Raw genomic sequence first — 54971 nt, 5'->3', positions numbered from 1 at the left:
AGGTTGACGGCGTTGAGCATCAGCTCGACCGACATCAGGACCAGGATCGCGTTGCGGCGGGCGAGGACGCCGTACAGGCCGGTGCAGAAGAGGAGGGCGGAGAGTACCGCGGGATAGGCGAGGTGCATCAGCGCGCGCCTTCCTTCTCGGCGGGTGCGTCCACGGCGGCAGGGCTGCCGGGGTCGGCCGCGTCCGCCTTCGCCTTGCGGGACAGCACGATCGCGCCGACCAGGGCCGCGAGGAGGAGCACGGACAGGGCCTCGAAGGGCAGCACCCAGTTCCGGAACAGGCTCTCGCCGGTGACCCGGGTGGTGCCGGCGGCCGGTCCGTCCAGGTCGATCCAGGTGGCGCGGAAGGCGTCGACGACCACCCACACCAGGGCGACGGCGGCGGCCACCGCGACGGCGAGGGCGGCCCAGCGGTTGCCGGAGTCGGCGTCCGGGGAGCGGCCGATGGGGGCCTTGGTGAGCATCAGACCGAACAGGAGGAGCACGACGACGGAGCCGACGTAGATCAGGACCTGCACCCAGGCGATGAACTCGGCCGTGAGCAGCAGGTACTCCACAGCGAGGCCTCCGAGGGCGACCACCAGCCACAGGGCGGCGTGCACCAGCTGGCGGGTGGTGACGGTGATCAGGGCCGCGCCGAAGGTGACCAGGCCGACGAGGAGGAAGGCGATCTCGACGCCGGTCGGGGACAGGAAGCCGGGCGGGGCCGCGGCGAGGTTCACGGTGGAGGCGAGGCTCATGACGCGCCCTCCTGCGGCTCGGCCTGCGCGGCCGCCAGCTTCTCGGCGGTCTTGCGGGCGGCGGCGATCTCCTTCGCTTCCTCCGCGGCGGGGTCCAGGGCGGGCGGGGCCGGCACGGTCCACATCCACTCGCGGAGCTTGTCGCGCTCATGGGTGAGGTCGCGGATGTCGGTCTCGGCGTACTCGAACTCCGGGGACCAGAACAGCGCGTCGAAAGGACACACCTCGATGCAGATACCGCAGTACATGCACAGGGAGAAGTCGATCGCGAACCGGTCGAGGACGTTGCGGCTGCGTTCACGGCCGCCGGGGGCCGCGGGCGGCACTGTCTCCTTGTGGGAGTCGATGTAGATGCACCAGTCCGGGCACTCGCGGGCGCACAGCATGCAGACGGTGCAGTTCTCCTCGAACAGGCCGATCACTCCGCGGGTGCGGGGCGGCAGTTCGGGCAGGACGTCCGGGTACTGCTCGGTGACGGTCTTCTTCGTCATCGTGCGCAGGGTGACGGCCAGGCCCTTGGCGAGGCCGGAGCCGGGGATGGGGGCCATGGTTAGCTGATCACCACCTTGACGATGCCGGTGAGGGCGATCTGGGCGAGGGAGAGGGGGACGAGGAGGGTCCAGGCGAGCTTCTGGAGCTGGTCCTCACGCAGCCGCGGATAAGTGACGCGGAGCCAGATGACGACGAAGGCGAGGATCGCCGTCTTCAGTAGGGTCCACAGCCAGCCGATGCCGTCGGCGCCCCACGGGCCGTGCCAGCCGCCCAGGAAGAGGACGGTGGTCAGGCCGCACAGGACGACGATGCCGGCGTACTCGGCGAGCAGGAAGAGCGCGAAACGCAAGCCCGTGTACTCGGTGTAGGCGCCGAAGATGATCTCCGAGTCGGCGACCGGCATGTCGAACGGCGGGCGCTGCAGCTCGGCGAGCCCGGCGACGAAGAAGACGACGGCACCGACGATCTGCCAGGGCACCCACCACCAGTGGAAGGCGTGCAGGATGCCGGGCAGGGAGACCGTGCCCGCGGCCATCGCGACCGACGCCGCCGTCAGCAGCATCGGGAGTTCGTAGGCGAGCAGCTGGGCGGCCGTGCGCAGACCGCCGAGCAGGGAGAACTTGTTCGCGCTGGCCCAGCCGGCCATGAGCGAGCCGAGCACTCCGACGCCCATCACCGCGAGCACGAAGAACACGCCCGCGTCGACGACCTGGCCGACCGCGCCCTCGCTCGGGCCGATCGGGACGGCGAGCAGCACGAGGAGGTACGGCAGCAGGGCCACGGCGGGAGCCAGCTGGAAGACACGGCGGTCGGCGCCGGCCGGGACGACGTCCTCCTTCTGCGCGAACTTCACGCCGTCCGCGATGAGCTGGGCCCAGCCGTGGAAGCCGCCCGCGTACATCGGCCCGAGCCGGCCCTGCATGTGGGCCATGACCTTGTGCTCCGTCTGGCCGACGATCAGCGGGAAGGTGAGGAAGACGACGAAGACGACCAGGAGTCGCAGGGCGACGTCCAGCGCGTCGTTCACTGCGGGCCTCCTGTGGGGTCTTCGTGGGTGTCGTCGGGAGAGTCGGCGCTTCGGCCGGGTTCAGGTTCTTCGGTCTCTCGGGCTTGCCCGGGTTCCGGCTCGTCGAAGGCCGGGCGGGCGTGGTGCCAGGGGGCGTCCGAGCTGCGCGGGGCCGGGCTCCGGCGGGCGGGCCGGGCGGCGCCGTCCTCTTCCGGGGCCTCGGCCGGGGCCTGTTCGGCCGGGAGCTGCTGCGCCGGCTCGGCCGGGGCCTGTGCCGCGGGTTGGGCCGAGGCTTCCTGCGGCGGCTGGACCGGGGTCGGTTCCGCCGGCTCGGCCGGGGTCGGCCGTGGCGGCTGGGGTCGCTGCGAGGCCGAGCCCTCCGAGGCGCTGCGGGCGCGGCGTGGGCGGGCCGGCGCCGGGCCGGGCTCGTGGGCCACGGAGGCCTCGGCGGCCGGGCCCTGTGCCGCCGCCTGGCTCGCGTCGCCCTCGGCCGCGGCCTGCTTCCGCTCCGCCGCGTCCTGAGGAGCCGCCGTCTGGCTCACCGAGCCCTCGCTCGCGCTCCGCATCCGACGCGGCCGCGCACCGGCACCGGCCGCAGCATCAGCACCAGCACCAGTGGCCTCGCCCGCCTGGGCGGTCTGGCTGGCGGAGCCCTCCGCCGCCGTGCGGGTGCGCCGTACCGGACGTTCCCCGGCCGCGCGGGCCGGGCGTTCGCCCGCCGCGCGCCCTGCCGCTCGCGCCGGGCGGGCCGGGGCAGGGGGCAGCTGGCCCTTCAGCGGGCCCCACTCGTTGGGGTCCGGCACGCCCGGGGGCAGCATCTGGCGGCGCTTCGGGCCGCCGTGGTCGGACTCGCCCGGCTCCTTGGCGCCGGGCCAGGCCTTGGCGACACGGGCGGCGAGGACGAAGTCCTTGCGGAGCGGGTGGCCCTCGAAGCTCTCGGGAAGCAGCAGGTGCTCGAGCCCCGGGTGGCCCTCGAAGCGGACGCCGAACATCTCGTGGGTCTCGCGCTCGTGCCAGGCGGCGCCCGCGTAGACGCCGACGGCGGAGGGCAGCGTCGGCGCGTCGTGCGGGACCGTCGTACGGACCAGGAGGCGGCGGACGGGGTGCAGGGCGGCGACGTGCGCCGAGACGCGGAAGCCCGTGCCGGGTTCGTCGACCGCGCTCAGCCAGTCGAAATAGGTGCAGGACAGGGTCGTACGGGCGGTCTCCAGGGCGGTGAGCCAGGAGGACGGCGGTACGTCCACGGTCAGGACGTCGTACGACTCCTCGGCCGTGGCCTGCGCGCCGAAGAGTTCCTCGGCGGGGGCGGGCAGCCAGCCTGCGGCGGCGCTCATCGGGCCTCCCCCTCGCCGGCCGGGGCCGGGGGCTTGACCAGGTCGCTGGTCAGGGCGGCGGCGGACGGCCGGTGGGCGCCGTACCGCTCCCCCAGCGACTCGCGGGCGATCTTCTCCTGGAGCTTGAGGATGCCCTGGAGCAGAGCCTCGGGGCGCGGCGGGCAGCCGGGTACGTACACGTCGACCGGGATGATCTGGTCGACGCCCTTGGTGACGGAGTACGAGTCCCAGTACGGTCCGCCGCAGTTGGAACAGGCGCCGAAGGAGATGACGTACTTCGGTTCGGGCATCTGCTCGTACAGGCGCTTCACGGCCGGTGCCATCTTGTCCGTCACCGTGCCCGAGACCACCATCAGGTCGGCCTGCCGGGGACCCGGCGCGAACGGGATCACGCCGAGCCGGATGAAGTCGTGGCGGGCCATCGACGCGGCGATGAACTCGATCGCGCAGCAGGCGAGGCCGAAGTTGAAGACCCAGAGCGAGTAGCGGCGGCCCCAGTTCAGCACCACCTTCATCGGCTCGGGGGCCAGGCGGGCCAGGGCGCCGAGCCGCTTGGGCTCCGGCAGGTAAACGGGATCCGGGGTCACGTCCATGCCAGGACGCCCTTCTTGTATGCGTACAGCAGGCCCACGGCGAGGAAGCCGAGGAAGACGAACATCTCCACGAGGGTCGTCGCGCCGTAGCCGGGGGCGGCGAAGACCGTGGCCCAGGGGAACAGGAAGATCGAGTCGACCGCGAAGATCACGTAGAGGAAGGCGTAGACGTAGTAGCGGACCTGGGTGTGCGCCCAGCCCTCGCCGACGGGGTCGACGCCGCACTCGTAGGTCAGGAGCTTCTCCGGGGTCGGGACGACCGGGCGCAGCAACCGGCCGGCACCGAACGCGACCGCGACGAACAGCACGCCGATGAGGGCGAGCAGCCCGACCACCGAGTAGGACCGGAAGTATCCGGCCGCGATGACGTTCGCCGCGGCGACCGTCGACTCCCCCAACGTCTCCCGCACCGTCGTCCCTCGCTCCCTGACCTCGTGACCTTGGTGAACTCTGTGATGCAACATGATTCGAGGATCTGTACGCACGGGAGTCTAGGCCCTGATAAAGAACTGGTAAGCAGCCCGTCACGGCGTGAGACAGCCGGAGCCGGTGGGGGTGGGGATTTCCCCCGCCGGCGGAGGGCGGCGTACCGCATGGCGCGAAGGGTGCCGGTCACGGCAGGCTGACCGTCATGACCGCTTCCCGCCCCGCCGCCGACCGGACCGACGGCACCGGCCTGACCGACGGCACCGACCGGACCGACGGCGCCGACCGCCTGCCTCCGCCCCGGTTCGCCTACGACGCGCACACCTGGAAGGAGATCGCGCATCTCCTGCTGAACCTGCCGGTGACGGTGTTCGGCTTCGTGTACGCGCTCACGGTGCTGGTCACCGGCGGAACCCTCAGCATCACGGCGATCGGCCTGCCGCTGCTCGCGTGCTCCCTGCTCGGTGCCCGGCAGCTGGGGAAGCTGGAGCGCGCCCGCGCCCGGTGGCTGCTCGGGGTGCGGGTGGAGGAGCCGACGCCGCTGCCGCTCGCCAGGGGCGGCGGACTGCTGCAGCGGCTGTGGATGGCGCTGAAGGACCCGGTGGGCTGGCGGACGCTGCTGTACGACCTGATCCGGCTGCCCTGGGGCGTTCTCACCTTCTGCACCGTGCTGACCTCGCTGTTCGTGCTGTGGCCGGTGCTGCCGTACCTCGCGCGGGGCCTGGCGAACATGGACCGGGCGATGGTGCGCGGGCTGCTGTCGCCCTCCGACGAACTCGAACGCCGTATCGCCGAACTGGAGTCTGACCGCGGGGTCGTGGTGGACACGGCAGCCGCCGACCTGCGGCGCATCGAGCGGGATCTGCACGACGGGGCGCAGGCCCGGCTGGTCAACCTGGCCATGGGGCTCGGCCTGGCCAAGGAGAAGCTGCTGGAGGACCCCGACGCGGCCGCGGCGATGGTGGACGAGGCGCACGGCGAGGTGAAGCTGGCTCTCCAGGAGCTGCGCGACCTCGCCCGGGGCATCCATCCGGCGGTGCTGACCGACCGCGGCCTGGACGCGGCCCTGTCCTCCGTCGCCTCCCGCTGCACGGTGCCGGTGAAGGTCACCGTGGACCTCCGGGCGCGGCCGGCCGCGGCCATCGAGGGCATCGCCTACTTCACGGTCTCCGAGCTGCTGCAGAACATCAGCAAGCACAGCGGTGCGCGGGCCGCGTCGGTCGACGTGTGGCGTGCGAGGGACCGGCTGCTCATCCAGGTGCGGGACGACGGCGGCGGGGGTGCCCGGCTGGACGGGGGCAGCGGCATGCGGGGCCTCGCGGACCGGCTGGGCGCGGTGGACGGCCTGTTCGTGGTCGACTCACCGGTCGGCGGCCCGACGGTGGTCACCGCGGAGCTGCCCTGGCGGGACCGGCAGGAGTAGCCCCGCGGGGTGGGGAAAACCCCCCGTCCAGGACGCCGACGGACTCCATGGCCCGGGGCGGCGCCGCGCACGACCCTGGACGTACGGCTGAAGCGCCGCTGGAACGACGAGAACGGGACGGCATTCGATGGCCACGGAGTACGGACACGGGTACGGGCGGGAGCAGGGGCGGCCCTCCGGAACCGGCTACCGACCGCACCGGTTGCCCGCCGCGCTGCGGGCGCCGGTGGAGGCGCGCAGCTGGCGGGAGTTCGGCTATGTCCTGCTGGGCCTGCCGATCGCGACGGTGCTGTTCAGCTGGACGGTGACCATGGTGTCGCTCGGCGCGGGTCTGCTGGTGACGTTCCTCGGCGTCCCGGTGCTCGCGGCGGCGCTCGCGAGCTGCCGGGGCTTCGGGTCGCTGGAGCGGGCGCGGGCGCGCGGGCTGCTGCGGCTGGAGGTGGCCGAACCGGAGCCGCTGCGGATGTCCAAGCCGGGCGCGCTCGCCTGGATGGGCGCGGTCCTCAAGAGCGGCGCCTCCTGGCGGAGCCTGCTGTACGCACTGCTGCAGTTCCCCTGGGCGGTGTTCTCGTTCTCGGTGGCGGTGACCTTCTGGTCGTTCGGCTGGACGATGCTGACGTACCCCCTGTGGTTCTGGGTGTTCCCGATGTACGGCGGCCAGGGCGGCCTGCAGTTGTACGGTGACGAACACCACAGGATCTATCTCGACAACCCGTTCGAGATCACCGTGACCGCGCTGGTCGGGCTGCTGTTCACGCTGGCCACGCCGTGGCTGATCCGGGCCCTGACGACCGTGGACGGGCTGATGGTGCGCGGGCTGCTCGGGCCGTCACCGCTGTCGGCACGGGTGGTGGAGCTGGAGTCGGACCGGGGGGTGGTGGTCGACACGGCCGCCGCCGACCTGCGGCGCATCGAGCGGGACCTGCACGACGGCGCACAGGCCCGGCTGGTCAGCCTGGCCCTGGATCTGGGGCTGGCGAAGGAGAAGCTCCGCGAGGATCCGCAGACGGCGGCACGGATGGTGGAGGAGGCGCACGGCGAGGTGAAGACGGCGCTGCAGGAGCTGCGTGACCTGGCCCGGGGCATCCATCCGGCGGTGCTGACCGACCGCGGCCTGGACGCGGCCCTGTCCGCGGTCGCCTCCCGCTGCACGGTGCCGGTGAGGGTGGAGGTCGACCTGCCGGCCCGGCCGGCGCCTGCCATCGAGGGCATCGCCTACTTCACGGTCTCCGAGCTGCTGCAGAACATCAGCAAGCACAGCCGCGCCCGGTCCGCCTCCGTCGACGTGTGGCAGGCGGAGGACCGGCTGATGCTCCAGGTGATGGACGACGGAGCGGGCGGCGCGGACGTCTCCCGCGGCTCGGGTCTGGCCGGACTGGCCGGACGCCTGGACGCGGTGGACGGCGTCCTGGTCGTCGACTCCCCGGCCGGCGGCCCCACCCGGGTGATCGCCGAACTGCCCTGGCGGACCTGACCCGCCCCCCGGCCCCGCCGGTGCCCGCCTCCCCCGAACCGGCCCCGCCCCAGCCGCTGTTTCCCCGGCGCGGCGGCGGGCCGGGGCGAATGCTGGAATGCTGGACGTTCGTACGGACGCACGGACGGACGGGCGTCGTCAGAGATCGGGCACGGGGGGCCGGAAGATCGTGGAGGACAGGGTGCGGGTGGTCATCGCCGAGGACTCAGTGCTGCTCAGGGAAGGCCTGACCCGGCTGCTGACCGACCGCGGGCACGAGGTGGTGGCCGGTGTCGGCGACGCGGAGGCGTTGGTCAAGACCGTCGCCGACCTGGACGGGCAGGGCACGCTGCCGGACGTGGTGGTGGCGGACGTGAGGATGCCGCCGACGCACACCGACGAGGGCGTACGGGCGGCCGTGGCGCTGCGCAAGACGCATCCGGGGCTCGGGGTGCTGGTGCTGTCGCAGTACGTGGAGGAGCGTTACGCCACCGAACTGCTGGCCGGTTCCAGCCGGGGCGTGGGCTATCTGCTCAAGGACCGGGTCGCGGACGTACGGGAATTCGTCGACGCGGTGGTGCGGGTGGCCGGGGGCGGGACGGCGCTGGACCCCGAGGTGGTCGCGCAGCTGCTCGGCCGCAGCCGCAAGCAGGACGTGCTGGCGGGTCTCACCCCGCGCGAGCGCGAGGTGCTGGGGCTGATGGCGGAGGGCCGCACCAACTCGGCGATCGCCCGCCAGCTGGTGGTCAGCGACGGAGCCGTGGAGAAGCACGTCAGCAACATCTTCCTCAAGCTCGGCCTGGCCCCGAGCGACGGGGACCACCGGCGGGTGCTGGCCGTCCTCACGTACCTGAACTCGTGACGTGCCCCCCGCCGGCGTAGCCGGGGGTACCCGGATGCCGGGGAGCGAAGAAAGCCAGAAGGCGTCCAGGAACGTACATGTAGACAGAGGGAAACGACGCGACGAGCCGGCGGAGCGGAGAAAACCGGAGAGAACCCGGGAACGCGCGGGGAGCGCCTTGATCGGCGCTTGAGAGATGCGCGCCATGATGGGAGCCAGCGCGACAAGGCCGTCTCGAAACGCTGTCCAATCCGTGGATGGCCTCGGGAAGGCGACCCTAACCGACGTAGGGTTGATCCTGGGATGGTCCGTGGGACGACCACGCCCCGGACAGCCGCCTCGAAGGAGGTCCAGTTCAGTGACCAGCCAGGTCAGCAGCCCAGCGGAGCAGACCGACGGAACCGTCGTAGGAGAACAGCGCAAACCGGGCGGCGCGAAGGACGTGCGGCGCCTGGACCGGGTGATCATCCGTTTCGCGGGGGACTCGGGTGACGGTATGCAGCTCACGGGTGACCGGTTCACCTCGGAGACCGCGTCCTTCGGCAACGACCTTTCCACCCTGCCGAACTTCCCCGCCGAGATCCGCGCCCCCGCCGGCACCCTGCCCGGCGTCTCCTCGTTCCAGCTCCACTTCGCCGACCACGACATCCTCACCCCCGGGGACGCGCCGAACGTGCTGGTCGCGATGAACCCGGCCGCGTTGAAGGCGAACATCGGTGATCTGCCGCGCGGCGCCGAGATCATCGTGAACACGGACGAGTTCACCAAGCGCGCGCTGCAGAAGGTGGGCTACGAGGCATCCCCGCTGGAGGACGGCTCGCTCGACGGCTACAGCCTCCACCCGGTGCCGCTGACCACATTGACGGTGGAGGCGCTGAAGGAGTTCGACCTCTCCCGCAAGGAGGCCGAGCGCAGCAAGAACATGTTCGCGCTGGGCCTGCTGTCCTGGATGTACCACCGGCCCACCGAGGGCACCGAGAAGTTCCTTAAGTCGAAGTTCGCGAAGAAGCCGGAGATCGCCGAGGCGAACATCGCCGCGTACCGCGCGGGCTGGAACTTCGGGGAGACGACGGAGGACTTCGCGGTCTCCTACGAGGTCGCTCCGGCCGCCAAGGCCTTCCCCGTCGGCACCTACCGGAACATCTCCGGGAACCTGGCCCTCGCCTACGGCCTGGTCGCGGCCTCGCAGCAGGCGGATCTGCCGCTGTTCCTGGGCTCGTACCCGATCACGCCCGCCTCGGACATCCTGCACGAGCTGAGCAAGCACAAGAACTTCGGTGTGCGGACCTTCCAGGCGGAGGACGAGATCGCCGGGATCGGCGCGGCGCTGGGCGCGGCTTTCGGCGGCTCGCTCGCGGTGACCACCACTTCGGGTCCCGGTGTCGCGCTCAAGAGCGAGACGATCGGTCTCGCGGTCTCCCTGGAGCTGCCGCTGCTGGTCGTCGACATCCAGCGCGGCGGGCCGTCCACGGGACTGCCGACCAAGACCGAGCAGGCGGACCTGCTGCAGGCGATGTACGGCCGCAACGGCGAGGCGCCGGTCCCGGTGGTCGCGCCGATGACCCCGGGGGACTGTTTCGACGCCGCCCTGGAGGCGGCCCGGATCGCGCTGACCTACCGGACCCCGGTCTTCCTGCTCTCCGACGGCTATCTGGCCAACGGCTCCGAGCCGTGGCGGATCCCGGACCTGGACGAGCTGCCGGACCTGCGGGTGCAGTTCGCGCAGGGCCCCAACCACACTCTGGACGACGGCACGGAGGTCTTCTGGCCGTACAAGCGGGACCCGCAGACCCTCGCCCGGCCGTGGGCGATCCCGGGCACCCCGGGCCTGGAGCACCGCATCGGCGGCATCGAGAAGCAGAACGGCTCGGGCAACATCTCCTACGACCCGGCCAACCACGACTTCATGGTCCGCACCCGCCAGGCCAAGGTCGACGGCATCGCGGTCCCGGACGTCGAGGTCGACGACCCGCACGAGGCGAAGACCCTGGTCCTGGGCTGGGGCTCGACGTACGGCCCGATCACGGCGGCGGTACGGCGGCTGCGGAGAGCCGGCGAGTCCATCGCACAGGCGCACCTGCGCCACCTCAACCCCTTCCCCCGGAACCTGGGTGAGGTGCTGGGACGGTACGACAAGGTGGTGATCCCCGAGATGAACCTCGGTCAGCTCGCCACCCTGATCCGGGCGAGGTACCTGGTCGACGCCCGCTCCTACAACCAGGTCAACGGCATGCCGTTCAAGGCGGAACAGCTCGCCGCGGCGCTGAAGGAGGCCATCCATGACTGACGCCGGCAACGCGCTGCTGCAGCTGGTCCCCAAGGCCGAGGCCAAGCAGTCGATGAAGGACTTCAAGTCGGACCAGGAGGTGCGCTGGTGCCCGGGCTGCGGTGACTACGCGATCCTCGCCGCCGTGCAGGGCTTCATGCCCGAGCTGGGCCTGGCGCGCGAGAACATCGTCTTCGTCTCCGGCATCGGCTGCTCCTCCCGTTTCCCGTACTACATGAACACCTACGGGATGCACTCCATCCACGGCCGCGCCCCGGCCATCGCCACCGGCCTGGCGTCCTCGCGCCGGGACCTGAGCGTGTGGGTGGTGACCGGTGACGGTGACGCGCTGTCCATCGGCGGCAACCACCTGATCCACGCCCTGCGCCGCAACGTCAACCTGAAGATCCTGCTGTTCAACAACCGGATCTACGGTCTGACGAAGGGCCAGTACAGCCCCACCTCGGAAGTCGGCAAGATCACCAAGTCGACGCCGATGGGCTCCCTGGACGCCCCCTTCAACCCGGTGTCGCTGGCGATCGGCGCGGAGGCGTCCTTCGTCGCGCGCACGATCGACTCCGACCGCAAGCATCTGACCCAGGTGCTGCGCGAGGCCGCCGACCACCCGGGCACGGCCCTGATCGAGATCTACCAGAACTGCAACATCTTCAACGACGGTGCCTTCGACGCCCTGAAGGACAGGGAACAGGCCCAGGAGGCGCTGATCCGCCTCGAGCACGGGCAGCCGATCCGGTTCGGCCCCGACGCCTCGCGCGGTGTCGTACGGGACCGGCAGACCGGTGATCTGCGGGTGGTGACGGTGACGGCGGAGAACGAGGCGGACATCCTGGTGCACGACGCGCACTCCGCGTCGCCCACGACGGCCTTCGCGCTGTCCCGGCTGGCCGACCCGGACACCCTGCACCACACCCCGATCGGCGTGTTCCGTTCGGTGCGACGGCCGGTCTACGACACGGCGATGGCCGAGCAGCTCGACACCGCGATCGAACAGCGCGGCAAGGGCGATCTGGCCGCGCTGCTGGCCGGCGGGGACACCTGGACGGTCGTCGGCTGAGTCCGTCCACCGTGTGACTACGAGGCCCGGGACTGGATTTCCCGGGCCTCGTCGTATGCCTGGCGGGCGGCGAGCACGTCGTCCATGCGCTGCTCGGTCCACCGCGCCAGCGCTTGCACCTGCTCCGCAGCCTCACGGCCCAGTCCGGTCAGGGAGTAGTCGACGCGCGGCGGGATGACGGGCTTGGCGTCGCGGTGGACGAGGCCGTCGCGCTCCAGGGTCTGGAGGGTCTGGGCGAGCATCTTCTCGCTGACGCCCCGGCCGCCGAGGCCGCTGATCGCCCGGCGGAGTTCGCTGAAGCGATACGGACGGTCGAGGAGCTGGATCAGCACCAGCACGCCCCAGCGGCTGGTGACGTGCTCGATGACCAGGCGATGGGGGCACATGGCCTCGCCGTCGCCCTGAAAACCACTTACCACCATGTGGGTACCTTACTTGAAAGTGGGTACTTTCCTTAAGTTAGCGCCAATCCTAGGGTGAGTGTCATACACAGACACAAGACCCACAAGGAGTGGTCGACCCATGAGCATCGTCGTCACCGGAGCCACCGGGCACCTCGGCCGGCACGTCGTGGAGCAGCTGCTGGAGAAGGTTCCGGCGGAGCGGATCACCGCCGTCGTACGGAACGAGGCGAAGGCCGCCGACCTCGTGGCCCGCGGCGTGAAGCCGGCCGTGGCCGACTACAACGTGCCCGAGACCTTCGACCACCTGTTCGCCGCCGGCGACAAGGTGCTGCTGATCTCCGGCAACGAGTTCGACAAGGGCCGGGTGCGGCAGCACCAGGTCGTCATCGACGCGGCGAGGGCGGCGGGCGTGGCGCTGCTCGCGTACACCAGCGCCCCCGGCACCCTGACGGCCGCGCTGGCCGACGACCACCGGGCGACCGAGGAGGTGCTGCTCGCCTCCGGGCTGCCCTACAGCCTGCTGCGCAACGGCTGGTACCACGAGAACTACACCGAGAACCTGGCCCCGGTGCTGGAGCACGGTGCGGTCGTCCAGGCCGCCGGTGACGGGCGGATCTCCTCGGCCTCCCGCGCCGACTACGCCGCCGCCGCGGTGGCGGTGCTGACCGGCGAGGGGCACGAGAACACGACGTACGAACTGGGCGGCGACGAAGCCTGGGACTTCGCCTCGTACGCGGCCGAGCTGAGCCGGCAGACCGGCAGGGAGATCGTCTACAACCGCGTCTCCGTGGAGGCCTACGCCGGCATCCTGTCCGGCGCCGGACTGCCGGGGCAGCTGGCCACGATCCTCGCCGGTGTGGACGTCTCCGTGGAGAAGGGCGAGCTGGTCGTCACCTCCGGCGACCTGTCCCGCCTCATCGGCCGCCCGACCACCCCGCTGGCGGAGGCCGTCACCGCCGCGCTCAAGGGCTGACCTCTCCCTCGCATCCCGGCTGTCATGACCGTATGGCGATACGGGCATGACAGCCGGGGGTGCTCGGCGCTACCTTCGTTCCCGCGCGCGTGGGTGCGACGAGAAGGAGGGGCCGTGGCCGAGACATCCAAGGGTGAGCACCGAATAGGCCTGCTGAACGGCTTCGCCGCCTATGGCATGTGGGGGCTGGTCCCCCTGTTCTGGCCGCTGATGAAGCCCGCCGGGGCGATGGAGATCCTCGCCCACCGCATGGTGTGGTCCCTGGTCTTCGTCGCCGTGGCCCTGCTCTTCGTACGGCGCTGGGCCTGGGCGGGACAGCTGCTGCGCCAGCCCCGCAGGCTCGGGCTGGTCGCCGTGGCCGCGGCCGTGATCACCGTGAACTGGGGCATCTACATCTGGGCCGTGAACGCCGGCCATGTGGTCGAGGCCTCCCTCGGGTACTTCATCAACCCGCTGGTGACCATCGCGATGGGCGTGCTGCTCCTGAAGGAGCGGCTGCGGCCCGTGCAGTGGGCGGCGGTCGCGACCGGCTTCGCCGCCGTGCTCGTGCTGACCGTCGGCTACGGCCGCCCGCCGTGGATCTCCCTCTGCCTCGCCTTCTCCTTCGCCACCTACGGCCTGGTGAAGAAGAAGGTCGGCCTCGGCGGGGTGGAGTCGCTGGCCGCCGAGACCGCGATCCAGTTCCTGCCCGCGCTCGGCTATCTGCTGTGGCTCGGTGCGCACGGCGGGTCCAGCTTCGTGAACGACGGCGCCGGGCACGCGGCCCTGCTCGCCTCCACCGGCGTCGTCACCGCGCTGCCGCTGGTCTGCTTCGGCGCGGCGGCCATCCGCGTGCCGCTGTCCACGCTGGGCCTGCTGCAGTACCTGGCCCCCGTCTTCCAGTTCCTGCTCGGCATCCTCTACTTCCACGAGGCCATGCCGCCCGAGCGGTGGGCCGGGTTCGCGCTGGTCTGGCTGGCGCTGTTCCTGCTCACGGGGGACGCGCTGCGCGCCACGAGGAGGCCGCGGGGGCCGATCGCCGTGCCGCGGGTGCAGAAACCGGACGCCGCTGCCGTGGACGTCTGAACGGCCGCGGCGCCGCACCCGGGTCGCAGGCCGCGCTCAGACGGCGGCCGGGACGGCGTACTCGGCGATCAGCTGGGCCCGGGCCAGGGTGTGGAAGCGCAGGTGGAAGCCGACCACGGCGGGTGAGGCGTCGGCGTCGGGACCGAGGTGTTCCTGGTCGACGGCGTGGACGGTGAACACGTAGCGGTGGCGTTCCCCCTCGGGCGGCGCGGCGCCCCCGAAGTCCCGGGTGCCGTAGTCGTTGCGGGCGTGCACGGCCCCGGTGGGCAGTCCCGCGGATCCGGCGCCGCCCGCGCCCCGGGGCAGCTGTGTGGTCCCGGCCGGCAGGTCGAACAGCACCCAGTGCCAGAACCCGCTGCCGGTCGGCGCGTCGGGGTCGAAGCAGGTCACCGCGAAACTCCGGGTCCCGGACGGGAAGCCCTCCCAGCGCAGGTGCGGGGACAGGTTGGCGCCGGCCAGCGTCTGGTCGTCGGCGAGCAGCGCCCCGGGCGCGATGTCGTCGCTCACCACCGTGAACGACGGCACCGGAGGCAGGAATTCATGGGGAAGCGGCGGCCTTCTGTCGGTCACGGCACGTCCTCGGGAGTCGGGATTTCCTTTCAGGGCAATTGAAGGGTTCGGGCGGTGACGCCACAACGCCCCTTACCGGCACCCTGTTCGGGTATGAACGATCGGGCATACCCGGTCGTTCATACCGCGCGGACCACCCCGAACGGCTTTCTGTCCGGCCGCCATGCGGCCTGTCTATGGTGCCCGCATGGAAACACAGACTGATGAAATCACCGTGGCGGACGGGACTTTGCGTATCGCCCGGTACGGCAAGGGCGACCGGCTGGTGATCGCCGTCCATGGAATTCTCGGATCGCTGAAGACCTGGGGACCGATCGCCGCCGCCCTCCCCGCGGACCACTGCCTGCTGGCGATGGATCTGCGCGGGCACGGACACAGCTACCGGCTGCCCGGGCCGTACGGGCTGGACCGGCTCGCCGAGGACGTCCTGTCCGTGGTGGACCGGTTCGCCGGCCCGGACACCGTCCTGACCGGTCACTCGATGGGGGGCACCCTCGCCGCGCTGGTCGGCGCGCAGCGGTCGTTCCGCAAGGTCGTCATGATCGACGGCGGTCTGCCGCTCGCGGTGCCGGAGGGCGCCGATCCCGAGCGGGTGATGCAGGGGATGTTCGGGCAGGCCATCGAGCGGCTCGGCCGGACCTTCCCGACCCTGGACGCGTACAGGACGTTCTTCCTGGAGCACCCGGTCTTCGCGGGCTGGCGCACCACGGGCTCGGAGGACTACGCCCGTTACGACGCCCTGAACACCGCCGCCGGCTTCCGGTCCCGGGTGCGCGAGGAGGCCGTGCGGCAGAACGGGCGCTGGCTGGCCTCGCACGGCGCCGAGATCGGCGCGGCCCTGGAGAAGGTGGCCTCCCCGCTGGCTCTGCTGCGTGCCGCGCGGGGCCGGGTGAACGAGCCCGGCGGCATGATCCCCGAGGCGGTCGTCGCGGAGTGGCGGCGCAGGCTGCCCGACCTGCACGACGAGGTGCTGGACGACGTCAACCACTACTCGATCCTGTTCGACGCACGCTCCGTCGAGCGCATCGCGGCGGTCCTGACGGCCTGAGCCTCTACGGCGGCCCACGCCGCACATCGACGACACGGACGACAGCGGCACCACCGGGGAGGTGGTGCCGCTGTCGTGTTGCCGCGTCGACCGCCGACCGCCGACGCGTGACGCCCCGGGGACGGGGGAGTTACCCGGGGCGTCGGTCCGTGCGCGTCGCAGACGCGAGGTGTCGGTCCGTCAGGCGCTCGGCTTCGCCGTCGCCTTCGCCACCAGCAGCACGGCCACCACGCCGATGCCGATGAGGACGTAACCGGAGGTGGTGAGCGCGCCGAGCGTGCCGAGCACGGCGACGCCGAGGGCCGAGCCGGCCTGGCGGATACCGTTGAGCGCGCCCTGGCTGGTGGCGGCGTACTCCGGCGGGGCGGACACGGCCATCGCGGCGGCGGCGCCCGGGATGGACAGGGTGCCGGTCGCGGCGAGGGTCAGCTCGGCGGCGAGGATCAGCGGCAGCGGCGGGTGGTGGCCCACCGCGAAGGCCAGCAGCACACCGGAGACGACGGAGGCCGACATGCCGGTCAGCAGGATCGGGCGGGGGCCGTAGCGGGCGACGAGCCGGCCGGTGAAGAACGGCATGACACAGACGGGGAAGGCGATCGGCAGCGAGGCGAGACCGGCCTTGAACGGCGTCAGGTGGTAGGTGTGCTGCAGCCACACCGCGAACATGTACATCCCGCCGAAGTAGGCGAAGCAGGACACCGCGGCGGCGACCATCGCGGCCCGCACCTTCGGCAGGGCCAGCAGGGCCGGCGGCAGTACCGGGGAGGCCACCCGGCGCTCCACGAGGGCGACGGCGACGAAGCAGACCAGCGCGGCCGCGATGGGGATCAGCGCCTGCGGCGAACCCCAGCCCTCGATGCCGGCCTCGACCAGGCCGAAGGTGAGCAGACCGAGTCCGGCGGTGGACAGGGTGAGGCCCGGACGGTCCAGGGCTCGGGTGGCGCGCACCGGCGGCACCGGCAGCCGGCGGGCGAGGAGCAGCGCGGCCAGCGCGATCGGCGGGTTGACGAGGAACACCAGGCGCCAGCCGCCGAGTTCGACCAGGGCACCGCCGAGCACGGGCCCGGCGGCGGCTCCCAGGCCGCTCAGCGCGGTCCAGGCGCCGATGGCGCGGGTGCGGCGGGCGGGGTCGGGGTTCAGGTGGATCAGCAGCGCCAGGGAGGCGGGCACCAGGCCGGCGCCCGCGGCACCGAGCAGCGCACGGCCGGCGATGAGGGAGCCGACGTTGGGTGCGAGGGCGCAGACCACGGACAGGGCGGCGAACAGGCCGAGCGCGGTGGCGTACACGCGCCGGGCACCCCACCGGTCGGCGATGACGCCGCCGGCGAGCAGCAGTCCGGCGAAGACGACGGTGTAGGCGTCGACGGCCCAGGGCAGTGCGGCGGCGGCCGGGTGCAGGGACTTCTGCACGTCGGGCACGGCCACGTTGAGGATCGAGGTGTCGAGCAGGACGAGCAGGTTGCCGGTGGCGATGCCGGCGAAGGTCAGCTTGGAGAGGAACTTGGACGGCGCGGGCGGCTCGGTGGGCGTCTGGGTGGGCGCCTCAGGCGCGGCGACGCCGGTGGGGCGGGGAAGGGGGTCGGCTGTAGTCATGGCTGCAGCGTGTCCCAACGGCCTGCGGACCTGCGACGCCGTAAGTCCGATACCCCCATCGGAAAGTCCGATGACGGTTATGCTGCTGGCGTGGACTCTCGCTATCTGCGCGCTTTCGTCGCGGTCGCCGACCATGGCGGTATCTCCGCCGCCGCACAGGCCCTGGGATACGCACAGTCCAGCCTCAGCGCCCAGCTCAAGCGGCTGGAGGCGGATCTCGGGGTGAGCGTGCTGGTGCGCGCGGGCACCGGTGCGGTGCTCACGGAGGCCGGCGCCCGGCTGCTGCCGCACGCCCGCGAGGCCCTGGAGCTGGAGGAGCGGATGCGCCGGGCGGCGCGCGGCGACCGGCCGCGGCTGCGGATCGGGGCGCAGGAGTCGCTGGCGCACGTATGGATGCCGGACGTGCTGGCCGCGCTGGAGTACGGTGCGGGCGGCACGGACAGCGGCGCGGACGTGGAGCTGACGGTGGCCAACCGCCGGACGCTGGAACAGGCCTTCGGTGCCGGTGAGCTGGATCTGGTCTTCCAGTACGACAACGGCATCCGGGCGCTCGGCCCGCACGCGGTCGTCGGGCACGACCGGACGGTGCTGGTGGCGGCGCCGAGCCATCCGCTGGCCCGCAAGGAGGTCGTGACGCCCGAGGAGATGCTGCAGTACGACTTCCTGGTGGCGGAGCCCGGCTGCACCTCGGAGATGCTGGTGGACCGCTTCGGCCGGGATCTGCTGGCCGGGGCCCAACTGGCGATGATCCAAGGCTCGTTGTCGGCGCTGCTGCGGCTGACCGGACACGGGCACGGCGTGTCGCTGCTGCCGGAGCTGGCGGTGACCCGGGAGCTGCAGGAAGGCGAGCTGATCGAGCTGCGGCTGGCCGAGCGGATCCGCCCGGTCAGCATCGTCGCCCAGTGGCGGCCGCGGCTGGGTCCGGCCGAACGCACCCTGCACGCCCTGCTCGACGTGGCCCGCCGGGCCGACCCGCTGCCCGAGGTGACCCGCGCGGCACGCACGGCGCGGGCTTCCTGACCGGGCGGCGCGGCAGCCGGCCCGGTCGGCGGGGTCGGCAGGATCGGCGTCATACCGGCACAACGATGCCCAGCGGTACGGGAGTTCCCGCACCGCTGGGCATCGTCTGCAGAGGTCGGCGTCGGCGCGCCGGTCAGCGCATCACAGTCCCTGACGGGAGTTGGCCAGCCGCTTCACCGCGGCGGTGACCTCCTCCTCGGCGGCCGCCCGGCCGACCCAGTCGGCGCCCTCGACGGACTTGCCGGGCTCCAGGTCCTTGTACACCTCGAAGAAGTGCCGGATCTCCTGACGGTCGAACTCCGGCACATGGCCGATGTCCTGGAGGTGGGCCACCCTGGGGTCGGTCGCCGGGACGCACAACAGCTTGTCGTCACCGCCGGCCTCGTCCGTCATCCGGAACATGCCGATCGCCCGGCACGTGATGACGCAGCCGGGGAAGGTCGGCTCCTCCAGCAGCACCAGCGCGTCCAGCGGATCCCCGTCCTCGCCGAGGGTGCCCTCCACGAAACCGTAGTCCGCCGGGTAGTGGGTCGCGGTGAACAGCCGGCGGTCCAGCCGGAGACGGCCGGTCTCGTGGTCCACCTCGTACTTGTTCCGCGAGCCTCGCGGTATCTCCACGACGACGTCGAATTCCATGGATGGCCTCCCGTGCCGATCGGTGTCCCGGCGAGATTAGGCGGGCCGTGGCCGCACCCACAATGCGCCTTTCGAGCTGCTGATCCGGCGCTCCCCGAACGGCTATCCCCTTTCGTTCGCACCGAATTACCCTTGGCGGCCGTTCCGGATCTCGGTCTACTGAGGTCGGCCACCGGGAAATTCCCCAACGGGCTTCCCGGACCGGCCGTCAATTTCTCAGACAGAAAGGCAACGACTGTGTCCGCGAAGGCAAGGATCGTGCCCGCGGGGCCCGCGGCGGTGGCCGAAGCCGTCAAGGTCCTCAAGGACGGGGGTCTCGTCATCGCCCCCAGCGCCACCCACTACGGCGTCTTCTGCGACCCGGAGAACGCCGAGGCCGTCGCCCGCGTCTTCGAGGCCAAGCGCCGTACCAAGTTCGGGCCGCTGACGCTGGCGATCCCGGACCCGGCGGAGATCGGGAAGTACGTGAAGGTCCCCGAGTTCGTGGACGAGGCGGTCCTCGGCAAGCTGCTGCCGGGCCTGATCACGCCGATCTTCTTCAAGGACCACCCGTTCCCCGAGCAGATGACGATGGGTGCCCCGACGATCGGCATCATGTGCCACGGCCGGCGCCCGCAGTACGACATCACGCAGGTGTTCGGCCCGATCGCGCTGACCTCGGCGAACCTCTCCGGTGCGGGCGGCGCGCTGGTGACGCGGGAACAGGCCCTCGAGGACCTCGGTTCCAGCGTCGACCTGTTCGTCGACGGCGGCCCGGTCACCTGGGACGACGCCGCCGGGCAGGACCAGGGCAACACGGTCGCGGACTTCACCTTCGACGTGCCGTACCTGGTGCGCGCGGGCCGCTTCCCCACCGAGGACCTGGTGGAGATCTTCCCGAACCTGGTCACCGACCCGGCCGAGTACAAGAAGGCGCTGACCGGCCGGATGGGACAGGTGCGCACGTGACCGCGGTGGCCGCTCCCGCGCACGCCGAGACCGACCGGAGTTCGCTGCGGCTGCTGACGGCGTACCGGATCATCTCCCGCTTCTACTTCCATCTGCCCGTCCTCTTCGTCCTGTTCTACAAGCGCGATCTGTCCCTTCCGGTGATCGAGGCGCTGCTCGCCGTCTACGGCGCGACGGTCGCCCTGTCCGGTCCGGCCGGTCCCCGGCTGGTCCGGGCGCTCGGTGCCCGGCGCACCATCGCCCTGGGCGAGGCGTGCAAGGCGGCCGGCCTGCTGCTGATGGCCGTGCCCACGGTGGCCACGGCGGCGGCCGGTCAGGTGCTGGGTGGCTTCGGCTTCAGCATCAGCGCGGGCCCCGACGCCGGCCTGCTCGCCGGCCTGGTCCCGGACCCGGCCCGGCGCGGCCGGCTCGGCGCGGTGATGCAGAGCTGGATGTTCATGTCGGTGATGGTCGCAGGCGTGATCGGCGCCGTGCTGTTCAGCCGTATCCACACCGCCGTCCTGTACTGCTCGGCGGCGGCCGCCCTGCTGGCGCTCGTGCTGGTCCTCGCCGTCCGCGAACCCGCTCCGGCGGCGCCTCAGGGCCCGCGACCGGCGGCCGCACCGGCCGCGGCGCCGGCCGGTACCGGCTGGTGGAGCGCGTACTACATCGCCGGCCGGGTCGCGGCGCTCGCCCCGTACGTCGGTCTGCTGCCGTTCCTGTTCTTCGTCCGGCTGGAGGTGAACCTGGCCGCGATCGGCGCGGTCCTCGGCCTGTTCACCTTCGCGGGTTTCCTCTCGGCACGCTACGCGGGCCGGATCGGGGAGCGGTTCGGGCCGGACGTGGTCGCGCCGGCGGGCCTGGCCGGAACGGCCGTCTCCCTGGCCCTGTTCGGTCTCTTCCCGGACCGGCTGCCGGTGGCGCTGGTGGCGATCACCCTGCTCGGCGTCTTCTCCGGCGGGGTGCGTCCGATGGCCATGGCCGGTCTGGGCCGGGCCGGGCTGGCCCCGGGCCTGCAGGCCGCCCGCACCGGGCGCCTGGAGCAGATCTCCGGGCTGGTCTCCACCCCGGTGCTGGTGCTGGCCGGTTTCCTGCTCCCCGGCCGTTTCAGCGCCCTGATCCTCGCCGTGGCGGTGGTGGTCCTGGCCTTCGCCCTCACCCTGCTGGCCACCCGCCGGGCCGTCGGCGCCGCCGCGCCGGCTCCCTGACCGACTCCAAGGACCGACCATGAAGACAGCCATCCTGTTCGGCGCCGGTGCCGACATCGGCAGCAACCTGCTCAGCCTCAACGACCCCGAGCGCGACGGTTTCATGATCACGGACGTGGTCACCCGGCCCATCGCCGCGGACCGCGCGCTCGAGCCGCTCTCCTCGCTCCAGCAGCTGGTGGGCCGCATCCTGCTGGCCGACCCGTCCCTGTACGGCCAGGTCAGCGCGGACGAGGACAGCTCGCTCCTGCTCGTCAAGGGGCGGAAGATCCGGGTCCACTTCTATGACGTGGAGGACGACGCGGTGCTCGGCCTGGGCCCGTTCGACCTCGCCGTGCTCGCCACGCACCGCGACCACATCCGCTCCCGGGCGATGCTGGAGCGGATCGGCACCGTGGCCGGCCGGGTCATCGGCGTCGCCGAGAACACCGCGATCCCCGCCTTCTACGTCCCGCTCGACGGCGCCGACGTGTCCGTTCTCGGGATCAAGGAACCGGTGCCGACCGGTGACGGCTTCTTCTCCCTGGGCAGCTGCCAGTGCGTGGGCTGGGCGGCACAGCTGCGCGGGGTGGTCGAGGCCGCCTCGCTCGCGGGTGTCGCGGAGCTGGGCCTGGTGCGGGCGGAGACCGAGATCGTCCACCCGGACACCGCGTCCAGCAGCTTCGGCACCAAGGGCATCGGCGCCCGGCGCGAGGACGCCCGGGACAACCTGCGACCGGGCTTCTCCCAACTGCAGAAGTCGATGACCCGGCTGCCCGGCGTCCAAGCGCTCAACACCGTCTCGCTGCGGGTGCTCACCCAGCCGCCCGGTTACCAGGTCAGCCGGTTCTTCGTCCGCGCCGCCCTGGACTTCGACACCGTGCGCGCCGGGTTCGAGCGGGCCCGGGAGGCGATGCCGAACGTGATCCAGACGACCGACATCCCCGTCGGCTCGCGGGCGTTCTCCCAGTCGGGCGCCGCCGCGACCGTCATCACCGCGCCCACCCACCTGAAGGTGATCCCGGAGGCGCTGCCCGGCTCGGGCATCACCGAGATCATCACGCAGGCCTACGTGCACAACACCGCCGGCTACTCGGGCAGCGTCCTGGAAGCCGGGAAGCGGCTGCTGAGCGGTGCCGACACAGTGACACTTCTGCCTTCCCTGGAGATATGACCGTGACGCAGTCCCTGCCCCTCGACCTCGACCTGACTCTCTCCGGCCGGCTCGACTCCGGGTCCGCCTCGCTCCCCTCGCGCACCGTCGTGAAGACCGATCTGCCGTTCGCGGCCACGGCGTTCCGCGGCGCGCCGCCCGCCGGTGACGCGGGAGCGCTGCTCCTGGTGGAGCAGTCGCTGACCTTCTCCACCGTCCGCACCGCGCTGGACGACCCGCGGATCGCCGGGGTGGCCGTCGGCGAGAAGCACTTCGCCGACCACGCCCGCAAGATGCTGCAGGAGGGTGGCAAGGCCCTGGTGCTGGTCGAGGACCTGGCCGCGGTCCGCGAGGGCGGCCGCTACCAGGTCGACAACGACGGCCTGGTGGACCTGGACCGGCTGCCGCTGCCGGTGACGGCCATCTGCTCCTACATGAACGACGACAACGAGGCCCTCTACAAGGCGTGGAACATCCACGACGTGGGCTACTTCCGGCTGAAGTTCTGCCTGTTCCAGCTGTTCGCGGAGGAGCCGGAGGCGTTCTACTCCGACGAGCGCATCGAGGAGTACCTGACCGCGTCCGTCGCGGAGCTGGCCGCACGCGGCTGGCGCCGGATCCGTCTGGTGCTGTCGGACCCGACCTCGGCGGAGCTGCGCGAGACGGGCATCGAGGTCGCCGAGGAGGCCAACCCCGAGCTCGGGGTGCGCGGCCCCCGGATCGCCGATCGCTGGTGGCCGGAGCTGCGGGCGATCGGCCGGGTGCTGGAGGACCACCCCGAGCTGCGCATCGACGTGAGCATCCCGTTCGTCTCCACCATCGCCGAGTTCCAGCACGTCGCCGCGATGTTCCAGGAGGCCGGGCTGGACGAGCGGGTCGGGCTCGGGATGACGCTGGAGGTCCCGGCGATGCTCTACGAGCTGCCGGAGCTGATCGAGACCTGCCGGCCGGCCTTCGTGGCGGTGGGCACCTCGGATCTGTTCGCCCTGCTCAACGGCGTCGACCGGAGCAGCGACCAGGTGAAGGTCGACCCGTTCAGCCGCGTCAACCGCCAGGTGGTCGACCACATCTGCGAGATCGCCGCCAAGCACGGGGTGCACTTCTTCGTCTGCGGTGAACTGCGCCGCAACCCGGAGACGCTGCGTCAGCTGGCCTCCAGCGGATGCGGTGAGCTGATCGCGGCGGCGTCCGTCGTGGAGATCGCCCGGATGAACCGGGCCGCCGCGCAGTACGGCGACACCCGCTCCGCGGCCTGATCCGCCGCACGTCCGCCAGGGCCGTCGTACGGCGTCCGGGCTCATCCCCCGCCCGGAGCGCCGCACGACGGCCCTACTGACGCGTCATCAACTTTGGCGCGTTATGGGCTTGTTCAAAAAATTAAAAGACTGGAGGTCAATTCTGGCCTCACGTGTACTATCCGAACGTTGATCCATACATGGATCGGTCGTGTGGCACAGCAGATGGGGGATGTACTGCATGGACGGCAAGGCTGTAGCGATCACCGGAATCAGCTGCAGGTTTCCCGGCGCCCCGGATCCCGAGGCGTTCTGGCGGCTGCTGACAGAGGGGGGCGACGCCGTCACCCGCGTGCCGCGGGAGCGCTTCGACGCCGACGCCTGTTTCTCCCCGCAGCCCGGCACCCCGGGCCGTACCGTCTCCCGGTACGGCGGGTTCCTCGACGACCCGTTCCGGTTCGACGCGGCCTTCTTCGGCATCTCCCCGCTGGAGGCCCAGGGCATGGACCCCCAGCAGCGCATGCTCCTGGAGGTCGTCTGGGAGGCGTTCGAGGACGCCGCGATCAGACCGTCCGACCTGGCCGGAAGCCCGACCGGCGTGTTCGTCGGCCAGGCCACCGCGGAGTACGACGAGTGGCCCGGGCCGGTGGAGCACGACATCCGCAGCGCGGTGGGCAGCCGGCTGCGCGCGGTCGCCGCCGGCCGTGTCAGCTACGCCTTCGACCTGCGCGGCCCGAGCCTGGTCCTGGACACCGCCTGCTCGTCCTCGCTGGTCGCCGTGCACCAGGCCCGGCAGAGCCTGCTGGCCGGCGAGAGCGACCTGGCGATCGCGGCGGGCGTGAACCTCGTCCTCACCCCGGCCGACGCCATCGCGTACTCGCAGGGCGCCATGCTCTCCCCCGACGGCCGCTGCAAGTTCGGCGACCGGTCCGCGGACGGCTTCGTCCGCAGCGAGGGCGTCGGCGTCGTCGTGCTCAAGCGGCTCGCGGACGCGGTGCGCGACGGCGACCCCGTCCGCGCGGTGCTGCTCGGCAGCTCCGTGACCAACGACGGAGCGAGCAGCGGCCTGCTGGTGCAGCCCGCCGTGGAGGGTCAGGTGCAGATGCTGCGCGCCGCCTGGCACGCCGCGGGCATCGAGCCGGGCGAGCTGGACTACGTGGAGGCGCACGGCACCGGCACCACCGTCGGGGACGGCGTCGAACTCGAGGCGCTGCGCTCGGCCGTGGCGACCACCCGCGCGGGCGCCCCGCTGCTGCTGGGCTCGGTCAAGACGAACATCGGGCACACCGAGGCCGCCGCCGGGATCGCCGGCCTCATCAAGGCCGTGCTGATGGCCCAGCACCGCCAGGTCCCCGCCTCGCTGCACGTCACCGACCCGCACCCACTGCTGCGCGGCCCGGGATCCCCGCTCGAGGTGGCGCTCTCCGCCCGGCCCCTGACCCCGCGGGGCGAGCGGGCGACGCTCGGCGTCAGCTCGTTCGGACTGGCGGGCACCAACGCCCACGCCGTGGTCGGCGAGTACGTGGCCGAGCCCGCCGGGACCGTGCAGCCGCCCGCGCCGCCGGTCCAGGACGCCCCGCACCTGCTGGTCCTCTCCGCCCGCTCGCCCCGGGTCCTGCGCCGGCTCGCCGCCGACCACGCCCGCCGGCTCGGCGAGGACGACACCACCCCGTTGCACGCCTACTGCGCCACGGCCGCCCGCTCCCGGGACCACCACCACGACCGGCTCTGGGTGACCGGCGAGAGCCGCGCGGAACTGGCCGCACGACTCTCACAGTTGGCCGCCGGCAAGGAGATCGCGGAGGGCGGCGTCGCGGAAGCCGGCTTCCGGGGCCCGCGCCGCGCGGTCTTCGTCTTCCCCGGGCAGGGCTCGCAGTGGCTCGGCATGGGCCGTCAACTCCTCGAGAGCTCGAAGGAGTTCCGCGAGAAGATGGCGGAGTGCGACGCGCTGGTCCGGGCGGAGACCGGCACCTCGGTGCTCGCCGTGCTGCTGGAAGACGCGCCGCTGCCGGACGCCGTGCAGGTGGTGCAGCCCGCGCTCTGGGCGGTGCAGGTGTCGCTGGCGGCCGTGTGGCGCGCCGCGGGTGTCGAGCCCGGCCTGTGCATCGGGCACAGCATGGGCGAGGTCGCCGCCGCGCACGTGGCGGGCGTCCTCACCCTCGCGGACGCCGCCGCGGTGATCTGCCGCCGCAGCCGGCTGATGCAGCGGCTGTCGGGACAGGGTCTGATGCTCGCCACCGATCTGTCCGCCGCCGAGGCGGAGGAGGCCGTCGCGCCGCACCGCGGGCTGGTGACGATCGCCGCCCGCAACGCCCCGGAGCTGACCGTGCTGAGCGGGGACGCCGGGGCCGTCCAGGAGATCGCCGTGGAGCTCCAGGTGCGGGAGCGTTTCGCCCGGGTGGTGAAGGTCGACGTGGCCTCGCACAGTCCCGCCATGGACCTGCTGCGCGCGGACCTGCTGACCGAACTGGCCGGACTGGACCCGCGCCCCGCCGAGGTCCCGATGCTGTCCACCGTGACCGGCGCCCGGGTGGAGGGACCCGAACTGGGCGCCGCCTACTGGGCGGACAACCTGCGCCGCCCGGTCTTCTTCACCGATGCCGTGCGCACCGCGGCCGACGGCGGGGAGAACGTGTTCATCGAGGTCAGCCCGCACCCCGTGCTCATCCCGGCGATACGGCAGACACTCGCCGGGGCGGGCTCGGCGCAGACCGCCGTGGCCTCGCTCCGACGCCACCAGGACGAACGGGACTGCCTCACCCGGGCGCTCGGCGCCGTGCACGCGCTGGGCGTCGAGGTCGACTTCGGCCGCTGGTTCCCGGGCGGCCGCCCCCACGTCCGGCTGCCCCGGACGGTCTGGGACGACACGCGCTTCGAGCGGCCCCGGGCCGCGGGCGCGCGGCCCGTGCCGGCGAGCGTCGTGCGGGACGTGCCCCTGGCCGAACTGCACGGCGGCACCGCGCCCGAGCGGGTCGCCCTGTACGGCAGGGAGGTGCTGTACCCGACGCTCGGCCTGGACGCGATCCGCCGGGCCGCGGCCTGTCTGCCCGAGTCCGGTGCCGTCGCCCTGCGGGAGATACGCCTGGGCGACGAGCCGGTCGGCCTGACGGGCGTGACCGCCGTACGGGTGACCTTCGACGCGCCCGGTGACAGCGGGGAACGCCTGGTGCGGGTCAGGGCGGTGCGCGGGTCGGAGGCGGCCGAGGAGGCGCTGACCGCCGTGCTCACGGCGGCGGACGACGGCGCCGACGGTGACTGGGCCGCCGAACTCGGCCGGGCGCTGGCCCGGTGCGACGCCGACCTGGACCGCGCGGACTTCCGCCGGCTTGCCGCTCGGCACGGGCTGTCGGCCCCGGCTCCGCACCGGACGTGGCGGCGCGACGGGGAGGCGGCGGCGCAGGTGCACGCGGTGGCCGGATCCTGGCCGGCCACCGTGGAGTGCGCACTGCAGCCGCTGCTCGCGGCGGCCCCGCAGGACGATCCGGCGGGCACCCCGCTGCCGGTCTCCATGGACTCCGTACGTCTGTACGCAGAGCCGCCCGAGCAGTTCTGGACCCTCGTGCGGTGGACCGGCGCTCCGGGGGGCGCACTCGCGGACGTCCGGCTGGTGAGCATCGAGGGGCGCCTGCTGGCCGAGTTCACCGGTATACGGATGTACCGGCTGCCGGCCCGTGCGGCCGGGGTGCTCGGGGGAGGTCTCGACCGTCTTCTGCCCGCCTTCGCCAGGCGGCCGCTCGAGGGCTTCGCCGGGCTCGCCCGCACCGTGCTGGCCACCGCCCAGAGAACGGTCGACCTGGTCGCGTCCGCCGCACCGGCGCCCGCGGCGTCCCCCGGCACCCCGGCCGTGCCTGCCGCGACACCGTTGTCCTCGCCCGCGGTACCACCGGCCGCCCAGGCGCCGCGGGCGGTGATCCCGGCCCAGCGCACCGCCGAGCCCGCCGGGAGCGCCCGGCCCGTGCAGAGTCCCGAGGAGGTGCTCCTGTCGTGTGCCGCGGCGGCCTTGGGCCTGAACACAGAGGCGCTCGATCCTCGCCGGAGCCTGCGGGAGTACGGTCTGGACTCGCTGATGGCCGTCCGGCTGGGCCGGCAGCTGCAGAGCGCCCTCGGCATCGAGCTGACCTCGGCGGATCTGCTCGGCGGCGACTCCCTGCGGGAGCTGGCGGAACGCGCTTCGGGGCAGCGGACACGAATTGAAGGTCTGCGAACCAAAGTTGGACTCCAGACCGAGAATTGCTATTCTGCCTGAGTCTCCGTTAACGACCCGTTACGGATCGTCAGCGTGCCTGCGGCGGGCCGAGCACTCCCACTCCGACAGCCGGAGGCGGTGAGTGCTCAGCCCGCCGCCTCCGCTTCGCGCACCGCCAAAGGACAATCCGCACTCCCGCAGGGATGATGTCCATGGCAACAGCGCCAACTCAGCGCCGCGAGCCCACCGGCCGACGCGAGCGCAACAAACAACGCATGGCGGGGCGCCTCTACGAAGCCGCGCTCACGCTGTTCCAGCAGAAGGGCTACGACGAGACGACGATCGACGAGATCACGGAACTCGCGGACACGGCCCGCGGGACCTTCTTCAACCACTTCCCGCAGAAGGAGGATCTCATCACCGCCTGGTCGGAACAGCGCAGGCTGATCCTGACCGACCTCGTCCACGACCTCGACCCCGCGCAGCCCACGCTCAGCCGGCTCTCGCACTGTCTGGCCCACCTGGCCCGGATGAACGAGAGCGAGGCCGCCGTCGCCCGGGTCATGGTCAGCGCCTGGGTGAAGACCGGCCGGCCGCTCACCGAGGAGCCCGGTACGGCCGCGACGTTCGCCGAGATCATCGCCCACGGCCTCGATCGCGGTGACGTACGGGCCGGCACCGATCCGCACCTGCTCGGCCTGATCCTGCGGGACGCCTATCTCGGCGCCCTGTACCGCTGGTCCCAGAGGCCGGGAGAGCCGCGTTCGCTCCACCACGAGCTCCAGGACATCCTCCGGCTGCTGACCCCCTGCATCCGCGAGGCCCCGGAGAACGCGCCGGCCGTCGCCGGCTGAGCCGCGCCACCACGGCACAGGGGGACCCAGCCGCTTCCTTCCCGCTCGCCGGCCCCCTTTCGCCGGAGCCGTCGGTTCACGCCCTCAGGGGCACACCGACCCCACCGGCTCCCGCAGCGCGGATTGTGCCGCCGCGCGCACGTGGGCGGCCCACAGCGCCGCCGCCGTCTCGGCGTCCCGGGCCTCGACGGCCCGCATCACCGCGTCGATCTCCGCCACGCTCGCGCCCGGCCGGCCCTCCCGGCCCAGCGAGCGCGCCCGCAGCCGGGCCAGCCGCCCGCCGAGCACCGTGGCCTGCTCGCGCAGCACCCGGTTGGCCGCACCGTCGTACAGCACGTCGTAGAACGGCTCCTTGGCCACCAGCATCGCCGCCACGTCACCCGAAGCATGAGCCGCGGCCAGCTCGTCCACCGCCGCGCGCAGCCGGGCCACCCGGGCGTCGTCGGCGCGTTCCACGAACAGCCGGACGGCGAGCGACTCCAGCGCCTCCCGGATCTCGTAGATGCCCCTGGCGTCCTCGTCCGACAGGACGGCCACCATCGGACCCCGGTGCGGAGGGATGTCCAGGAAGCCCTCGGCCTCCAGCTGGCGGCAGGCCTCGCGCAGGGTGTTCCGCGAGACACCCAGACGCTCGCACCACTCCCGCTCGACCAGGCGCTGCCCCGGGGCGAGCGCCCCGCTGAGAATGTCGGCCCGCACGATCCCGACGACCTGTGCCCGGACGGGCGCGACGACGCGTGTGATGTTCAACGGCCCTCCCGCCGACGGTGATCCGGCTGATTCCGGCGGCGTCACTGTCTCATACCCGCCCTCGATCACCCATTGCCCCATTGACCCATCGTAGGACAATATTGAGATCATGATCTCCTCGAGTGACTCCGCCGCCGACTCCGTTGCGGAACACGGCCTGTTCGTCGACAACACCGAGGTCCCGGCCCACGGCGCGCTGCTCGACGTGACCGACCCCGCCACCTCGGACGTCTGGGCGCGGGTGCCCGACGCGACCGGCACCGATGTCGACCGGGCGGTGACCGCCGCCCGCCGCGCCTTCACCCAGGGCACGTGGCCGACCTGGCGGGCGGCCGACCGGGCCCGCTTCCTCATCCGTTTCGGCGAGGCGATCGCCGACCACGCCGACGAGCTCGCCCGACTGCAGGTCCGCGAGAACGGCAAGCTGCTGCGCGAGATGGCCGGCCAAGTCCGGCTGCTGCCCGAGTACTTCACCTACTACGCGGGCCTCGCCCAACTGCCCACCGGCACCACCAACCCCCTGCATCTGACCGGCATGGTCAACTACACCGTGCGCGAGCCGCTGGGCGTGGTCGCCGCCATCACGCCCTGGAACTCGCCGCTGCTGCTCCTTGCCTGGAAGCTCGGCCCCGCACTCGCGGCGGGCAACACCGTCGTCGCCAAGCCCTCCGAGATCACCCCCGTCTCCACGCTGCGGCTCGCCGAACTCGCCGCCGAATGCGGGCTGCCGCCGGGGGTGTTCAACGTGGTCACCGGACTCGGCAGGCCCTGCGGCACCGCCCTGGTCGAACATCCGCTGGTGGACAAGGTCGCCTTCACCGGGGCCACCGAGACCGGCCGGGCCATCGCCGCCGCGGCCGGCCACGGCCTCAAGCGGGTCTCCCTGGAACTCGGCGGCAAGTCCCCCAACATCGTCTTCGCCGACGCCGACCTGCCCGCCGCGCTGAACGGACTGGTCGCCGGCGTCTTCGGCGCGAGCGGCCAGACCTGCATGGCCGGCTCGCGCATCCTCGTCCAGCAGGAGCTGTACGGCGAGGTGGTCCGGCGGCTCGCCGAGCGCGCGGAGGCCATCCGGGTCGGCGATCCCACCGACCCCGCCACCCAGATGGGTACGGTCGCCAGCCCCGCCCAGTACGACAAGGTGCTCCGCTACATCGAGATCGCCCGGCAGGACGGCGCCCGGCTGGTGGCCGGCGGGGTGCCCGCCAAGGTGCCCGCACTGCCCGCGGGCCTGTTCGTGCGGCCCACTGTGTTCGCGGACGTCACGAACGACATGCGGATCGCCCAGGAGGAGGTCTTCGGGCCTGTCGCCGCGGTCATCCCGTTCCGCGACGAGGACGACGCGGTGCGCATCGCCAACGACACCCGGTTCGGGCTGGCGGCCGGCGTGTGGACCGGCAGTGTGCAGCGTGCCCACCGGGTCGCGGCCCGCCTCAGGGCCGGCACCGTGTGGCTCAACAACTACCGCAAGACCTCCTACGCGACCCCCTTCGGCGGCTTCGGCCACAGCGGCCTCGGCCGGGAGAACGGCCCCGACGCGTTGCGTGAGTACACCGAGGAGAAGAGCGTCTGGGTGGACACCGGCCAGGGAGTCGCGGACCCGTTCGACCCGCGGGCCTGACGGATCGCCGACGGCACGCGGCAGGCACGCCCCGGGCCACCCGGCGATGACGAAAGGGCCCGGGGCGCGCCGTGCGGGCGGGACCCGGGCCCTGGTGGGGTGGGTGTGCGGGGCCGGGTGTGCGGGCCGGCCGCGGTGGACGGCTAGCGGTTGCGCAGGCACTGGTCGTACAGCCCGTCCCGCAGGGCGAGCGCGACGACGGACGTACGGTTCGGGCAGTCCAGCTTGGCGAGGATGTTGCCCACCAGGCGCTTCGCGCCGTGGTCGGAGATGCCCAGCCGTCTGCCGATCTGCTTGTTGCTGAGCCCGTCGACCAGCAGCACCAGCGCCTGCTGCTCGCGCGGGGTCAGCCGGGGCGCGGACCGGGTACGCTCCGGCTCGGCCCGCCAGGTGGCCAGCAGGCTCTGCACCAGCCAGGCCGGCACCGGCGGTTCGCCCGCCGCCATGCGCGACAGCGCGTGCCCGAGTCCGGCCGGGGTCAGGTCCTCCGGCCCCAGGTAGCCGACGCCGGGCATGTCCGGCAGCCGACGCAGGGCGACCACGTCCGCCTCGGTGACGAGGACCAGCGCGGAGACGCGCTGCCCCTTCTCGATCTCGGGCAACGCGGACAGCGGCCCCATGAGGTCGGCCAGGGCCAGGACGGCGATGCGGTCCGGCGCGGTCAGCGTCTCGCGGAGCGCGGCCGCGGGGTCGCCGGCCATGCGGACGCTCCCCACGATCGAGCTCTTCTCCAGAATCTGGCGGATTTCGAATCGGCGCAGATCACTCGTGATTGCCAGGGTTATGTCAACGGAGTTCTGAACGGCGACTATTTCGGATCGATCAGACAAGACGTTTCCCTTTCGGCTGGCTCGGCTGCTGCCAAGCTAGCCGTCACATCGGTGCGGGGGACTTCTTCTGCCACCGAAGTGGCATACCCCCCTTGCTTCGGGTCATGGTCGTCGGAATTCCCGGTGCAGGAGAGCCGCGAGGCGCTCCGGTGCCTCCAGGCCCACCAAATGCCGCACTCCGTCGATGATCACGAATTCGGCCCCCGGAATGTCCTGCGCGATACCGCGCATCAGGGCGGGCGGGGTCGCCGGGTCGTCCCCTCCGGCGATCACCCGCACCGGTAGCCGCAGCCCGCCCAGCCCGTCACGGACGTCCAGCCGCGCCAGCGCCCGCCAGCCCGCGCCGAAGTCGGCGGCGCGGACCCCGGCGAGGGTCTCGCGCGCATAGCGCACGGGCTCCGGGTCCGCGGCCAGGAAGGCCGGCGTGAACCAGCGCTCCAGTGTCGCGGGCAGCTGCTCGACGACGCCGTACCGCGCGACCCGGTCCGCGCGTTCCAGGTAGGCGGGTTGTGGATCGGCCGCCGTGGCCACCAGATGGAGCGCGGAGAGGCGTTCGGGGTGGCGCACGGCGAAGGTCTGGGCGACGGCCCCGCCCATGGACAGCCCGGCCAGCGCCACCCGGGCGAGGCCGAGCGCGTCGAGCAGGCGCAGCAGGTCGTCGGCCAGGTCCCGCACGGTGGCGGGCGGTGGGGCGCCGGCCGCCACGCCGTGGCCGCGGACGTCGTAGGCGATGATCCGGCGGGCCGGCGGCAGGCACCCGACGACCGGCGCCCACATCCGCCGGTCCAGGCCCAGCGCGTGGACCAGGACCAGCGGATCGGCGCCGGCGGCGGAGCCGCGGGCCGGGCGGTCGGCAAGACGCGTGAGGTGGTCGCCGAGGTCCAGGTCGACCTCCGCGACGCCCGGCGCGGTGCCGGGCTGCCCGGTGAGCACCACGGTCAGGAGAGCGCGTCGACGAGGGCCTGGGTGTCCTCGTAGATGTCGTAGTTCACGACCAGGCCGTCGGCGATCGTCAGGTGCAGTGCGTACGGGGAGGCGAACAGCTTGCCCGTGGCACGGCAGCGGTGCTCGAAGTAGCCGAGTATCACGGCTTCGGGCCCCTGCTCGATCACCTGCTCCACCTTGTTCAGCTCCGGCTTCATGGTGCCGCCGAGCATCTGCAGGAACTCGCGGATCTGCGCCTTCTCGGTGCGCCGGCCGGCCCACGGCACCCGCTGCGGGTCGCCGGGTACGAACCAGTCCAGCCGGTCGGGGAGCATGGCCAGCACGCCCTCCCGGTCCCCGCTCTGCAGCTTCGCCCAGAACTCCTGCGCGACGGCACCCGCATTCGGCTGAGACATCTTCGATTCCTCACTGTAGGGAGATTCTCCGGGGCTGGTACGCCTCGACGTTAGGTTTGGCTCTCACGCGGCGGCAATGCGTCTTTCAGTGAGACCGAACTGCCATACCCGAAGCGGTCCTACCACCTTCGTGTAAGCGGCACCTGGTTGCCCGAACAGGGCTTTTATCGTCGTCGGGTCGAGCAGCGTGCTCACTTCCGAAGGGACCCCACCGCGTCATGCGTACGAACCGGCGAGCTGCCTTCTTCGATGTCGACGAGACGCTCATCACCGCCAAGAGCATGTTCGACTTCCTGCGCTTCTGGACGCTGCGCGAAGGCGGCGACGAGACCGACTTCCACACGGTCATGGGCCGTTTCCGGAGCATGTGGGCGAACGGCGTCCCGCGCACCGAGGTGAACCTGGCCTACTACCGCCACTTCGCCGGTGCCTCGTGGACCGAGCTGCTCAAGGCGGGCCGGGAGTGGTACGAGGCCTACCGGCTGCTGCCCGACGCCTTCGTGCTGCCGACGGTACGGGCGTTGACGGACCACCGGGCCGCGGGCGACACCGTGGTCCTGGTCTCCGGGTCCTTCACCGGCTGTCTGGACCCACTCGCCAAGGAACTCGGAGCCGACGTCGTCCTGTGCTCGCAGCCGCTGGCCGGACCCGACGGACGGCTGACCGGCGAGGTGCGGCGCGCCATGATCGGCGAGGCCAAGACCGACGCGGTGCGGGAGACCATGGCCCGGCTCGGCGCGGACCCCGCCGGCTGTGCCGCCTACGGCGACCACGCCAGCGATCTCGGGATGCTCGGCCTGGTGGGCCGCCCCCACGTGGTCGGCCGGCACGACCCGGTCCTGACCGACCACGCCGTCCGGCACGGCTGGCCCCTCCTGCCCGCGGACACGGGCACGCTCGCCCGGACCCCCCGCTGAACCCACCACCTCCCCGGGGACGGTCCGGCCCGTGCGGGCGCGCCGTCCGCCCGAGCGGTCGGAGAACGCCATGAGCAGAAAAGCCATCTACCTCATGCTGACCATGTCGGCATTGTTCTGGGGTGCCACCTTCAACCTGGTGAACTACACCGTGCGCCATGTGTCGCCGCCGGCGGGCGCCGCACTGCGCTACTCGATCGCGAGCCTGGCCGTCCTCGCCGTCCTGGCCGTCCGGCGGCGCGTCGCGCTGCGGGCCCTGCGCAGCAGCTGGCGCCCGCTCCTGGCGATGGCCCTGGTGGGTGTCCTCCTCTTCAACGTGCTGTTCTTCTTCGCCATGCGGCACACCTCCCCCACCAACGGCGCCCTGATCCAGGCGACCAACCCGCTGGTCACGGCGCTGATCGCAGGCGTCTGGCACAGGGAGCGGATCAGCCGCGGGCACAAGATCGGCACCTTGGTCAGCTTCGCCGGGGTGGCCGTGCTGATCCTCGCCGGTTCGGTACGCCGGCTGGAGCCGCCGAACATCGGCGACCTGATGTGCGTGGGCGCCACCACCTGTCTGGCGCTGTACTCGATCCTGGGCGGCCGGTACGTCAAGAACAGCACACCGGTGGTGACCACCGGGCTGACCACCCTGATGGGGTGCGCCGGGCTGTGGGTGGTGGCCTCGCAGGTCAGCCCGCGGCCGACGCCCCACGTCCTCGCGGCGCTGCCGGCCGGGGTGTGGACCGCGCTCGCCTTCGTCGGACTGCTCGCCACCGTGCTGGCGTACGTCTTCTGGAACTACGGCGTCAGCCACATCGGTGTCGCCGACACCGCCGTCTTCTTCCATCTGGTGCCCGTGTTCACGGTCCTGGGTTCGTTCGTGCTGGGCCAGCCGGTGACACCGCTGCAGATCGCCGCCGGTCTCGTGGTGATCCTGGGTGTCTTCGTCTCCTCGCGCGAGGCACACGCGCCCCGGCCCGCGGCCGCGGCCGCCCCGGTCGCGGTGCCGAGCCCGGACGAACAACCCGCCTCCTGAATCCACGCTTCCCCCAAGCCGTTCTCCGCCCCTTCGCCAGGCGGAGAACGGCCTTTTCGCATGGCCTTTTCCCGTCGCCCCGGCGGCACTTCCGGAAATTGCGAACACCCACCGCCGTACCCGTATCGGGATGGCCAGGAGAACATAGGAACTCCGGCGCCACAAAGGCCCGTTGAGCAGGCCAGGACCGGCCCCTAAAGTCATTCACGGACGACTTCCCACCGCCTGTGGGGAATGGAAGCGGAAAACTTCCGGAGGAAATCCGTGACAGATACCCTGACCGCGGTGCTGGAGAAATACGGGACCGCTGAGGCCGTCGTCTTCGACGGGACCACCACCACGTACGCCGGGCTCCTGGAGGAGGTGCGGGAGTGGGCTCGGTTCCTCGACCGGCAGGGCGTGCGCCCGGGGGACGTGGTGACGCTGGAGGGCCCGTGCTCGCCGCAGTCCTGCGCCGGACTGCTCGCCCTGGTCGAGCGCGGCGTCATCGTCGTACCGCTCACCGCGCTGCCCGACGCGAAGCGTGCCGAGTTCCTCGACGTGGCCGAGGTGGAGACCACCATCCGGCTGGGCCGGTCCGGCGGGCGCACGCTGGAGCGCACCGGCCGCCGGGCCGGACACGAGCTGTACCGGGGGCTGCGAGAGACCTCCCGGCCCGGGCTGGTGCTGTTCAGCTCCGGCACCACGGGCCGCAGCAAGGCGTCGGTGCTGGACTTCGGCAAGGTGCTCGGCCGGTACCGGCCCGGCGGCCGGCCGCAGCGCATCCTGTCCTTCCTGAGCCTGGACCACATCGGCGGCATCAACACCCTGCTGCACACGCTGTACCGGGGCGGCACGGTGGTGACGGTGCCGGAGCGGACCCCGGACGCCGTCTTCGCGGCCGTCGAGCGCCACCGTGCCCAGGTGCTGCCGACCACGCCCACGTTCCTCAACATGGTGCTGATCTCCGGGGTCCTGGACCGGTGTGCCACCGACTCCCTGGAGCTGGTCACCTACGGCACCGAGCCGATGCCGCTGCGCACGCTGCGGCGCCTGAAGGAGGCGCTGCCACGGGTGCGGTTCAAGCAGACGTACGGGCTCTCCGAACTGGGCATCCTGCCGACCAAGTCGCGCGACGACGACAGCCTCTGGGTGAAGCTCGGCCAGGAAGGCTTCGACCACCGCATCGTGGACGGGGTGCTGTGGGTCCGCTCCGACATGGCGATGCTCGGCTATCTCAACGCGCCGGCCCCGTTCGACGCCGAGGGCTACTTCGACACCCAGGACGTGGTCGAGGCCGACGGCGAGTGGCTGCGGATCCTCGGCCGCCGCTCCGAGATCATCAACGTCGGTGGCGAGAAGGTCTACCCGAGCGAGGTGGAGAGCGTCGTCCTGGAGGTGGACAACGTCGCCGAGGCCACCGTCCGCGGCCGGCCCAGCCATGTCACCGGGTCCGTGGTCACCGTGACCGTGCAACTGGCCCACGACGAGGACCACCGTACGGTCGCGCACCGCGTGCGCCGGCACTGCGCCGCCCGGCTGGAGCCGTTCAAGGTGCCCGCCCTCGTCGAGGTGTCGTCCGCGCCCCAGCACTCCGAGCGCTTCAAGAAGGTCAGGAGCCTGGCATGACGGCGGCCACGGACACGGCGGCGCGCCCGGTCGCCGTCATCAGCGGCGGGAGCCGGGGGCTGGGCGCCGTCCTGGTGAGCCGGCTGCTGGCCGACGGCTGGCGGGTCGCCACCTTCAGCCGGTCCGCCGGCGCGTTCGTGACCAGGACGGCGGAGTCGGAGCCCGATGCCTTCTTCTGGGAGGCTGCCGACCTGACCGATCCCGCGTCGCTGCGCCGCTTCACCGCGGACGTGCTGCGCCGGTACGGCCGGATCGACCTGCTCGTGAACAACGCGGCGGCCCCGCCCGGCCTGGAGCTCTTCCTGACCACCGGACCCGACCGGATCGCGGCCGGCATCGCCGCCAACCTCACCGGACCCCTCATCCTCACCCAGGCCTGCGCCCGGGCGATGAGCCGGACGGGCGGCGGGCGGATCGTCACCGTCTCCTCGATCAACTCGCTCCGCGGTTACCGGGGCGTGGCCGTCTACGCCGCCGCGAAGGCGGGCCTGGACGGGCTCACCCGCGCGCTGGCCCGGGAGCTGGGTCCCTTGGGCATCCGTGTGAACTCCGTCGTGCCCGGGTTCTTCGACAGCGACCTGACCACGGACGTCACGGACACCGACCGGGGCCGGATCGCCCGGCGCACGCCGCTGGGCCGGGTCGCCACCGCCGACGAGATCGCCGACGCCGTCTCGTTCGTGCTCTCCCCCCAGGCGTCGTTCATCACGGGACAGTCCATCGTCGTCGACGGAGGCATCACATGCTGAGTGAGGAAACCACCCGGTCCATCGTGCTCGGGGAACTGACCGAACTGCTCGCGGAGGCCGGAGTGGAGCACGCGCCGATCACCGGCGCCGAGCGGCTGACCGATCTCGGTCTGACCTCCCTGCTGCTTGCACGGCTCATCATCCAGCTGGAGGCGGACACCGGCGTGGATCCGTTCGCGGAGGAGCTGCTGATTTCTGACGTCCGTACGGTCGCCGACCTGGTCGGGGCCTATCACGGCGCACTCTCGCGGTCCATCGCCGTATGAGTCGCCTCCGTACGGCCGCCGCACCGACCTTCCGCGTGGGTCGTCGCGTGATCCATGTGCCCGGCCGCAGAATCCGCGCCCGTTCCGCTTGAGATGAGGATGTCCGCAATGCCGCAAGAACCCGCCGCCCGCGTCGTCGTGGGCGATCGATTCGAGGAATTCCTGCAGAATCCGGGCACGGCACCCGTGTCCGATCTGCTCGGCCGGCTGCGCGCGGGGGAACTGCCCCCGGCGACCCCGCTCGTGGCCGGCCAGGGCCTGACCGCCGGTGAGCGGCACGAGCTGGGCGCGCTCACCGGCACGGACCTGCCCCTGCCGTCCGACCGCGCCCCGACCCACAAGCACCAGGAGCACAACGTCCTGATCGGGGAGGTGCGGCGGACCGGCCCGGACGTCTACGCGGCCCCGCTCCTGCTCGACCCGCGCGTGGAGGTGCTGGCGGACCACCTCACCGGACAGCACATCCCGGCCGTCACGCTGTTGGAGGCCGCTCGTCAGACCTGGACGGCGGTGACCGAGCGGTTCCTGCTCCCGGACCCGGAACCCCGGCGCTTGGTGATCGCGGCGATCCGCGCGGAGTTCCACAGCTTCGTCTTCCCGCTGCCCGCCACCGTCGGCCTCCGGCTGCGCGCACGGCACCCCGGCCCGGTCGGCGACTCCCTCGAACTGACCGTGACGGTCACCCAGGACAGCCGTGCCGCAGCGGAGTTCGACGCCACGGTACGGGTCGTACCGCAGGCCGTCGCCGTCAAGCAGGAGTCCATGGCCGCCCGGCAGGCGATTCGTGCCGCCCTGTCGGCGGCCCCCGTACCGGCCGCGACGCCGTGACGCGGCCGCTGTGGGTGGTGCACTGCCTGGACGCCCCGGGCACCGAGGCCCTCCGGGCGCGCCTGCGGCCCGACCACTCGCTCCACCTGCGCTCGGGCCTGCTCGACCCCCTGCTGTACGGGCCGCTGGTCGCGGAGGACGGCGGCCGGGCGGTCGGCAGCCTCCTCGTCGTGGCCGCCCCCGACCGGGACACCGTCGAACGGCACTTCCGGCAGGACCCGTTCCTGGTGCACGGAGTCTGGCGGCAGATCCGCGTGGACGCCTTCACCCCCTCCGACCGCGCCCCGGTGCGCCTCACGGCGCCGGCGGCCGACGGCACCTGCTGACTGCGCACGGCAGTCCTGTACCGCATCCGCACACCTCTCTCAGATGGGACGACACCACCATGTCCGCACCGCTGCTGCTCGTCACGGAAGCCCCCGTCCAGCCGGACCAGCTCGACCGGGCCGTCAAGGGCTGGTTGGAGTTCCAGGCCGACCGCCCCGACGGCCGCCGGCTGTACCGGTCGCTGGAGGACCACTCCCTGCTCGAACTGCGGCCGCTCAGTGGCCTTCAGGAGCTGGCCACGCTCCAGGAGGAGGCCGCGGCACTCTGGGACGCCGTGGCCCCGGCGCTCGCCGGCGACCTGCGCCGCCAGGTCCACGACTTCGTGGAAGCGGTCAAGGACACGGCGGACCCGCTGCCCGCGACGCCCTACGTGCAGCTGCGCCGGGTGGAGGTCAAGCCGCCGGTGATCGACGCGTACCGCGGCTGGCGGGAACGCACCATCTTCGAGACGGTGCGCGCCGCACCCGAGTCGGAGGTGTTCATCGCGTACCACTCGCTGCTGAGCACCGAGCCGGGCGTGCTGTTCGTGGCCGGATTCTCGGTGCCTCCGGCGCAGCACAACGCGGTCTTCCGGACCCCGGGGTACGAGGCGATCCTCACCGAGGTGCGGGAGAAGTACATCGTCACCCGGGGCGGCGACCAGGGCCTGTTCACGAAGACGTACGCGAGGATCGAGGCCTGACCGATGCCCACCGCGACCTATGAGCTGAGTCTGACCACCCAGGGACCGACCTACCCGCCGAGCGAGGTGATGAACGAGGACGGCGACTTCGTCGTCATCGGCCGGATCAACCGGCCCGGACCGGACGGCTCGGTCCGCTCGGAGTGGGGGTCGGCGATCGTCTCCCCGGACAGCGAGGTGCCGCCGCACGGGGAACAGCTGCCGTACCGGATCGTGCGGGAGCTGCCGGCCGAGTCCGCCGAACTGACCCGGGCAGACCGGGACATGGTCCTGTACACCCTGCCGCTGCCCCTGCCGAACAACAACTACCCGATGCTGTTCGCCCCCGACCAGTGCCCGCAGGCGCACCGGATCCACAGGCCCAGTCACCCCTTCCACGAGGTGCCGATCCCGGATCTGCGGCCCGAGGACGGGCGCAGGGTCCGCGAGCCCGTCACCCTGGGCCAATGGGTGCAGGCCCAGGGCTCCCTGGAGGTGGCCACCGTGAACGGGGGCCACGACGCAGAGTTCCGGTTCGAGTTCTCGGGGCTGGTGCCGGACAGCATGTACACGGTGATGTCGCTGCGGGAGCACGATCTCGCGCCCGCGCCGCGGGGCCCTTTCCGGCCCGGTCCGCTGGGCGTGCCGAACGTGTTCCTGGCCGACGCGGCCGGCAAGGGCCACTACCGGGCCACGCTGCCGAACCCCTTCCCGGCGCCGGGGGCCCCGGGGCCGCGACGCATCGTGAACGTCGTACTGCTGTGGATGAGCTACCAGCAGAACTACGGCGGCGCCATCGGCTTCTTCGGGCTGGGCGGTGACATCCACGCCCAGCTGAAACTGCAGGAGGGCGGCTTCACGGAGTTCGTCACCACCGCCCGCTGAACCGGCCGGCCGGGGGCGGCGCACGCCGACGGCGCCGCCCCCCGGCGTCCCGCGAAGCTCGTGCCCGGACCCTGCCGGGGACCGGACCCTGCCGGGGACCGGGACGGCCGGAGCCGTCACCCGGCGGGGGGCCGGTCCCCAGAACCCCTAGGCCGCGGGATGCGTTGCCTCGGTGCGCGCGGTCATGGACCGGCCGCCGTAGAGCCGGTTGACCGCCTCCAGGCGGGAGCCGACGTCGAGCTTCTTGAAGACGTTGTAGAGATGGCGTTTGACGGTGTCTTCGGTGATCTCCAGGCGCCGGCCGATCTGCCGGTTGCTGAGCGCCCGTGCCACCAGCCGCATGATCTCCGCCTCGCGCGGGGTGAGCAGCGCCAGCAGCGGGGAGACGGCGGACCGGTCGCGGGTCTCGCCGCGCACCGCGGCGGCCAGCTCCGTGTACGTGATCCGGGAGGACAGGCACCGCTGGGCACCGGCCCGCTGCAGGGCCCGCAGGAACGCCCGGTCCTCGAACGGGGTCATGGCGATGATGCGGGTCCCCGGGCAGTCGGCCCGCAGGGCGAGCACGGTGTGCACCGCCGCCAGGTCCGTGCGCTCCAGGTGCAACAGCACGACGTCCGGGCGGTGCCGACAGGCCAGCTCCGTCACCTGGCCGATCTCGGCGGCTTGCGCGGCGACAGCGATGTCGTCCTCGCTCGCGAGCAACGCGCACAGCGCACTGCGCAACAGGTTGTGTCCGCCTGCCGCGACGACGTTCATGTGACCGACTCCCCACTGGCCCCCCGTCAGGCGGGCCGACGACCAACCGAACTCTAAAGTTGTACTGTGATTTAAAGGTAATCACAGATGCATCGCTGTACGCAAGATCAATAAAAGCGGCACACGTCACCCCCACGAGGCAGGTGACGTCCGTTCAAAGGCGCCGCAGGCCACTGTCGTTGGGTGACTGGCTCGGGATCACCCCTGGCCGTCTCGGACGGGCGAGGGCGTGGGCCGGCAGGGCGGCGGGGCGTGAGGACCGCGGCGTCGCGGCATCCACGAGGAGCCGCCGGAGGGCGCGCCGGATGCGGTGCGGCGGGCGGCGACGGCGACGGCGACGGCGACGGCGAGCAGTCAGGCGGATCCGGAGAGGGTCAGGACCGCGCTCCAGGGTTGCCCGGCGCGGGCATCGCACACTGCCTTCCAGGGCCGTCGCACGCAGCCTTCCGGGCGTCGCAGCAGCCTTCCGGGCGTCGCACACAGCCTTCGGGACGTCGCAGCAGCCTTCTGGGCGTCACGCACGGCTTTCCGGCGTCGCCCGCGGCGTCGCGGGCGACGAGGGCGGCGGCGTCGGAACAGACGGCACCGGCAGTCCACCGGACAGGTCGGAGCGGGCGCCGGTCATGTCCGGCGCCCGCTCGCAGTGTTCAGGACTGTGCGGCGCGGGCCGCCCTGTCGGCCAGGCGGACCATGCGGGCGCGGGCCGACTCCAGGGGCCGCGTCTCCTCGGCGGCGGGGCCCGGCTCGGCGCTGAGGCCCGTCCACAGGTCGATCAGGTCGCGGCCCAGCCGCAGGCCCTCCTCCGGGTCGCGCACCGCGCGCCAGGCGGTCGCCGCGCTCTGCACGTTGCCGTAGGCGGCCTCCGTGTCCCGGGCCTGCCGGCGCAGTGCGGCGAGATCCAGGGACAGCCTGCAGGCGCGCACCGGGTCGCCCGCCAAGTAGGCGATGTAGGCGGTCAGTTCCCGCAGGTGCAGCACCTCGGCGTGGTCGGGGCCCAGCACGGCGGACGCCTCGGTGACCGTACGGTCGGCGAGTTCGGCCGCCGCCTCGATCCGGCCCGCCCGCACGTCCTCGTTGATGCGTGTCAGCGGCCCGGTGAGCAACTCGGCCCCCTCCGCGGTCTCGGTCACGGGTTCGTCCCCGAGCACCTCCTCGGCCACGGCGTCGAAGCCTCGCGGCGGGGTGGGGGTGGAGGTGGAGGCGGGGACGGGCGCGTCCATGACGGGCTCGGGGGCGGGCGCCGCCGCTTCGGTGACGGGCGCGGGCACGCGCGCGTGGGCGACGGGCCCGCACGCCTCCGCGGCAGGCGCAGGCAAGGGCGCGGGCGCGGGTACCTCCATGACCGGTGCGGGCCCGAACTGCCCCGTCGGCGCCTGCACCGCCGTGGAGGACACGGGCTCCTCGCGCCGAGGCACCCGTACCGCCTCGCCCGTCACCCGGCTGGAGCCGTCCGCGCAGACCTCCAGCGGTACGACGCAGCCCGCGCGGTCGTCGCGGATGGTGGCCCGTATGGGGGCACCGAGGCTGATGGCCAGGCGCTGCAGGTGGTTCAGCACGGCCTGCTGGATCTCCTCTCCGGGAGCCGCCACGACCGACGCCCCGCCCACCGACGCGCCTCCCGCGCCGAACACCCTGACGGCGACCGTCGCCGGATGCGCCGCGGGCTGCTGCACCCGCTTCTTCTCGAAGCTGAGTCGAGACATCGCTGTTTCCTCACTCCCCGGCGTCGCGATCCGGTCGTACGCGTCCTGCCAACCAGTCTGTCGGCTCGTCCCGCTCTGTGCGTCACCGTGACGTCACAGCCTCGCACCAGCCGCACCCTGGCCAAAATTGCTTGCGTATGCATAAGATGCACATGCCTTTATTCGCGGTACGACATCGCCACCTTGGGGGACCCATGAGCCGCCGCTTCCTCTTCGTCCTGGGCAGCTCCCGTCCGGACGGCAACACCGAACTGCTGGCCCGCAGGGCCGCCGAGCAGCTGCCCGGCGATGTCGAACAGCACTGGATCCGCCTCGCCGAGCACCCGCTGCCCGACTTCACGGACCAGCGGCACGACAGCGACCACGCCCGGCCGTCCTCGGACACCACCCCCGGCCTGCTGCTGGACGCCACGCTCGCGGCCACGGACATCGTGATCGCCTCCCCGCTGTACTGGTACTCCGTGTCCGGCCAGACCAAGCGCTACCTGGACCACTGGTCCGGCTGGCTGCGCACCCCCGGGCTCGGCTTCCGGGAGACCCTGGCCGGCCGCACCCTGTGGGGCATCGCCGCGCTGGCGGACGACGAGCCGTCGGTCGCCGACCCGTACGTCGGCACGCTCAACAACTCGGCCGCCTACATGAGGATGCGCTTCGGCGGGGTCCTGCTGGGCAACGGCAGCGCACCCGGGGACGTACTGAAGGACACCGACGCGCTCACGCGCGCGAAGACGTTCTTCGCCCAGGATGCGTCCCTCGCACGCTTCCCGTACGAGACCGCTGCCCGCTAGGGCCTGTCTGACGATGCGCGTGGCAGGCGCGAATCGTCAGATTAGGCCCTAGGGCCTACGCGCTGATGTCCTTCGCCGTGAACCGCGCCCAGGCCGCCGAGCCGAACACCGCCGCGTACAGCGCCTGGAGTCCGACGTTCTTCATCAGGTCGTCCCAGTAGACCGGGTCGCGCATCAGGTCGGCGAAGGACAGCCAGTAGTGCGAGAAGAGGTACGGCTGCAGCGCGTGCAGCTGGGGTATCTGGTCGAGGATCTGGACCGTGATGACCAGGCCGACGGTGGTCGCCATCGCCGCTATGCCGCTGTTGGTGAGGGTCGACACGAACAGGCCGAGGGCCGCCACGCCGACCAGTGAGGCGGCCACGGCCAGGGCGATCAGCAGGGCTCTGCCGAGTCCGTCGGTGAAACCGATCCGGGTGCCGGAGATCGTCATCACATCGCCGAGCGGGAAGAGCAGCGCGCCGACGATCAGCGCCGACACCGCGACGACCAGGGTGGCCAGCAGACAGAAGGCCAGCACGGTCGCGTACTTGGTGAGCAGCAGCCGGGTGCGGCCGGCCGGTGCGACCAGCAGATAGCGCAGGGTGCCGGCGCCCGCCTCGCCCGCGATCGCGTCGCCCGCGACGACGCCGACGGCCATCGGCAGGAAGAACGGCAGCGTCGCCGCCAGCGCCGTGAACACGAGGAACAGGCCGTTGTTGGTGATCTGCGAGATGAACGCGGGGCCCTGTCCGCTGTGGTCCGCCGTCCCGCCGCCCCGTGTCTGGATCTTCACCGCGATCCCGATCAGCACCGGCACCGCGGCCAGCACCCCGAGGAGGGCGAGCGTGCGCCAGCGGCGGACGGTGGTGACCAGCTCGCTGCGCAGCAGTCCGAAGGTCCACAGGGGGCTCGGGCGGCCGGCACGCGGTGCGGGCGGTGCCTGGAGCGTCTCAGCCCGCGACATCGAAGCCCTCCCCCGTCAGTGCCACGAACGCGTCCTCCAAGGAGGCCCGTTCGAGCGTGAAACCCCGCACGCGTACGCCTGCCGCGACCAGGGCCGCGTTCACCTCGGCGAGGTCCCGCGCGGGCGGTTCGCCGGTGACGCGGTCGCCGTCGGCGGTGACGTCCCCGATGCCCTGCTCCTTGAGCACCCCGGCCGCCTCCGCCGTGTCCGGGGTGGTCACCACCAGCCGGCCGCGCGCCCCGGCCGCGAGGTCGGCCACCGCGCCCTGGACGACGAGCCGGCCCTGGGCCATGACCGCCGCATGGGTGCACACCTGCTCGATCTCGTCGAGGAGGTGCGAGGAGAGGAAGACGGTGGTGCCGTCGGCGGCCAGTTCCCGGATCAGGGTACGGATCTCCCGCATGCCCTGCGGGTCGAGACCGTTGGTCGGCTCGTCCAGGACCAGCAGTCTGCGCGGCTGGAGCAGCGCGGCGGCCAGGCCCAGGCGTTGCTTCATGCCGAGCGAGTACGCCCTCGCCTTCTTGCCGGCGGCGGCCGCGAGGCCCACCCGGTCCAGTGCGGCGGCGACCCGGGCACGCCGGGTGCGGGGGTCGGCGGTCGGGTCGGCGGCGTCGTAGCGCAGCAGGTTGTCCCGGCCGGAGAGGAAGCCGTACAGGGCGGGGCCCTCGATGAGCGCACCGACCTGCGGGAGGACCGCGCGGGCCGACCGGGGCATGGGCCGGCCCAGCACGTGGGCCGTGCCCGCGGTCGGCTCGATCAGGCCCATCAGCATGCGGATGGTGGTGGTCTTGCCGGAGCCGTTCGGACCGAGGAAGCCGAAGACGCTGCCCGCCGGGACGGTCAGGTCGAGACCGTCCACGGCGAGGTGTCCGCCCCGGTAGCGCTTGGTGAGGCCGCGCGTGGCGATGACGCCGTCCCGCGCCCGGCCCGGGTCCCGCTCCGTGGCGGACGGTCCGGCCATCGGCTCCCCCCTCGTGTCCTCGCGTCCCGGAAGGGGCGCGTCCGGTCGTGCCCGAAAGGGCCTACTTGGCCGTGTTCGCCGCCTTCACCAGGGCGTCCTTGGTGACCGCGCCGACGTAGACCTTGCCGTCGTCGGTCATCAGGGCGTTGACCAGGCGGGTGGAGAAGACCGTGCCCTTGCCGAACTTCCCGGAGACGTGGTCACCGAGCGAGCCGAGGAATCCACCCAGGTCACCGGCCTTGGAGCCGCTGGGCATGCCGCCCTTGGCGCCGGTGTCGAAGGTGGCGACGGACGTCCAGCCCTTGCCGAGGACGGTGCCCCCGCCCAGGCCCTCGGCGAAGTCCCCGCCGGACGCGGGCGCGTGCCTGCGCTCCTTGGGCTGCCGCTCGTCCTCGGTGACCTTCGCACCCTTGGGCGGGGTGAAGCGGAAGGCGGAGGCATCCGGCTTGGCGAAGGAGACCTGGGTGAAGCCCGCGTCGACCACGGCGGCGCCGCCGCTCTTCGGGGTCAGGGTGAACTTCAGCGGCATGCCCGTCTTCGCGTCCACGGCGATGCTGATCGCGCCGACCGTGGTGCCGGACTGCCGGGGCTTGACGAGCAGCTTGTAGGCGTCGCGCCCGGCGACCTGCTCGGTGCCGTCGACGGTGACGGACGTGGTGTCGTCCACCGACTTCAGCGCCTCGTCGGCGAAGTCCTTGGGCGTGGCCGGGGGCTCGGCCCTGTGGTCCTTGCCGGAGTCGGCCGCCGTGCTGTGGTGGACCTCGTTGCTCTTGCTGTCGTAGCCCCAGACGTCCTTGCCGTCATGGATGACGCTGTACTCGGAACCCTGCTCCAGCAGCGACAGCTTCTGCTTCTCCGGGCCGTCGGCGGCCACGCGCAGGGTGTGCATACCGGAGACCAGCTCGGTGAGCTTGGCCTGCGGGTCGGCGGAGGAGCCGTCGCCGGATCCCTTGGCCGCTCCGGAGACCAGACCGCTCTCCAGGCCGCCGAGGTCGGGCAGGCCGAGGTCGGTGCTGATCTTCACCGTGCCGGACAGCTGCTGCACGTCCGACTTGGCGATCTTGTTGATGAGCTGCTGCGCGGTGATCCTGGGCAGGTCGGGGTCACCCGAGTCGGCGAGCGCCGGGACCAGCCCGATCGTGACCGCCGCAACCCCCACCACCGCGACGGGGACGGCGTACCGGGCGGCCTTGCGCCGGCCGGAGCGCAGGTCCTCGTCCCGCGCGACGCCCGCTGTGTCGTCGGATTCGTACGGTGCCATGTGTGCCTTACCTCCGTCGTCGGCGGCGGCTGTCCTCACGCTGGTCCACCTGAGCCGCCATTCTCACCCGAATCGGTGAGGAGTGGTGATTTCCGTGGTTTCCATCTCACCAAATCGGCCATGAGGAAGCGTCAGACCTCGGAGCCAACTCCGTGTACGACTGCGGTATGACACGTAGGGGCGGCGACTCCCCCGACCCGTAGGGGTCGGGCGGGACGATGCCCCGTCCTGCCGGTTCCGGTGGTCAGCCGGCGCGGTGCACCACCGCGTCGCACAGCTCCAGCAGCGCCGCCTTGGCGTCGCACTCCCGCAGCGGGGCCAGCACGGCCCGCGCCTCCTCCGCGTACCGGACGGTGTCCCGGCGGGCCTGCTCCAGCGCGGGGTGGTCGCGCAACGCCGCCAGCGCCCGGGCGTGCCGGGCGTCGTCGCTGAGGTCGGAGTCCAGCAGCTCGCACAGCTCGATGTCCTCGGGCAGCCCCAGCCGGGCCGCCCGCTCGCGCAGCCGGAGCACGGGCAGGGTCGGGATGCCCTCGCGCAGGTCGGTGCCCGGGGTCTTGCCGGACTCGTGGGAGTCGGAGGCGATGTCCAGGACGTCGTCGGCGAGCTGGAAGGCGACCCCGAGCCGCTCACCGTACTGGGTGAGCACGTCGACGACCGTCTCGTCGGCGCCGGACATCATCGCGCCGAACCGGCACGACACCGCCACCAGCGAACCCGTCTTGCCACCGAGCACGTCCAGGTAGTGCTCGACCGGGTCACGGCCGTCCGAGGGACCCGCGGTCTCCAGGATCTGGCCGGTGACCAGCCGCTCGAACGCGAGGGCCTGCACCCGGACCGCCTCGGGGCCGAGGTCGGCGAGGATCTGGGAGGCGCGGGCGAAGAGGAAGTCACCGGTGAGGACCGCGACGGAGTTGCCCCAGCGGGTGTTGGCGCTGTCCACGCCGCGCCGCACGGCAGCCTCGTCCATGACGTCGTCGTGGTACAGCGTGGCGAGGTGGGTCAGCTCCACGACCACGGCCGACGGGACGACGCCCGGCGCGTAGGGGTCGCCGAACTGCGCCGCGAGCATCACGAGCAGCGGCCGGAACCGCTTCCCGCCGGCCCGTACGAGGTGCTGCGCGGCCTCCGTGATGAACGGGACCTCGCTCTTGGTGGCCTCGAGCAAGCCTTCCTCGACAGCCGCCAATCCGGCCTGGACATCGGCTTCCAGAGCCTGGTCCCGCACGCTCAGCCCGAACGGCCCGACGACGGTCACGAGGGGTCTCCTGTCTGCTGGTGTCTGCTGGCGATTACGCGGTTTGTCGATAGGTCGCTGCCCTCACTCAAGTCAGCGTATCCGGTCCTGTTTCGATCACCGATAGCGCCCACCGGTCCAGCCTGGGCGGTATCGGATCATGACCGTTATGTTTGCGATCGGATGGTAAGAACGGACATTTATCGACTTAACCCCACCCCATCCGCTTTGTCGCGTACCGGGGAGGCGAGCGGAGTAACGCGCACGCCACCCTCCGCACGGCCGAGACCACCGCCATGACGGCCGCCGCGACGACAGACATGACGACGGGCACCCCGCCAGGACAACGACGGGCACCTCGTCATGGGTTCCACCGCCGCCCGAACCGAGCGCAAATCGCCCGAATCCACCATGTCCGATTTGACGCATTTCGTTATTCCGTGAGTTGGGTCACGTGCTTCCGCCGGCGCCCCCGACCCCGCACCGCGACCCCTCCCTCCTTGCCCGGTCGGCGAGTTGAGGCTTGGCAAACGCAAAGGATCAAGTACCCCATACGGCACAGACCAAGGTCAAATGGGGCGTTGTGTGGATCCGCGACTTGTTCCGGACATGTGCTCTCGCATACGTTCCGGGCCGTCGGGCGGAACGCCGAATCCTGCCGCCGCCCGCATACCCATCCACGAACTCATTCCTACGGCAGGAGCGGGGGACCCAGGTAAGCGCCGGACCGGACGGCACACGTCGCGCCGGAACGGCTAGGGGTGAAGCCGTGCCTTCCCGGAAGGCACGGCCGGGCACCTCCCCGCCCGAACCCGACAGCTCACCTCGCAGGCGACGGAGAGGAACTTCCCCATGCCTGCTGCCGCTCAGCACCGCCGTGCCTGGCACAACCGCTTCACCCGCACCCTCGTCGTCGCCGGCACCGGTGCCGCCGTCCTCGCCCTGCCGCTCATCGGTGCGACCAGCGCCTCCGCCGCCACCCCGGCCGCCACGACGGTCTCCACCACCCCGGCCGGGTACCCGAACAACCTGGACGGCTGGATCCGCGAGTCCCTCGCGATCATGGCGGAGAAGGGCATCCCGGGCTCCTACAACGGCATCTACCGCAACATCATCCGGGAGTCCTCGGGCAACCCGAACGCCATCAACCTCTGGGACTCCAACGCCGCCAAGGGCATCCCGTCCAAGGGTCTGCTCCAGGTCATCGACCCGACGTTCAACGCGTACCACGTGGCCGGAACGTCGTTCAACATCTACGACCCGGTCGCGAACATCACCGCCGCCTGCAACTACGCGGCCGCCCGGTACGGGTCGATCGACAACGTGTTCGGCGCCTACTGACCGGCGGCGGCGCCGTCCGAACCGGTGCCGCCGGGCGATGGCCACAGGCTCCTACTGATATCCCGGTCAGTCGGTCGGGAACAGTCTTTCGAGGACGACGGCGATGCCGTCGTCCTCGTTCGACGAGGTGACCTCGTCGGCCACCGCCTTGAGTTCGGGGTGGGCGTTGGCCATGGCGACCCCGTGTCCGGCCCAGTCGAACATCGGGATGTCGTTGGGCATGTCGCCGAAGGCCAGCGCCCGACCGGGAGCGATGCCCAGCCGCTCGGCGGCCAGCGCCAGCCCGGTCGCCTTGGTCACCCCGCACGGCTGGAGTTCCACGGTTCCCGGCCCCGACATGGTGACCGTCGCCAGCGATCCCACCACCGCGCGCGCGAGGGTCGCCAGTGCGTCGTCGGACAGCGTGGCGTGGCGCAGCAGCACCTTGCTGATGGGCGCGCGCCACAGGTCGTCGCGCCGCCCGACCCGCACCGCCGGCAGGGTCGGGTGCGGCATCCGGTACCCGGGCTCGATGAGCGTCAGCCCGTCCACGCCGTCCTGGTCGACGGCCGCGTAGACCTGCCCCACCTCGGCCTCGATCTTGCCGAGCGCGGTCTCGGCCAGCTCCCGGTCCAGCCGCACCGACCAGAGCAGACGGTCGGTCGCGGCGTCGTAGACCTGTGCGCCCTGCCCGCACACCGCGAGCCCCCGGCAGCCGAGGCCGGCCAGCAGGGGTCGTACCCGCGGGGCCGGGCGGCCCGTCACCACCAGGTGGCGTGCACCGGCCCGCGCCACCCGCGCGAGCGCCGCGAGGGACCGTTCGGAGACGGTGTCGTCGCGGCGCAGCAGCGTCCCGTCCAGGTCGGTGGCGATCAGTGCGTACGCGGGGGTGGGTGCCATGATCAGAGAATACGGACACGCTGCCTGGCCGACTCACCTGTGATCGCGCGTACTTGTGTGCTGCCCGGCCCCAAGTGGTGCCCGGCTGCTCCCTGATGGGGGAGTCGGAGCGCGCGGACGCTCCTCGCCGTGGCGGCCGGCCGGCTGCAGCGCGGCGTGCAGGGCCGCCGTACGGGCGTGCACGCGCGCGCTGCGACCGTCGTTCCGGTCTTCCCCGGACGGTTCCGACCGTCGTCAGCCGTGGGCCGCCGCCAGGTGTTTCGCCAGGCGCGGGGAGGCGAATTCCGTGCCGCAGACGAAGCGCATCACCGGGCCGTACGACGACGCCGCCGGGAGGCCGGTGAAGTACAGGCCGGGGACGGAGGAGACGTAACCGGGGCCGAGCTTCGGGGCGCCGCGGCTCACCTCGAGGCGGGTGCGCAGTTCGTGGCCGAGGAAGTCCATCGCCGCGATGTCGACGCGGTAGCCGGTGGCGGCGATGACGTGGTCGGCGGTGAGCCGCTCGCTGCGGCCGCCGTGCGTGCGGACGGTGAGGACGGGGCTGCCGTCCGGCGCCTCGGCGCCCACGACGCGGGCGACGTCGTCGACCTGCACGCTGCTCTGGAACCGCTCGCGCAGCCACCATGCGCCGAGCGGGCCGAGGACCCGGCGGACCAGGTAGTGGCGGGTCGGCTCGGGCAGGTAGCGGTAGGGGTGCGGGTAGTAGCTGAGCGCCCACAGCGACCATGCGCGGCCGAACGGGGACTCCGGACGCAGCTTCGGCTGGTCCCAGGGCGGTGCGCCGAAGGCGACCCGGCCGCGCCCGCGCGCGACCACGCGCACGCGTGCACCCGCCTCGGCGGCGAGCGCCGCCGTCTCCAGCGCGGACTGGCCCGCGCCGATCACGATCAGCTCCTTGCCGGCGAAGCGGCTCAGGTCGTGGTGCTGGGAGCTGTGCGACACCGGGCCGGCCGGGGCCGGTCCACCGGCCGCCGCGCCCGCCAGCTCCGCCGGGAGGTGGGCCAGTCCCGACAGGCCGGTGGCGACGACGACCGCGCGCGCGGTGAACAGTTCCCCGGAGTCCAGTTTGAGTTCGAAGCCGCCGCTCTTGTCGCGGTCGACGGAGACGACCCGGACCCGCTCCAGGTCGGGGAGCAGTTTCTGCTGGAACCACTCGCCGTAGCCGATGAAGGTCTCCACCGGGATGATGTCCTCGTCGGTGACCAGGCGACGGATCCCGGCCGCGTCGCAGTAGTCGGCGAGGGTGTGGCCGGACTGCGGGCAGTCGAGGTTCGAGGCGACGGGCGTCGACTTCAGGAGCATGCCCATGGGCATGTGGTCGCGCCAGCTGACCATGGGGTCACCGAAGACGCGGACGGGGATGCCGCGCGCCCGCAGATGGGCGGCGGTGGACAGGCCGAACGGCCCGGCCCCGATGACTGCAACCGGTCGAATCACGAAGTCCCTCCCCAGGACACGGTGCGCCACTCTGCGTGGCCTTGCCTACTTCGTGGAGGTGCTGCCGCCGCGGCGGTTGGTCCGCCACAGCTGATAGAGGTGCTTCGCGCCCGGGCGCACGAAGCGGGCGAGCATCGTGAGGAACGGCAGCGGGTCGTCGCCCGCGAGCCAGGCCAGCTCCGTCCCGCTCGCCTTCGGTGGCGCGTGCGGCGTCGTGTAGCCGCTGCGGCGGTAGGCGAGGAGGGCGGGGAGGTCGATGTTCTCCACGATGTAACGGTGGCCGGCGCGCTGTTCCCCCTCCGGTACGGCGCGGCCGGTCAGGTTCAGGTGCATGGCGCGGACGACGTCCACCCCCGACTCGTTCTCGAAGAGCCGGAACTGGGCGCCCATGCGCGGGTTGAAGTCGAGGAGCTTGTACTGTCCGTCGCGCCGGTCGAAGCGCAGGTCGAGGTCGATGATGCCGCTGAAGCCGATCTGTTTGATGAAACGGACGGCGAGGTCGGCGAGTTCCGGGTTGTCGACGACGTACGCGTTCGCCGTCATGCCCGCGTGCGGCGGCCAGGAGCGCACCTTGACGCCGGTGAACAGCGCGAGCGGGCCGGAGTCGGCGTCGAAGCAGGCGTGCACGATCCAGTCCTCGGCCTCCTCGCGCGGCAGGTACTCCTGGAGGATGACGCCCGGTTCCTCGCCCCAGTCGCGGGCGAGGGTGAGCAGGCCCTCGCGGGTGGCGATCCTGGTGGTGCCGTTCACGGCGGGATGTCTGCGCCGGACGAACGCCTCGCGGTTCTTGGCCACCACCGGGAAACGGGCCGTGTCGGCGAAGGCGACGATCTCGTCGTACGACTGCGGGAACGCCGCCGCGGGGCTCGCGACGCCGTGCTCCGCGCACAGCTCGTGCAGCCCCTGTTTGCTGGCGAGGCGGCGGGGCAGGACCGGGTCCACGCGCGGGAAGAGGAAGGATCCGGCCAGCGCGTCCTGGTGCTCGGCGATCAGGACGGCGGCCTCCTCGTCCGTCGGGATGAGGACGGTCGGGCGGCCGATACGGCGGCCGATGCGCAGCAGTCCCTCGACCAGGTGGCCCGGGTCCTCCGCGCCGGTCGTCGGCCACACGAAGGCCTTCTTCAGATAGCGCGAGGAAGCCGCGGGCGTGTACGCGTCCTCCGTGATGGCGTACATGGGCACGCCCAGGCGGCCCAGGCTGCGGATCGCGCCGACACCGCCGTGGTGCAGCGGATAGTCGCCGAACTTGACGATCATTCCTGGTACGTCACGGTCCGCCTCGAACGGCACACCGACGGCGTTTCCGGCCACGGGTCCCCCCACGTGTCCCCCCAAACGGTACGGACCCACCCCGTCCGCGTCCCAAAGGACGCTAAGCCGGAATTGCCCCCTCCGACAAGGCTTATTCGGACATTGCGAACTCTTTAGACACCGCACGGCAACCCCGCGGGGACACTGCCCAAGACACGCGTCCCGGCCGTAACGTGTGGCCCGACCACATGGAACACAGCGCCATGCATGGCCCGGATGAGAGTGAGGCAGTACCCCATGCCCCCCTTCGACGTCCCCGAGGGCGACCCCTTCGGCCCGCACAACCTTCCCTATGGCGTGTTCTCGCCGTCCGGCAGCACGGAGCGGAGGGTCGGCGTCCGGCTCGGAGACCAGGTCCTCGACGCGGGCGCCACCGCCGCCGCGCTCGGCTCGCCGTACCACGCGCTGCTCGCCCGCCCCACCCTCAACCCGCTGCTGGCGGCCGGCCGCGCGACCTGGTCCGAGGTGCGGCGCGCCGTCACGTCGTGGGTCACGGATCCCACGCACCGCGAGGCGGTCGAGCCGCTGTTCCACCCCCTGTCCGAGGTGACCCTGCACCTGCCTTTCGAAGTGGCGGACTACGTCGACTTCTACGCCTCGGAGAACCACGCCCGGAACGTCGGCCGGATCTTCCGCCCGGACGCGGAGGACTCCCTCACGCCCAACTGGAAACACCTGCCGATCGGTTACCACGGCCGCTCCGGCACGGTCGTCGTCTCGGGCACGGACGTCGTACGGCCGTCCGGGCAGCGCAAGGGCCCCGGCGACCCGGCCCCCGTCTTCGGCCCGTCGATCCGGCTGGACATCGAGGCGGAGGTCGGCTTCGTCGTGGGCGTGCCGTCCGCACAGGGCAGCCCGGTCGCGCTCGCCGACTTCCGCGACCACGTCTTCGGACTCTGCCTGCTCAACGACTGGTCCGCGCGGGACGTGCAGGCCTGGGAGTACGTGCCTCTCGGCCCCTTCCTCGGCAAGTCGTTCGCGACCTCCGTGTCGGCGTGGATCACCCCGCTGGAAGCGCTCGAGCACGCGCGCGTGGCGCCACCGGAGCGCACCCACCCCCTGCTGCCCTACCTGGACGACGCGGCGCCCGGGATCGAGCCCGGCGGCTACGACCTGCGGATCTCCGTCGCGATCAACGGCCATGTGGTCTCCGAGCCGCCGTTCTCGACGATGTACTGGACCGCCGCCCAGCAGCTCGCCCACATGACGGTGAACGGCGCGTCCCTGCGCACCGGCGACCTCTACGGGTCGGGCACGGTCAGCGGCCCTGAGGAACGCCAGCGGGGCTCCCTGCTGGAGCTGACCTGGAACGGCCGCGACCCTCTCGAGCTCCCGGACGGCAAGCGCGCGTTCCTCGAGGACGGGGACGTGGTGACGCTGTCGGCGTGGGCGCCCGGTGCGAACGGCGGCCGTGTCGGGCTGGGCGAGGTCAGCGGACGCGTCGTGTCGGGCTGACCGGCGACTTGTAGCAAGGAGTCGGCACAAGGCTCGCGGGACGATCATCTTGGACTCGCCGCTTGATACAGGCGGCGAGTCCAAGCACGCGTCTCACGGGGTTTGTCATGACCGAGACCGAACTGCCCCCACCGGATCCGGCGGGTACGACGGTTCCCCCCTCCCGCGCGCCGCTGGACCGCTACGCCCGCTGGACCGGCCTGCTCGTCGGCGCACTCGCCGCGGACGCGCGGACTTCTCAGGGGTGACCGCCGGTGAGCGGACAGCCCTCCGGGTCGACACGACCAGCCCCGTGCCGCCCTACGAACGGATCCGTGCCCAGCTGGCCGCCCTGATCACCAGCGGACGGCTGGCGGAGGGCGAACGGCTGCCGAGGGTACGACCACCGGCCGCCGACCTCGGCCTGGCGGCAGGCACCGTCGCCCGCGCCTACCGCGAACCGGAGACGGCGTCCCTGATCCCCCGGGGGGGGGGGGGGGGGGGGGGGGGGGGGGGCGCGGCCCGCCCCCCCCCCCCCCCCCCCCGACCGGACCGACCGAAGGAGTCACCATGCCCCGCTACCTGTCCCTCGTGCGCATCGACGAGTCC

54 protein-coding genes and 1 riboswitch (1 of these 55 running past the window's edge) are annotated in these 54971 nt (G+C 72.0%); of the genes, 30 read left to right on the top strand and 24 right to left on the bottom strand.

Going from position 1 to position 54971, the window contains the following annotated elements; translation table 11 throughout:
* The 7 genes in view from nuoK to ACIHEJ_RS34530 are tightly spaced (at most 2 nt apart) and all read right to left on the bottom strand, a layout consistent with a single transcriptional unit that may run on beyond the window.
* Positions 1-128: the beginning of an NADH-quinone oxidoreductase subunit NuoK gene (gene nuoK / locus ACIHEJ_RS34560; RefSeq protein ID WP_400141562.1), read on the bottom strand. It extends 247 nt beyond the left edge of the window; 128 of the gene's 375 nt are visible here — the first part of the coding sequence; the start codon lies at positions 126-128; its stop codon lies off the left edge, out of view.
* The gene (locus ACIHEJ_RS34555; protein ID WP_400141560.1) at positions 128-748 is read right to left on the bottom strand and encodes an NADH-quinone oxidoreductase subunit J; all 621 of its coding nucleotides are present in this window, start codon (positions 746-748) and stop codon (positions 128-130) included. Before ACIHEJ_RS34555 ends, nuoK begins: the two co-directional genes overlap by 1 nt.
* Entirely contained in the window at positions 745-1296 is a 552-nt protein-coding gene (locus tag ACIHEJ_RS34550; RefSeq protein ID WP_400141559.1) for a NuoI/complex I 23 kDa subunit family protein, read from the bottom strand. Before ACIHEJ_RS34550 ends, ACIHEJ_RS34555 begins: the two co-directional genes overlap by 4 nt.
* A gap of 2 nt (positions 1297-1298) precedes the next feature.
* Entirely contained in the window at positions 1299-2267 is a 969-nt protein-coding gene (locus ACIHEJ_RS34545) for an NADH-quinone oxidoreductase subunit H (RefSeq protein ID WP_400141557.1), read from the bottom strand.
* Entirely contained in the window at positions 2264-3580 is a 1317-nt protein-coding gene (locus ACIHEJ_RS34540; protein ID WP_400141555.1) for an NADH-quinone oxidoreductase subunit C, read from the bottom strand. The genes ACIHEJ_RS34545 and ACIHEJ_RS34540 overlap by 4 nt, the downstream gene beginning before the upstream one ends.
* Positions 3577-4173, bottom strand: a complete 597-nt coding sequence (locus ACIHEJ_RS34535; protein ID WP_400141553.1) for an NADH-quinone oxidoreductase subunit B — start codon at positions 4171-4173, stop codon at positions 3577-3579. The genes ACIHEJ_RS34540 and ACIHEJ_RS34535 overlap by 4 nt, the downstream gene beginning before the upstream one ends.
* Positions 4164-4637, bottom strand: a complete 474-nt coding sequence (locus ACIHEJ_RS34530) for an NADH-quinone oxidoreductase subunit A (protein ID WP_400141552.1) — start codon at positions 4635-4637, stop codon at positions 4164-4166. The genes ACIHEJ_RS34535 and ACIHEJ_RS34530 overlap by 10 nt, the downstream gene beginning before the upstream one ends.
* A gap of 167 nt (positions 4638-4804) precedes the next feature.
* On the opposite strand from ACIHEJ_RS34530, the gene ACIHEJ_RS34525 reads away from it, so the two are divergent.
* The 5 genes from ACIHEJ_RS34525 to ACIHEJ_RS34505 all read left to right on the top strand — a co-directional run bounded on the left by ACIHEJ_RS34525 (position 4805) and on the right by ACIHEJ_RS34505 (position 11657).
* On the top strand, positions 4805-6022 hold the full coding sequence (locus ACIHEJ_RS34525) for a sensor histidine kinase (protein WP_400141550.1): 1218 nt from the start codon (positions 4805-4807) through the stop codon (positions 6020-6022).
* A 127-nt stretch (positions 6023-6149) separates the two neighbouring features.
* The gene (locus ACIHEJ_RS34520) at positions 6150-7496 is read left to right on the top strand and encodes a sensor histidine kinase (protein ID WP_400141548.1); all 1347 of its coding nucleotides are present in this window, start codon (positions 6150-6152) and stop codon (positions 7494-7496) included.
* A 181-nt stretch (positions 7497-7677) separates the two neighbouring features.
* Positions 7678-8337, top strand: a complete 660-nt coding sequence (locus tag ACIHEJ_RS34515) for a LuxR C-terminal-related transcriptional regulator (RefSeq protein ID WP_400141579.1) — start codon at positions 7678-7680, stop codon at positions 8335-8337.
* 337 nt (positions 8338-8674) lie between these two features.
* Positions 8675-10603 carry a 2-oxoacid:acceptor oxidoreductase subunit alpha gene (locus ACIHEJ_RS34510; RefSeq protein WP_400141546.1) on the top strand — a complete coding sequence of 643 codons (1929 nt, stop codon included), beginning with the start codon at positions 8675-8677 and terminating at the stop codon, positions 10601-10603.
* The gene (locus ACIHEJ_RS34505; protein WP_400141544.1) at positions 10596-11657 is read left to right on the top strand and encodes a 2-oxoacid:ferredoxin oxidoreductase subunit beta; all 1062 of its coding nucleotides are present in this window, start codon (positions 10596-10598) and stop codon (positions 11655-11657) included. Before ACIHEJ_RS34510 ends, ACIHEJ_RS34505 begins: the two co-directional genes overlap by 8 nt.
* A gap of 17 nt (positions 11658-11674) precedes the next feature.
* Here ACIHEJ_RS34505 and ACIHEJ_RS34500 read toward each other — a convergent pair whose 3' ends face one another.
* Entirely contained in the window at positions 11675-12079 is a 405-nt protein-coding gene (locus ACIHEJ_RS34500) for a winged helix-turn-helix transcriptional regulator (RefSeq protein WP_400141543.1), read from the bottom strand.
* 100 nt (positions 12080-12179) lie between these two features.
* Here ACIHEJ_RS34500 and ACIHEJ_RS34495 point away from each other — a divergent pair, with 100 nt between their 5' ends.
* Complete coding sequence (locus ACIHEJ_RS34495; protein ID WP_400141541.1) at positions 12180-13034, top strand: SDR family oxidoreductase; 855 nt, start codon at positions 12180-12182, stop codon at positions 13032-13034.
* 114 nt (positions 13035-13148) lie between these two features.
* Positions 13149-14099, top strand: coding sequence for an EamA family transporter RarD (gene rarD, locus ACIHEJ_RS34490; RefSeq protein ID WP_400141539.1), 951 nt, complete (start codon positions 13149-13151; stop codon positions 14097-14099).
* A gap of 36 nt (positions 14100-14135) precedes the next feature.
* On the opposite strand, the gene ACIHEJ_RS34485 is transcribed toward rarD, so the two are convergent.
* A complete protein-coding gene (locus ACIHEJ_RS34485) occupies positions 14136-14669 on the bottom strand; it encodes a YbhB/YbcL family Raf kinase inhibitor-like protein (RefSeq protein WP_400141537.1) in 534 nt (177 codons plus the stop codon).
* Between the two features lie 187 nt (positions 14670-14856).
* Here ACIHEJ_RS34485 and ACIHEJ_RS34480 point away from each other — a divergent pair, with 187 nt between their 5' ends.
* Positions 14857-15717: an alpha/beta hydrolase gene (locus ACIHEJ_RS34480; protein WP_400141535.1), complete on the top strand. Its 861-nt coding sequence runs from the start codon at positions 14857-14859 to the stop codon at positions 15715-15717.
* 180 nt (positions 15718-15897) lie between these two features.
* On the opposite strand, the gene ACIHEJ_RS34475 is transcribed toward ACIHEJ_RS34480, so the two are convergent.
* Positions 15898-17310 carry an MFS transporter gene (locus ACIHEJ_RS34475; protein WP_400141533.1) on the bottom strand — a complete coding sequence of 471 codons (1413 nt, stop codon included), beginning with the start codon at positions 17308-17310 and terminating at the stop codon, positions 15898-15900.
* Positions 17311-17400: 90 nt separating this feature from the next.
* Between ACIHEJ_RS34475 and ACIHEJ_RS34470 the strand changes: the two genes are divergently transcribed.
* Complete coding sequence (locus ACIHEJ_RS34470) at positions 17401-18330, top strand: LysR family transcriptional regulator (RefSeq protein ID WP_400141532.1); 930 nt, start codon at positions 17401-17403, stop codon at positions 18328-18330.
* A gap of 141 nt (positions 18331-18471) precedes the next feature.
* On the opposite strand, the gene ACIHEJ_RS34465 is transcribed toward ACIHEJ_RS34470, so the two are convergent.
* Complete coding sequence (locus ACIHEJ_RS34465) at positions 18472-18966, bottom strand: inorganic diphosphatase (protein ID WP_400141530.1); 495 nt, start codon at positions 18964-18966, stop codon at positions 18472-18474.
* Positions 18967-19224: 258 nt separating this feature from the next.
* Here ACIHEJ_RS34465 and ACIHEJ_RS34460 point away from each other — a divergent pair, with 258 nt between their 5' ends.
* From ACIHEJ_RS34460 to ACIHEJ_RS34435, 6 genes are all read left to right on the top strand, one after another.
* Positions 19225-19914 carry an L-threonylcarbamoyladenylate synthase gene (locus ACIHEJ_RS34460; RefSeq protein WP_400141529.1) on the top strand — a complete coding sequence of 230 codons (690 nt, stop codon included), beginning with the start codon at positions 19225-19227 and terminating at the stop codon, positions 19912-19914.
* Positions 19911-21101, top strand: coding sequence for an MFS transporter (locus ACIHEJ_RS34455; protein ID WP_400141527.1), 1191 nt, complete (start codon positions 19911-19913; stop codon positions 21099-21101). The genes ACIHEJ_RS34460 and ACIHEJ_RS34455 overlap by 4 nt, the downstream gene beginning before the upstream one ends.
* A gap of 19 nt (positions 21102-21120) precedes the next feature.
* On the top strand, positions 21121-22254 hold the full coding sequence (locus ACIHEJ_RS34450; RefSeq protein ID WP_400141526.1) for a hypothetical protein: 1134 nt from the start codon (positions 21121-21123) through the stop codon (positions 22252-22254).
* Positions 22251-23489 carry a putative PEP-binding protein gene (locus ACIHEJ_RS34445; protein WP_400141524.1) on the top strand — a complete coding sequence of 413 codons (1239 nt, stop codon included), beginning with the start codon at positions 22251-22253 and terminating at the stop codon, positions 23487-23489. The genes ACIHEJ_RS34450 and ACIHEJ_RS34445 overlap by 4 nt, the downstream gene beginning before the upstream one ends.
* A 220-nt stretch (positions 23490-23709) precedes the next feature.
* Positions 23710-27714, top strand: coding sequence for a type I polyketide synthase (locus ACIHEJ_RS34440; protein ID WP_400141522.1), 4005 nt, complete (start codon positions 23710-23712; stop codon positions 27712-27714).
* 152 nt (positions 27715-27866) lie between these two features.
* Positions 27867-28508 (top strand): TetR/AcrR family transcriptional regulator, encoded by a 642-nt coding sequence (locus tag ACIHEJ_RS34435; RefSeq protein WP_400141520.1) that lies wholly within the window; start codon positions 27867-27869, stop codon positions 28506-28508.
* An 84-nt stretch (positions 28509-28592) separates the two neighbouring features.
* Here the strand turns inward: ACIHEJ_RS34435 and ACIHEJ_RS34430 are convergent, their stop codons facing one another.
* Complete coding sequence (locus ACIHEJ_RS34430) at positions 28593-29258, bottom strand: GntR family transcriptional regulator (RefSeq protein ID WP_400141518.1); 666 nt, start codon at positions 29256-29258, stop codon at positions 28593-28595.
* Between the two features lie 109 nt (positions 29259-29367).
* On the opposite strand from ACIHEJ_RS34430, the gene ACIHEJ_RS34425 reads away from it, so the two are divergent.
* A complete protein-coding gene (locus ACIHEJ_RS34425; protein ID WP_400141516.1) occupies positions 29368-30879 on the top strand; it encodes an aldehyde dehydrogenase in 1512 nt (503 codons plus the stop codon).
* 143 nt (positions 30880-31022) lie between these two features.
* On the opposite strand, the gene ACIHEJ_RS34420 is transcribed toward ACIHEJ_RS34425, so the two are convergent.
* The 3 genes from ACIHEJ_RS34420 to ACIHEJ_RS34410 form a co-directional block, all read right to left on the bottom strand.
* Positions 31023-31580 (bottom strand): LuxR C-terminal-related transcriptional regulator, encoded by a 558-nt coding sequence (locus tag ACIHEJ_RS34420; RefSeq protein ID WP_400141514.1) that lies wholly within the window; start codon positions 31578-31580, stop codon positions 31023-31025.
* Positions 31581-31811: 231 nt separating this feature from the next.
* A complete protein-coding gene (locus tag ACIHEJ_RS34415) occupies positions 31812-32642 on the bottom strand; it encodes an alpha/beta fold hydrolase (protein WP_400141512.1) in 831 nt (276 codons plus the stop codon).
* A 5-nt stretch (positions 32643-32647) separates the two neighbouring features.
* Entirely contained in the window at positions 32648-33049 is a 402-nt protein-coding gene (locus tag ACIHEJ_RS34410; RefSeq protein ID WP_400141511.1) for a nuclear transport factor 2 family protein, read from the bottom strand.
* Between the two features lie 218 nt (positions 33050-33267).
* On the opposite strand from ACIHEJ_RS34410, the gene ACIHEJ_RS34405 reads away from it, so the two are divergent.
* The 9 genes from ACIHEJ_RS34405 (at position 33268) to ACIHEJ_RS34365 (ending at position 40311) form a co-directional block, all read left to right on the top strand.
* Positions 33268-33966, top strand: a complete 699-nt coding sequence (locus ACIHEJ_RS34405) for an HAD family hydrolase (protein ID WP_400141509.1) — start codon at positions 33268-33270, stop codon at positions 33964-33966.
* Positions 33967-34036: 70 nt separating this feature from the next.
* Entirely contained in the window at positions 34037-34987 is a 951-nt protein-coding gene (locus tag ACIHEJ_RS34400; RefSeq protein ID WP_400141508.1) for a DMT family transporter, read from the top strand.
* 264 nt (positions 34988-35251) lie between these two features.
* Positions 35252-36595: a class I adenylate-forming enzyme family protein gene (locus tag ACIHEJ_RS34395; RefSeq protein ID WP_400141506.1), complete on the top strand. Its 1344-nt coding sequence runs from the start codon at positions 35252-35254 to the stop codon at positions 36593-36595.
* Positions 36592-37344 carry an SDR family NAD(P)-dependent oxidoreductase gene (locus ACIHEJ_RS34390; protein ID WP_400141504.1) on the top strand — a complete coding sequence of 251 codons (753 nt, stop codon included), beginning with the start codon at positions 36592-36594 and terminating at the stop codon, positions 37342-37344. Before ACIHEJ_RS34395 ends, ACIHEJ_RS34390 begins: the two co-directional genes overlap by 4 nt.
* The gene (locus ACIHEJ_RS34385) at positions 37338-37610 is read left to right on the top strand and encodes a phosphopantetheine-binding protein (RefSeq protein ID WP_400141502.1); all 273 of its coding nucleotides are present in this window, start codon (positions 37338-37340) and stop codon (positions 37608-37610) included. The genes ACIHEJ_RS34390 and ACIHEJ_RS34385 overlap by 7 nt, the downstream gene beginning before the upstream one ends.
* A 108-nt stretch (positions 37611-37718) precedes the next feature.
* On the top strand, positions 37719-38438 hold the full coding sequence (locus ACIHEJ_RS34380; protein ID WP_400141501.1) for an AfsA-related hotdog domain-containing protein: 720 nt from the start codon (positions 37719-37721) through the stop codon (positions 38436-38438).
* Positions 38435-38764, top strand: coding sequence for a YciI family protein (locus tag ACIHEJ_RS34375; RefSeq protein WP_400141500.1), 330 nt, complete (start codon positions 38435-38437; stop codon positions 38762-38764). Before ACIHEJ_RS34380 ends, ACIHEJ_RS34375 begins: the two co-directional genes overlap by 4 nt.
* 59 nt (positions 38765-38823) lie before the next feature.
* Positions 38824-39447 carry a hypothetical protein gene (locus ACIHEJ_RS34370; protein WP_400141498.1) on the top strand — a complete coding sequence of 208 codons (624 nt, stop codon included), beginning with the start codon at positions 38824-38826 and terminating at the stop codon, positions 39445-39447.
* A gap of 3 nt (positions 39448-39450) precedes the next feature.
* Positions 39451-40311, top strand: coding sequence for a hypothetical protein (locus tag ACIHEJ_RS34365; protein ID WP_400141496.1), 861 nt, complete (start codon positions 39451-39453; stop codon positions 40309-40311).
* Between the two features lie 147 nt (positions 40312-40458).
* Here ACIHEJ_RS34365 and ACIHEJ_RS34360 read toward each other — a convergent pair whose 3' ends face one another.
* On the bottom strand, positions 40459-41067 hold the full coding sequence (locus ACIHEJ_RS34360; RefSeq protein ID WP_400141494.1) for a LuxR C-terminal-related transcriptional regulator: 609 nt from the start codon (positions 41065-41067) through the stop codon (positions 40459-40461).
* Between the two features lie 647 nt (positions 41068-41714).
* Positions 41715-42770, bottom strand: a complete 1056-nt coding sequence (locus tag ACIHEJ_RS34355; RefSeq protein ID WP_400141493.1) for a hypothetical protein — start codon at positions 42768-42770, stop codon at positions 41715-41717.
* 194 nt (positions 42771-42964) lie between these two features.
* On the opposite strand from ACIHEJ_RS34355, the gene ACIHEJ_RS34350 reads away from it, so the two are divergent.
* On the top strand, positions 42965-43558 hold the full coding sequence (locus tag ACIHEJ_RS34350) for a flavodoxin family protein (protein WP_400141491.1): 594 nt from the start codon (positions 42965-42967) through the stop codon (positions 43556-43558).
* A 55-nt stretch (positions 43559-43613) separates the two neighbouring features.
* Here the strand turns inward: ACIHEJ_RS34350 and ACIHEJ_RS34345 are convergent, their stop codons facing one another.
* From ACIHEJ_RS34345 to ACIHEJ_RS34330, 4 genes are all read right to left on the bottom strand, one after another.
* Positions 43614-44504: an ABC transporter permease gene (locus tag ACIHEJ_RS34345; protein ID WP_400141490.1), complete on the bottom strand. Its 891-nt coding sequence runs from the start codon at positions 44502-44504 to the stop codon at positions 43614-43616.
* Entirely contained in the window at positions 44491-45465 is a 975-nt protein-coding gene (locus ACIHEJ_RS34340; protein ID WP_400141488.1) for an ABC transporter ATP-binding protein, read from the bottom strand. Before ACIHEJ_RS34340 ends, ACIHEJ_RS34345 begins: the two co-directional genes overlap by 14 nt.
* Before the next feature lie 61 nt (positions 45466-45526).
* Positions 45527-46726 carry an outer membrane lipoprotein carrier protein LolA gene (locus ACIHEJ_RS34335; RefSeq protein ID WP_400141487.1) on the bottom strand — a complete coding sequence of 400 codons (1200 nt, stop codon included), beginning with the start codon at positions 46724-46726 and terminating at the stop codon, positions 45527-45529.
* A gap of 244 nt (positions 46727-46970) precedes the next feature.
* The gene (locus ACIHEJ_RS34330) at positions 46971-47981 is read right to left on the bottom strand and encodes a polyprenyl synthetase family protein (protein ID WP_400141485.1); all 1011 of its coding nucleotides are present in this window, start codon (positions 47979-47981) and stop codon (positions 46971-46973) included.
* 651 nt (positions 47982-48632) lie between these two features.
* A riboswitch (cyclic di-AMP (ydaO/yuaA leader) is annotated at positions 48633-48807 on the top strand.
* A 5-nt stretch (positions 48808-48812) separates the two neighbouring features.
* On the opposite strand from ACIHEJ_RS34330, the gene ACIHEJ_RS34325 reads away from it, so the two are divergent.
* On the top strand, positions 48813-49301 hold the full coding sequence (locus tag ACIHEJ_RS34325) for a transglycosylase SLT domain-containing protein (RefSeq protein WP_400141483.1): 489 nt from the start codon (positions 48813-48815) through the stop codon (positions 49299-49301).
* Positions 49302-49367: 66 nt separating this feature from the next.
* Here the strand turns inward: ACIHEJ_RS34325 and ACIHEJ_RS34320 are convergent, their stop codons facing one another.
* From ACIHEJ_RS34320 to ACIHEJ_RS34310, 3 genes are all read right to left on the bottom strand, one after another.
* Positions 49368-50180, bottom strand: coding sequence for an HAD family hydrolase (locus tag ACIHEJ_RS34320; RefSeq protein WP_400141481.1), 813 nt, complete (start codon positions 50178-50180; stop codon positions 49368-49370).
* A 234-nt stretch (positions 50181-50414) separates the two neighbouring features.
* On the bottom strand, positions 50415-51617 hold the full coding sequence (locus ACIHEJ_RS34315) for an FAD-dependent oxidoreductase (RefSeq protein WP_400141479.1): 1203 nt from the start codon (positions 51615-51617) through the stop codon (positions 50415-50417).
* Between the two features lie 45 nt (positions 51618-51662).
* Positions 51663-52907, bottom strand: coding sequence for an ATP-grasp domain-containing protein (locus tag ACIHEJ_RS34310; RefSeq protein WP_400141578.1), 1245 nt, complete (start codon positions 52905-52907; stop codon positions 51663-51665).
* Positions 52908-53165: 258 nt separating this feature from the next.
* On the opposite strand from ACIHEJ_RS34310, the gene fahA reads away from it, so the two are divergent.
* The 3 genes from fahA to ACIHEJ_RS34295 all read left to right on the top strand — a co-directional run.
* Positions 53166-54383 carry a fumarylacetoacetase gene (gene fahA, locus ACIHEJ_RS34305; RefSeq protein WP_400141477.1) on the top strand — a complete coding sequence of 406 codons (1218 nt, stop codon included), beginning with the start codon at positions 53166-53168 and terminating at the stop codon, positions 54381-54383.
* Between the two features lie 107 nt (positions 54384-54490).
* Positions 54491-54631 carry a hypothetical protein gene (locus tag ACIHEJ_RS34300; RefSeq protein ID WP_400141476.1) on the top strand — a complete coding sequence of 47 codons (141 nt, stop codon included), beginning with the start codon at positions 54491-54493 and terminating at the stop codon, positions 54629-54631.
* On the top strand, positions 54628-54971 hold a 344-nt coding region (locus ACIHEJ_RS34295; protein ID WP_400141577.1), incomplete at its 3' end, for a GntR family transcriptional regulator. The genes ACIHEJ_RS34300 and ACIHEJ_RS34295, both read left to right, overlap by 4 nt.

The sequence above is a fragment of the Streptomyces sp. NPDC052301 genome, from assembly GCF_044593395.1.
GTDB lineage: Bacteria > Actinomycetota > Actinomycetes > Streptomycetales > Streptomycetaceae > Streptomyces.
The sequence above is the reverse complement of the archived record's forward strand: the minus strand, read 5'-3'. Positions and strand labels throughout refer to the sequence as shown.

What these genes read in the sequence shown, in the direction of transcription:
- ACIHEJ_RS34555 (WP_400141560.1), bottom strand. Translation starts at nt 748, where the DNA reads ATGAGCCTCGCCTCCACCGTGAACCTCGCCGCGGCCCCGCCCGGCTTC.
- ACIHEJ_RS34550 (WP_400141559.1), bottom strand. Translation starts at nt 1,296, where the DNA reads ATGGCCCCCATCCCCGGCTCCGGCCTCGCCAAGGGCCTGGCCGTCACC.
- ACIHEJ_RS34540 (WP_400141555.1), bottom strand. Translation starts at nt 3,580, where the DNA reads ATGAGCGCCGCCGCAGGCTGGCTGCCCGCCCCCGCCGAGGAACTCTTC.
- ACIHEJ_RS34535 (WP_400141553.1), bottom strand. Translation starts at nt 4,173, where the DNA reads ATGGACGTGACCCCGGATCCCGTTTACCTGCCGGAGCCCAAGCGGCTC.
- ACIHEJ_RS34530 (WP_400141552.1), bottom strand. Translation starts at nt 4,637, where the DNA reads ATGTTGCATCACAGAGTTCACCAAGGTCACGAGGTCAGGGAGCGAGGG.
- ACIHEJ_RS34525 (WP_400141550.1), top strand. Translation starts at nt 4,805, where the DNA reads ATGACCGCTTCCCGCCCCGCCGCCGACCGGACCGACGGCACCGGCCTG.
- ACIHEJ_RS34520 (WP_400141548.1), top strand. Translation starts at nt 6,150, where the DNA reads ATGGCCACGGAGTACGGACACGGGTACGGGCGGGAGCAGGGGCGGCCC.
- ACIHEJ_RS34505 (WP_400141544.1), top strand. Translation starts at nt 10,596, where the DNA reads ATGACTGACGCCGGCAACGCGCTGCTGCAGCTGGTCCCCAAGGCCGAG.
- ACIHEJ_RS34500 (WP_400141543.1), bottom strand. Translation starts at nt 12,079, where the DNA reads ATGGTGGTAAGTGGTTTTCAGGGCGACGGCGAGGCCATGTGCCCCCAT.
- ACIHEJ_RS34495 (WP_400141541.1), top strand. Translation starts at nt 12,180, where the DNA reads ATGAGCATCGTCGTCACCGGAGCCACCGGGCACCTCGGCCGGCACGTC.
- ACIHEJ_RS34480 (WP_400141535.1), top strand. Translation starts at nt 14,857, where the DNA reads ATGGAAACACAGACTGATGAAATCACCGTGGCGGACGGGACTTTGCGT.
- ACIHEJ_RS34475 (WP_400141533.1), bottom strand. Translation starts at nt 17,310, where the DNA reads ATGACTACAGCCGACCCCCTTCCCCGCCCCACCGGCGTCGCCGCGCCT.
- ACIHEJ_RS34465 (WP_400141530.1), bottom strand. Translation starts at nt 18,966, where the DNA reads ATGGAATTCGACGTCGTCGTGGAGATACCGCGAGGCTCGCGGAACAAG.
- ACIHEJ_RS34450 (WP_400141526.1), top strand. Translation starts at nt 21,121, where the DNA reads ATGAAGACAGCCATCCTGTTCGGCGCCGGTGCCGACATCGGCAGCAAC.
- ACIHEJ_RS34445 (WP_400141524.1), top strand. Translation starts at nt 22,251, where the DNA reads ATGACCGTGACGCAGTCCCTGCCCCTCGACCTCGACCTGACTCTCTCC.
- ACIHEJ_RS34440 (WP_400141522.1), top strand. Translation starts at nt 23,710, where the DNA reads ATGGACGGCAAGGCTGTAGCGATCACCGGAATCAGCTGCAGGTTTCCC.
- ACIHEJ_RS34435 (WP_400141520.1), top strand. Translation starts at nt 27,867, where the DNA reads ATGGCAACAGCGCCAACTCAGCGCCGCGAGCCCACCGGCCGACGCGAG.
- ACIHEJ_RS34425 (WP_400141516.1), top strand. Translation starts at nt 29,368, where the DNA reads ATGATCTCCTCGAGTGACTCCGCCGCCGACTCCGTTGCGGAACACGGC.
- ACIHEJ_RS34420 (WP_400141514.1), bottom strand. Translation starts at nt 31,580, where the DNA reads ATGGCCGGCGACCCCGCGGCCGCGCTCCGCGAGACGCTGACCGCGCCG.
- ACIHEJ_RS34410 (WP_400141511.1), bottom strand. Translation starts at nt 33,049, where the DNA reads ATGTCTCAGCCGAATGCGGGTGCCGTCGCGCAGGAGTTCTGGGCGAAG.
- ACIHEJ_RS34405 (WP_400141509.1), top strand. Translation starts at nt 33,268, where the DNA reads ATGCGTACGAACCGGCGAGCTGCCTTCTTCGATGTCGACGAGACGCTC.
- ACIHEJ_RS34400 (WP_400141508.1), top strand. Translation starts at nt 34,037, where the DNA reads ATGAGCAGAAAAGCCATCTACCTCATGCTGACCATGTCGGCATTGTTC.
- ACIHEJ_RS34390 (WP_400141504.1), top strand. Translation starts at nt 36,592, where the DNA reads ATGACGGCGGCCACGGACACGGCGGCGCGCCCGGTCGCCGTCATCAGC.
- ACIHEJ_RS34385 (WP_400141502.1), top strand. Translation starts at nt 37,338, where the DNA reads ATGCTGAGTGAGGAAACCACCCGGTCCATCGTGCTCGGGGAACTGACC.
- ACIHEJ_RS34380 (WP_400141501.1), top strand. Translation starts at nt 37,719, where the DNA reads ATGCCGCAAGAACCCGCCGCCCGCGTCGTCGTGGGCGATCGATTCGAG.
- ACIHEJ_RS34370 (WP_400141498.1), top strand. Translation starts at nt 38,824, where the DNA reads ATGTCCGCACCGCTGCTGCTCGTCACGGAAGCCCCCGTCCAGCCGGAC.
- ACIHEJ_RS34365 (WP_400141496.1), top strand. Translation starts at nt 39,451, where the DNA reads ATGCCCACCGCGACCTATGAGCTGAGTCTGACCACCCAGGGACCGACC.
- ACIHEJ_RS34360 (WP_400141494.1), bottom strand. Translation starts at nt 41,067, where the DNA reads ATGAACGTCGTCGCGGCAGGCGGACACAACCTGTTGCGCAGTGCGCTG.
- ACIHEJ_RS34355 (WP_400141493.1), bottom strand. Translation starts at nt 42,770, where the DNA reads ATGTCTCGACTCAGCTTCGAGAAGAAGCGGGTGCAGCAGCCCGCGGCG.
- ACIHEJ_RS34350 (WP_400141491.1), top strand. Translation starts at nt 42,965, where the DNA reads ATGAGCCGCCGCTTCCTCTTCGTCCTGGGCAGCTCCCGTCCGGACGGC.
- ACIHEJ_RS34345 (WP_400141490.1), bottom strand. Translation starts at nt 44,504, where the DNA reads ATGTCGCGGGCTGAGACGCTCCAGGCACCGCCCGCACCGCGTGCCGGC.
- ACIHEJ_RS34340 (WP_400141488.1), bottom strand. Translation starts at nt 45,465, where the DNA reads ATGGCCGGACCGTCCGCCACGGAGCGGGACCCGGGCCGGGCGCGGGAC.
- ACIHEJ_RS34335 (WP_400141487.1), bottom strand. Translation starts at nt 46,726, where the DNA reads ATGGCACCGTACGAATCCGACGACACAGCGGGCGTCGCGCGGGACGAG.
- ACIHEJ_RS34325 (WP_400141483.1), top strand. Translation starts at nt 48,813, where the DNA reads ATGCCTGCTGCCGCTCAGCACCGCCGTGCCTGGCACAACCGCTTCACC.
- ACIHEJ_RS34320 (WP_400141481.1), bottom strand. Translation starts at nt 50,180, where the DNA reads ATGGCACCCACCCCCGCGTACGCACTGATCGCCACCGACCTGGACGGG.
- fahA (WP_400141477.1), top strand. Translation starts at nt 53,166, where the DNA reads ATGCCCCCCTTCGACGTCCCCGAGGGCGACCCCTTCGGCCCGCACAAC.
- ACIHEJ_RS34300 (WP_400141476.1), top strand. Translation starts at nt 54,491, where the DNA reads ATGACCGAGACCGAACTGCCCCCACCGGATCCGGCGGGTACGACGGTT.